General features: G+C 61.2%; 49 protein-coding genes and 1 riboswitch (2 of these 50 running past the window's edge). Of the genes, 27 read left to right on the top strand and 22 right to left on the bottom strand.

Going from position 1 to position 57671, the window contains the following annotated elements; genetic code table 11:
• On the top strand, positions 1-357 hold the end of the coding sequence (gene kefC / locus ACSBQQ_RS15215; RefSeq protein ID WP_033637070.1) for a glutathione-regulated potassium-efflux system protein KefC. The gene continues 1497 nt to the left of window position 1, outside the view; only the last 357 of its 1854 coding nucleotides appear in the window; the start codon falls outside the window, past its left edge; it ends in the stop codon at positions 355-357.
• Between the two features lie 35 nt (positions 358-392).
• Here kefC and ACSBQQ_RS15210 read toward each other — a convergent pair whose 3' ends face one another.
• The gene (locus ACSBQQ_RS15210) at positions 393-1007 is read right to left on the bottom strand and encodes a LysE family translocator (protein WP_015376619.1); all 615 of its coding nucleotides are present in this window, start codon (positions 1005-1007) and stop codon (positions 393-395) included.
• Between the two features lie 127 nt (positions 1008-1134).
• Between ACSBQQ_RS15210 and ACSBQQ_RS15205 the strand changes: the two genes are divergently transcribed.
• The 4 genes from ACSBQQ_RS15205 (at position 1135) to ACSBQQ_RS15190 (ending at position 5092) form a co-directional block, all read left to right on the top strand.
• Positions 1135-1935: a threonine/serine ThrE exporter family protein gene (locus ACSBQQ_RS15205; protein WP_049196024.1), complete on the top strand. Its 801-nt coding sequence runs from the start codon at positions 1135-1137 to the stop codon at positions 1933-1935.
• Positions 1932-2396 carry a threonine/serine exporter gene (locus ACSBQQ_RS15200; protein WP_033637072.1) on the top strand — a complete coding sequence of 155 codons (465 nt, stop codon included), beginning with the start codon at positions 1932-1934 and terminating at the stop codon, positions 2394-2396. Before ACSBQQ_RS15205 ends, ACSBQQ_RS15200 begins: the two co-directional genes overlap by 4 nt.
• Positions 2397-2539: 143 nt before the next feature.
• Entirely contained in the window at positions 2540-3022 is a 483-nt protein-coding gene (gene folA, locus ACSBQQ_RS15195) for a type 3 dihydrofolate reductase (RefSeq protein WP_033637073.1), read from the top strand.
• Positions 3023-3202: 180 nt separating this feature from the next.
• Positions 3203-5092, top strand: coding sequence for a PhoX family protein (locus tag ACSBQQ_RS15190; protein WP_033649169.1), 1890 nt, complete (start codon positions 3203-3205; stop codon positions 5090-5092).
• Positions 5093-5136: 44 nt separating this feature from the next.
• Here the strand turns inward: ACSBQQ_RS15190 and apaH are convergent, their stop codons facing one another.
• The 6 genes from apaH to lptD form a co-directional block, all read right to left on the bottom strand.
• Positions 5137-5988, bottom strand: a complete 852-nt coding sequence (gene apaH / locus ACSBQQ_RS15185; RefSeq protein ID WP_033637075.1) for a bis(5'-nucleosyl)-tetraphosphatase (symmetrical) ApaH — start codon at positions 5986-5988, stop codon at positions 5137-5139.
• Positions 5989-5990: 2 nt separating this feature from the next.
• The gene (apaG, locus tag ACSBQQ_RS15180; RefSeq protein ID WP_016929119.1) at positions 5991-6368 is read right to left on the bottom strand and encodes a Co2+/Mg2+ efflux protein ApaG; all 378 of its coding nucleotides are present in this window, start codon (positions 6366-6368) and stop codon (positions 5991-5993) included.
• Between the two features lie 12 nt (positions 6369-6380).
• Positions 6381-7199: a 16S rRNA (adenine(1518)-N(6)/adenine(1519)-N(6))-dimethyltransferase RsmA gene (gene rsmA / locus ACSBQQ_RS15175; protein ID WP_033637076.1), complete on the bottom strand. Its 819-nt coding sequence runs from the start codon at positions 7197-7199 to the stop codon at positions 6381-6383.
• Positions 7192-8184 carry a 4-hydroxythreonine-4-phosphate dehydrogenase PdxA gene (gene pdxA / locus ACSBQQ_RS15170; RefSeq protein WP_039568960.1) on the bottom strand — a complete coding sequence of 331 codons (993 nt, stop codon included), beginning with the start codon at positions 8182-8184 and terminating at the stop codon, positions 7192-7194. Before pdxA ends, rsmA begins: the two co-directional genes overlap by 8 nt.
• Entirely contained in the window at positions 8171-9472 is a 1302-nt protein-coding gene (gene surA / locus ACSBQQ_RS15165) for a peptidylprolyl isomerase SurA (RefSeq protein WP_033637077.1), read from the bottom strand. The genes pdxA and surA overlap by 14 nt, the downstream gene beginning before the upstream one ends.
• A 65-nt stretch (positions 9473-9537) precedes the next feature.
• Complete coding sequence (gene lptD / locus ACSBQQ_RS15160) at positions 9538-11898, bottom strand: LPS assembly protein LptD (protein WP_033649173.1); 2361 nt, start codon at positions 11896-11898, stop codon at positions 9538-9540.
• A 227-nt stretch (positions 11899-12125) separates the two neighbouring features.
• On the opposite strand from lptD, the gene djlA reads away from it, so the two are divergent.
• Positions 12126-12947 (top strand): co-chaperone DjlA, encoded by an 822-nt coding sequence (djlA, locus tag ACSBQQ_RS15155; protein ID WP_033637079.1) that lies wholly within the window; start codon positions 12126-12128, stop codon positions 12945-12947.
• Positions 12948-13089: 142 nt separating this feature from the next.
• Here djlA and rluA read toward each other — a convergent pair whose 3' ends face one another.
• The 3 genes from rluA to ACSBQQ_RS15140 form a co-directional block, all read right to left on the bottom strand.
• Positions 13090-13740 (bottom strand): bifunctional tRNA pseudouridine(32) synthase/23S rRNA pseudouridine(746) synthase RluA, encoded by a 651-nt coding sequence (gene rluA, locus ACSBQQ_RS15150; protein WP_033637080.1) that lies wholly within the window; start codon positions 13738-13740, stop codon positions 13090-13092.
• A gap of 57 nt (positions 13741-13797) precedes the next feature.
• Positions 13798-16704 carry an RNA polymerase-associated protein RapA gene (gene rapA, locus ACSBQQ_RS15145; RefSeq protein WP_060428665.1) on the bottom strand — a complete coding sequence of 969 codons (2907 nt, stop codon included), beginning with the start codon at positions 16702-16704 and terminating at the stop codon, positions 13798-13800.
• Between the two features lie 246 nt (positions 16705-16950).
• A complete protein-coding gene (locus ACSBQQ_RS15140; RefSeq protein WP_048321277.1) occupies positions 16951-19317 on the bottom strand; it encodes a DNA polymerase II in 2367 nt (788 codons plus the stop codon).
• Positions 19318-19531: 214 nt separating this feature from the next.
• Between ACSBQQ_RS15140 and ACSBQQ_RS15135 the strand changes: the two genes are divergently transcribed.
• Entirely contained in the window at positions 19532-20302 is a 771-nt protein-coding gene (locus ACSBQQ_RS15135; RefSeq protein WP_039568785.1) for a DedA family protein, read from the top strand.
• Positions 20303-20328: 26 nt separating this feature from the next.
• Here ACSBQQ_RS15135 and ilvN (ACSBQQ_RS15130) read toward each other — a convergent pair whose 3' ends face one another.
• The 7 genes from ilvN (ACSBQQ_RS15130) to sgrR form a co-directional block, all read right to left on the bottom strand.
• Positions 20329-20622 carry an acetolactate synthase small subunit gene (gene ilvN / locus ACSBQQ_RS15130; protein WP_016929110.1) on the bottom strand — a complete coding sequence of 98 codons (294 nt, stop codon included), beginning with the start codon at positions 20620-20622 and terminating at the stop codon, positions 20329-20331.
• A 3-nt stretch (positions 20623-20625) separates the two neighbouring features.
• Entirely contained in the window at positions 20626-22320 is a 1695-nt protein-coding gene (gene ilvB, locus ACSBQQ_RS15125) for an acetolactate synthase large subunit (protein ID WP_033649181.1), read from the bottom strand.
• A 111-nt stretch (positions 22321-22431) separates the two neighbouring features.
• Positions 22432-22545, bottom strand: a complete 114-nt coding sequence (ivbL, locus tag ACSBQQ_RS15120) for an ilvB operon leader peptide IvbL (protein WP_154747116.1) — start codon at positions 22543-22545, stop codon at positions 22432-22434.
• An 88-nt stretch (positions 22546-22633) separates the two neighbouring features.
• Positions 22634-23338, bottom strand: coding sequence for a thiamine ABC transporter ATP-binding protein ThiQ (gene thiQ, locus ACSBQQ_RS15115; protein ID WP_025301552.1), 705 nt, complete (start codon positions 23336-23338; stop codon positions 22634-22636).
• Positions 23325-24932 (bottom strand): thiamine/thiamine pyrophosphate ABC transporter permease ThiP, encoded by a 1608-nt coding sequence (thiP, locus tag ACSBQQ_RS15110; RefSeq protein WP_033649183.1) that lies wholly within the window; start codon positions 24930-24932, stop codon positions 23325-23327. The genes thiQ and thiP overlap by 14 nt, the downstream gene beginning before the upstream one ends.
• Positions 24908-25894, bottom strand: a complete 987-nt coding sequence (gene thiB / locus ACSBQQ_RS15105) for a thiamine ABC transporter substrate binding subunit (protein ID WP_033652905.1) — start codon at positions 25892-25894, stop codon at positions 24908-24910. Before thiB ends, thiP begins: the two co-directional genes overlap by 25 nt.
• Positions 25895-25951: 57 nt before the next feature.
• A riboswitch (TPP riboswitch) is annotated at positions 25952-26070 on the bottom strand.
• A gap of 37 nt (positions 26071-26107) precedes the next feature.
• On the bottom strand, positions 26108-27769 hold the full coding sequence (gene sgrR / locus ACSBQQ_RS15100) for an HTH-type transcriptional regulator SgrR (protein WP_033649187.1): 1662 nt from the start codon (positions 27767-27769) through the stop codon (positions 26108-26110).
• A gap of 88 nt (positions 27770-27857) precedes the next feature.
• Here sgrR and sgrT point away from each other — a divergent pair, with 88 nt between their 5' ends.
• From sgrT to ACSBQQ_RS15085, 3 genes are all read left to right on the top strand, one after another.
• Entirely contained in the window at positions 27858-28034 is a 177-nt protein-coding gene (gene sgrT, locus ACSBQQ_RS15095) for a glucose uptake inhibitor SgrT (RefSeq protein WP_170310358.1), read from the top strand.
• Positions 28035-28187: 153 nt separating this feature from the next.
• Positions 28188-29384 carry a sugar efflux transporter gene (locus tag ACSBQQ_RS15090; RefSeq protein WP_033652907.1) on the top strand — a complete coding sequence of 399 codons (1197 nt, stop codon included), beginning with the start codon at positions 28188-28190 and terminating at the stop codon, positions 29382-29384.
• Between the two features lie 144 nt (positions 29385-29528).
• On the top strand, positions 29529-31001 hold the full coding sequence (locus ACSBQQ_RS15085) for a DASS family sodium-coupled anion symporter (RefSeq protein ID WP_033649188.1): 1473 nt from the start codon (positions 29529-29531) through the stop codon (positions 30999-31001).
• Positions 31002-31039: 38 nt separating this feature from the next.
• On the opposite strand, the gene leuD is transcribed toward ACSBQQ_RS15085, so the two are convergent.
• From leuD to leuA, 4 genes are read right to left on the bottom strand one after another with little or no spacing between them, the layout of a single operon-like run.
• Positions 31040-31642 (bottom strand): 3-isopropylmalate dehydratase small subunit, encoded by a 603-nt coding sequence (gene leuD / locus ACSBQQ_RS15080; RefSeq protein WP_025159634.1) that lies wholly within the window; start codon positions 31640-31642, stop codon positions 31040-31042.
• Between the two features lie 9 nt (positions 31643-31651).
• Positions 31652-33052: a 3-isopropylmalate dehydratase large subunit gene (gene leuC, locus ACSBQQ_RS15075; protein WP_033637093.1), complete on the bottom strand. Its 1401-nt coding sequence runs from the start codon at positions 33050-33052 to the stop codon at positions 31652-31654.
• A gap of 1 nt (position 33053) precedes the next feature.
• Positions 33054-34145, bottom strand: a complete 1092-nt coding sequence (gene leuB / locus ACSBQQ_RS15070; RefSeq protein ID WP_060428663.1) for a 3-isopropylmalate dehydrogenase — start codon at positions 34143-34145, stop codon at positions 33054-33056.
• A 2-nt stretch (positions 34146-34147) separates the two neighbouring features.
• Positions 34148-35722, bottom strand: coding sequence for a 2-isopropylmalate synthase (gene leuA, locus ACSBQQ_RS15065; protein WP_060428660.1), 1575 nt, complete (start codon positions 35720-35722; stop codon positions 34148-34150).
• 872 nt (positions 35723-36594) lie between these two features.
• On the opposite strand from leuA, the gene leuO reads away from it, so the two are divergent.
• The 5 genes from leuO (at position 36595) to cra (ending at position 43569) form a co-directional block, all read left to right on the top strand.
• Positions 36595-37542: a transcriptional regulator LeuO gene (gene leuO / locus ACSBQQ_RS15060; RefSeq protein ID WP_033649194.1), complete on the top strand. Its 948-nt coding sequence runs from the start codon at positions 36595-36597 to the stop codon at positions 37540-37542.
• A gap of 466 nt (positions 37543-38008) precedes the next feature.
• On the top strand, positions 38009-39817 hold the full coding sequence (locus ACSBQQ_RS15055) for an AMP-dependent synthetase/ligase (RefSeq protein ID WP_060428658.1): 1809 nt from the start codon (positions 38009-38011) through the stop codon (positions 39815-39817).
• A 316-nt stretch (positions 39818-40133) separates the two neighbouring features.
• Positions 40134-41852: an acetolactate synthase 3 large subunit gene (gene ilvI, locus ACSBQQ_RS15050; protein WP_086556829.1), complete on the top strand. Its 1719-nt coding sequence runs from the start codon at positions 40134-40136 to the stop codon at positions 41850-41852.
• A gap of 2 nt (positions 41853-41854) precedes the next feature.
• Positions 41855-42346: an acetolactate synthase small subunit gene (ilvN, locus tag ACSBQQ_RS15045; RefSeq protein WP_004932806.1), complete on the top strand. Its 492-nt coding sequence runs from the start codon at positions 41855-41857 to the stop codon at positions 42344-42346.
• A gap of 218 nt (positions 42347-42564) precedes the next feature.
• Positions 42565-43569, top strand: coding sequence for a catabolite repressor/activator (gene cra, locus ACSBQQ_RS15040; RefSeq protein WP_004932801.1), 1005 nt, complete (start codon positions 42565-42567; stop codon positions 43567-43569).
• A gap of 37 nt (positions 43570-43606) precedes the next feature.
• Here cra and ACSBQQ_RS15035 read toward each other — a convergent pair whose 3' ends face one another.
• Positions 43607-44047, bottom strand: a complete 441-nt coding sequence (locus ACSBQQ_RS15035) for an L-alanine exporter AlaE (RefSeq protein WP_060422463.1) — start codon at positions 44045-44047, stop codon at positions 43607-43609.
• An 861-nt stretch (positions 44048-44908) separates the two neighbouring features.
• Between ACSBQQ_RS15035 and mraZ the strand changes: the two genes are divergently transcribed.
• The 12 genes from mraZ to ACSBQQ_RS14975 form a co-directional block, all read left to right on the top strand.
• Positions 44909-45367, top strand: coding sequence for a division/cell wall cluster transcriptional repressor MraZ (mraZ, locus tag ACSBQQ_RS15030; protein WP_025159638.1), 459 nt, complete (start codon positions 44909-44911; stop codon positions 45365-45367).
• Positions 45368-45369: 2 nt separating this feature from the next.
• Positions 45370-46311, top strand: coding sequence for a 16S rRNA (cytosine(1402)-N(4))-methyltransferase RsmH (rsmH, locus tag ACSBQQ_RS15025; protein WP_049200285.1), 942 nt, complete (start codon positions 45370-45372; stop codon positions 46309-46311).
• Positions 46308-46628 (top strand): cell division protein FtsL, encoded by a 321-nt coding sequence (gene ftsL / locus ACSBQQ_RS15020; protein ID WP_015376645.1) that lies wholly within the window; start codon positions 46308-46310, stop codon positions 46626-46628. Before rsmH ends, ftsL begins: the two co-directional genes overlap by 4 nt.
• Positions 46629-46670: 42 nt before the next feature.
• A complete protein-coding gene (locus tag ACSBQQ_RS15015) occupies positions 46671-48434 on the top strand; it encodes a peptidoglycan glycosyltransferase FtsI (RefSeq protein WP_004932790.1) in 1764 nt (587 codons plus the stop codon).
• Positions 48421-49908, top strand: coding sequence for a UDP-N-acetylmuramoyl-L-alanyl-D-glutamate--2,6-diaminopimelate ligase (gene murE / locus ACSBQQ_RS15010; protein WP_039568816.1), 1488 nt, complete (start codon positions 48421-48423; stop codon positions 49906-49908). Before ACSBQQ_RS15015 ends, murE begins: the two co-directional genes overlap by 14 nt.
• Positions 49905-51266, top strand: coding sequence for a UDP-N-acetylmuramoyl-tripeptide--D-alanyl-D-alanine ligase (gene murF / locus ACSBQQ_RS15005; protein WP_043148143.1), 1362 nt, complete (start codon positions 49905-49907; stop codon positions 51264-51266). Before murE ends, murF begins: the two co-directional genes overlap by 4 nt.
• Entirely contained in the window at positions 51260-52342 is a 1083-nt protein-coding gene (gene mraY / locus ACSBQQ_RS15000; RefSeq protein ID WP_004932782.1) for a phospho-N-acetylmuramoyl-pentapeptide-transferase, read from the top strand. The genes murF and mraY overlap by 7 nt, the downstream gene beginning before the upstream one ends.
• Before the next feature lie 2 nt (positions 52343-52344).
• Positions 52345-53664 (top strand): UDP-N-acetylmuramoyl-L-alanine--D-glutamate ligase, encoded by a 1320-nt coding sequence (gene murD, locus ACSBQQ_RS14995; RefSeq protein WP_033652914.1) that lies wholly within the window; start codon positions 52345-52347, stop codon positions 53662-53664.
• A complete protein-coding gene (gene ftsW, locus ACSBQQ_RS14990) occupies positions 53661-54863 on the top strand; it encodes a cell division protein FtsW (protein ID WP_004932776.1) in 1203 nt (400 codons plus the stop codon). The genes murD and ftsW overlap by 4 nt, the downstream gene beginning before the upstream one ends.
• 3 nt (positions 54864-54866) lie before the next feature.
• The gene (gene murG, locus ACSBQQ_RS14985) at positions 54867-55931 is read left to right on the top strand and encodes an undecaprenyldiphospho-muramoylpentapeptide beta-N-acetylglucosaminyltransferase (protein WP_004932773.1); all 1065 of its coding nucleotides are present in this window, start codon (positions 54867-54869) and stop codon (positions 55929-55931) included.
• Between the two features lie 84 nt (positions 55932-56015).
• Complete coding sequence (murC, locus tag ACSBQQ_RS14980; RefSeq protein ID WP_025301571.1) at positions 56016-57491, top strand: UDP-N-acetylmuramate--L-alanine ligase; 1476 nt, start codon at positions 56016-56018, stop codon at positions 57489-57491.
• Positions 57484-57671 carry the 5' portion of a D-alanine--D-alanine ligase gene (locus tag ACSBQQ_RS14975; protein WP_033641257.1) on the top strand. Its footprint extends 733 nt past the window's final position, so 188 of the gene's 921 nt are visible here — the first part of the coding sequence; it begins with the start codon at positions 57484-57486; its stop codon lies beyond the right edge, outside the window. The genes murC and ACSBQQ_RS14975 overlap by 8 nt, the downstream gene beginning before the upstream one ends.

Here is a 57671-nt window from a genome sequence, read left to right as displayed (position 1 = left end):
GACGTCGATCACTGGTATCAGCTGCGGCAGCTAGGGGTGGAAAAACCGGAGCGCGAAACCTTCGAAAGCTCGCTGCGCGTCGGCCGTGAAACGCTGGAGCTGCTGGGGCTGGACGCCTATGAGGCGCGCGAGAAGGCGGACACGTTCCGCCGCTATAACCTGAAGATGCTGGAAGACACGCTGGAGAATTATCAGGACACCGAGTTCCGCATCGCCAGCCTGCAGCGGGCCAAGGAGATGCTCAGCGCGGCCATCGAGCAGGATCAGAATCGGCTGGCGCGGGTGCAGCAGACCGGCTGGCGCGGCAGTATCGACGGCAAGGCGCCGGAGGACGAGGTGGTGGAAGCCAAAGGATAAGAGTAGGGGCGCCAGATCGGCGCCCCTTCTTTTGCTTAGCTCAGCGCGACCTTGATGCCCAAGGCGATCAGCATGCCGCCCAGCAGCTTGTCGACGATCTTCTGGGTCTTTTCCAACCCGCGGCGCACCGGCCCGCTCTGGATCAGGAACACCAGCAGCGGCCACCAGATAACCGACAGGCCGAGAATAATCCCCGCGTACCACAGCTTGTCGCCCAGACCGGAATCGATCTGCAGCACCTGGGTGAACACCGCCAGGAAGAACAGGGTGGCCTTCGGGTTCAGCAGGTTGCACAGGTAGCCTTGCGCAAAGGCGCTCTTCAGGCTGACCTGCTGCTGCGGCAGATTGCTGACGTTCATCTTGCCGCCGCCGCGCGAAAGCAGCGCCTGGATGCCGATCCACACCAGATAGACCGCCCCGGCGTATTTCAGCAGGTTAAACAGCCACGGCGTGGTGGTGATCACCACCGCCAGCCCGGCGACGCAGTAGGACATGTGGGTGGCGACGCCGCAGATCACGCCGAAGGCGGTCATCATGGCGGCCAGCCGCGGATAGCGGGCGGCATTTTTGATCACCAGGAAAAAATCCGGGCCGGGGGAGAGCATGCCGAGGGCGGCAATGCCGGCGACGAACAGTGAAGTTTCAAGCATGGGAGCGTCTCGCGCAAAAGACAGAGTTCTGGCGATAATAACGCCGCTTCCTCTGATGCGCATCAACCCAATGAGGTATTGTTAGGCTCTATGATAATAATTCATCTACCGCCAGCAACGGAGCACCATGCAGCAGACTAACGCCACAGACCGGCCGGAGCCGCACCGGCAACAGCGTGAAATTACCCGCCTGTGCATTCAATGCGCGCTGCTGCTGTTGCAGCACGGCGCCGAGAGTACGGTGGTGGAACAGCTGTCGACCCGCCTGGGGCTGGCGCTGGGGATGGACAGCGTGGAAAGCTCGATCTCCGCCAATGCGGTGGTGTTGACCACCCTCAGCCAAGGCGCCTGTCTGACCACCACCCGCAAGAACGTCGATCGCGGCATCAATATGCAGGTGGTGACCGAAGTGCAGCATATCGTGATCCTCGCCGAGCATCGCCTGGCGGATGCGCACGACGTGGCGCGCCGCTTTGACAGGATCCGGCCGCTGCGTTACCCGCGCTGGCTGGTGGTGCTGATGGTGGGGTTGTCCTGCGGGTGTTTCAGCATGCTCAACGGCGGCGGCGGCGATGCTTTCCTGGTGACCTTTATCGCCAGCGGCGCGGCGATGCTGGTGCGCCAAATCCTCACCGCCCGCCATATGAATCCGCTGATCAATTTTTGCCTGACGGCGTTTGTCGCTACGTCGATCTCCGGACTGCTGCTGCGCCTGCCGGCGTTTAAAGACACCTCGAGCGTGGCGATGGCCGCCAGCGTGCTGTTGCTGGTGCCGGGCTTCCCGCTGATCAACGCGGTGGCAGACATGTTCAAGGGGCACGTCAATACCGGGCTGGCGCGTTGGGCGATGGCCAGCCTGCTGACGTTGGCGACCTGCATCGGGGTGGTGATGGCGATGTCGCTGTGGGATCTGCGGGGGTGGTCATGAGTCTGCTGTGGGCCTTGTTGCAGGAGATGCTGTTGGCGGCGGTGCCGGCGCTGGGCTTCGCCATGGTGTTCAACGTGCCGCTGCGCGCGCTGCGCTATTGCGCGTTGCTCGGGGCTATCGGGCGCGGCTCGCGCATGCTGATGATGCACGGCGGCATGAACATCGAGTGGGCCTCGCTGCTGGCGGCGATCCTGATCGGTATCATCGGCATCTACTGGTCGCGCTGGCTGCTGGCGCATCCGAAGGTGTTCACCGTGGCGGCGGTGATCCCGATGTTCCCCGGCATTTCCGCCTATACCGCGATGATAACGGTGGTGGAGATCTCGCATCTGGGCTACAGCGAAGCCCTGATGGAGACCATGATCACCAACTTCCTCAAGGCCAGTTTTATCGTTGGCGCATTGTCGATCGGCCTGTCGTTGCCGGGCCTGTGGCTGTACCGCAAACGCCCCGGCGTGTGAAATGACCTGGCGGGAGATCGTTGGTTATTAGATATACTGATAAGAGCTATCTTATATATTCATCTTGCTTGATTAGCCTATCGACGGCACTCAGGCCTTTACGTATAGTGTCACCAATTTTGCTGCCTACACAGGGTTAAACAATGATTATCAGCCTGATCGCTGCCTTGGCGGCGGATCGCGTTATTGGCATGGAAAACGCCATGCCGTGGCACCTGCCGGCGGACCTTGCGTGGTTTAAACGCAACACGTTGAATAAGCCGGTTATTATGGGCCGCAAGACCTTCGAGTCCATCGGCCGCCCGCTGCCGGGCCGCCACAATATCGTTTTGAGCAGCCGCCCGGGCAATGCCGCCGGGGTGACCTGGGTGACCTCGCTGGATGAAGCGCTGGCCGCCGCGGGCGAGGTGGAAGAAGTGATGGTGATCGGCGGTGGGCGCATCTATACCCAGCTGCTGCCGCGCGCCGATCGCCTGTACCTGACGCACATCGACGCCGAAGTCGGCGGTGATACCCACTTCCCGGATTACGAGCCGGACGAGTGGGAAACCACGTTCAGCGAATTCCACGACGCCGACGATCTGAACTCGCACAGCTACTGCTTCGAAATCCTGCAGCGCCGCTGATTTAAGCGCGTTAGCCAACTCTCCCCGGGGGCGCAAGCAATTGCGCCCCCGGCCTTTTTGCGTCCGTCGTTTGTAACCTTTCCGTCACATTACCTGATTAGTATGAAGCCCAACTCCGAGCGCCATGGCAACTCTGGTGAATCTTGACCGCGGCGCCATAACTAAAAAGGTAACCACGCTATGACCAAGCAAATTGAGCAATTAGACGCCGACCGCCTGATCGATCCCACTCGCCGCAAACTGCTGCTCGGCAGCGCCGGCGCCGTCGGCCTGGCCGGTTTTCTCGGCGGCGGCATCTGGTCGGTCTCCAGTGAGGCGTTGGCCGAGGATCTGCCGCCGAACAAGCTGTTGGGTTTTCAGGGCATCGCCGCGTCTACCGCCGATGAGGTGACCATCGCGCCGGGCTACCGCGCCGAGGTGCTGATCTCCTGGGGCGAGCCGCTGGTAGACGGCGCGCCGGCCTTCGATCCGCAGGGCAACAACAGCGCCGCCGATCAGGAAAAACAGTTCGGCGACAATAACGACGGCATGAGCTTCTTCCCGATCGATGACAATCACGGCGTGATGGCCATCAATAACGAATACGTTAACGAGCAGTACCTGTTCGCCCACGGCGGCGCCAAGGCCACCAGCCTGGAAGAGGTGCGCAAATCGCAGGCGGCGCACGGCGTCTCCATCGTGGCGGTAAAGCGCGTCGGCGACGGCCAGCGCTGGGAGGTGGAGCGCCCGTCGCGCTATAACCGCCGCATCACCGCCAATACCGAAATGCAGTTCAGCGGCCCGGCCGCCGGGCACCCGCTGCTGCAGACCACCCCCGATCCGAGCGGGCGCAAGGTGCTGGGCACTTTCGGCAACTGCGCCAACGGCAAGACGCCGTGGGGCACCTACCTGACCTGCGAAGAAAACTTCGATACCTACTTCGGCACTCATCAGGCTGATTACAAAACCACGCCGGAACAGAAACGCTACACGCTGAAGGCCAGCGAACCGGAGCGCAACTGGCCGGACTATGACGAGCGCTTCGACGTGGCGAAGAACCCCAACGAATTCAACCGCCACGGCTGGATCGTCGAGATCGATCCGCTGAATCCGACCTCGACGCCCATCAAGCACACCGCGCTGGGCCGCTTCAAGCACGAGAACGCGGCGGTGACCGTGGCCAAAGATGGCCGTTTGGTGGTGTACATGGGGGACGACGAGCGCGGTGAACATATCTATAAGTACGTTTCCAAAGGCGTGGTCGACGCCGCCAATCCGGCCAACAATCGCACGCTGCTGGACGAAGGGACGCTGTACGTGGCGCAGTTCGACGGCGATGAGGCCGGCACGCCGCTGAAGGGCAAAGGGCGCTGGATTGCGCTCGAGTTCGGCAAGAACGGCCTGACGCCGGAGAACGGCTTCCGCGATGAGGCCGAAGTGCTGATCTTCGCCCGCAAGGCGGCGCAGCAGGTCGGCGCCACCAAAATGGATCGCCCGGAGTGGATCGCGGTGAACCCGCATGACGGCCGCGCGTACTGCACGTTGACCAACAACAGCAAGCGCGGCGAGGAAGGGATGCCGCTGAACGCCGCCAACCCGCGGCCGAACAATATCTATGGCCAGATCATTCGCTGGGACGAGGGCGGCGACGCCACCGCCGGCACCTTCGCCTGGGACATCTATGCGCTGTGCGGCAATCCGATCGCCCATCCGGAAGGCGTCAACCGCGGCACGCCGAACATCACGGCGGAAAATACCTTCAACAGCCCGGATGGGCTGGGCTTCGATCGCGCCGGCCGTCTGTGGATCCTCACCGACGGCAAGTATAGCAACAAGGGCGATTACGCCGGGCAGGGCAACAACCAGATGCTGGTGGGCGATCCGATCAGCGGCGAAATTCGCCGTTTCATGGTGGGGCCGAAGTCCTGCGAACTGACCGGCATCACCTTCACCCCGGACTACAAGACGATGTTCGTCAACGTGCAGCATCCGGGAGAAGAGGGCGATTCGCACTTCCCAAACAACAGCCTGCGCCCGCGTTCATCGGTGTTGATGATCACGCGTGAAGATGGCGGGGTGATTGGGGCGTAAGGCGGTAAAGAGAGCAAAGGCGGCCTAGGGCCGCCTTGATGTTTTCAGAACGCGGCCAGCCTGCCGGCGTGGTCGGGCGCCTCACCGCGGTTAGCGGGCTGCGTGAAGTAACGGCGGTCTTCCCAGCGTAGCATCGTCAGATCGCCGCCCCAGCAGCAGCCTGTGTCCAGCCCGATCACGCCTTCCGGCGTGCCCTTGCCTTCCAGCGAGGCCCAGTGGCCGAAGACGATGGTGTATTCCGGATCCACCAGGCGCGGCAGCTCGAACCACGGTTTCAGCGGCGCGGGTGCGGTGCCCGGCGCATCTTTGCAGATCATGTCGAGCTGGCCGTTGGGGAAGCAATAACGCATGCGCGTCAGCGCATTGGTGCTGAAACGCAGACGCGCCAGGCCGCTCAGCTCCGGCGTCCAGTTGTTCGGCATATCGCCGTACATGGCGTCGAGGAACAGCGGGTAGCTGTCGCTGCTTAATACCGCTTCCACTTCGCGCGCGCACATTTTCGCGGTGTCGATATCCCACTGCGGGGTGATGCCGGCGTGCGCCATCACCAGCTTTTGCTCATCATCCACCTGCAGCACCGGTTGGCGGCGCAGCCAGTTGATCAGCTCGTCGGCGTCCGGCGCCTCCAACAGCGGGGTGATGCGATCTTTGGGTTTGTTGCGGCTGATGCCGGCGTAAACCGCCAGCAGGTGCAGATCGTGGTTGCCCAGCACCATGCGCACCGCCGGGCCGAGCGAGCGCACGAAGCGCAGCACGTCCAGCGAGGCGGGGCCGCGCGCCACCAGATCGCCGGTCAGCCACAGTTGATCGCGCTCGGGATCGAAAGCAACCTGAGCCAGCAGCGACTTCAGTTCATCGAAACAGCCGTGAACGTCGCCGATAAGGTATGTCGACATAATTAATGGATCAGCGTTGGAATGGCTAAGCGAAACACGGGAATAGCGGTGCGGAACGGCTGACCCTGGTGGTCAACCATTTCGTAATGGCCTTCCATGGTGCCCAGCGGCGTTTCCAGAATGGCGCCGCTGGTGTACTGAAACTCTCCGCCGGGCGGAATGACGGGCTGTTCGCCGATCACGCCTTCGCCCTGAACTTCGGTTTGGCGGCCGTTGCTGTTGGTGATCAGCCAGTAACGGCCCAGCAGCTGCACGTCGGTCCGCCCCAGATTGCGGATGGTGATGGTATAGGCGAAGACGTAACGCTCTTCTTCAGGGATCGACTGTGATTCCACATAGATGCTCTGAACCTGAATACACACGCGGGGCGAATCAATCATGACAACAACTCCTTATTGCTGCGGCGCCGGATTGGCTGACAGCCAGTTCGCCAGCTTGCAGTACTGCGCCACAGAAATATTTTCTGCTCTGAGCGAAGGATCGACGCCCAGCTCCGTCAGCTGCTCCGGCGTGAACAGGTCGCCCAGGCTGTTGCGGATGGTTTTCCGCCGCTGGTTGAACGCCTGCGTGGTGATGCGGCTCAGCATGCGCACGTCGCCCACCGGATTCGGCAGCACGCTGTGCGGCACCAGACGCACCACGGCGGAATCGACCTTCGGCGGCGGCGCGAACGCGGTCGGCGGCACTTCCAGCACCGGAATGACGTTGCAGTAGTACTGCGCCATCACGGTCAAACGCCCGTAGGCCTTGCTGTTCGGACCGGCCACCAGACGGTTGACCACCTCTTTTTGCAACATAAAGTGCATGTCGCGGATTGCCTGAGTATAGCTGAAAAGGTGGAACATCAGCGGCGTCGAAATATTGTACGGCAGGTTACCAAATACGCGCAGCGGTTGGCCAGCTTCCTCGGCCAGTTCGGCGAAATTCACCGTCATGGCGTCCTGCTGGTGGATGGTCAACTTGTCTTTCAGCCGCGGGTGGTTCTCCAGCCGGGTGGCCAGATCGCGGTCCAGTTCGATCACCGTCATGCGGTCCATGCGCGCGCCGACCGGCTCGGTCAAGGCGCCGAGGCCGGGGCCGATCTCGACCACCGCTTCGCCCGGCTGCGGGTGAATGGCGGAGACAATGCTATCGATGACAAACTGATCGGTTAAAAAGTTTTGTCCAAAGCGTTTGCGGGCAAAGTGCCCTTGGTGGACTCTGTTATTCATTACAATTAATTATCATTTTAATGGCGAGATTCAGGGCCGTTTGGAAACTGCCGACATCGGCGGTGCCGGTGCCGGCCAGTTCCAGAGCGGTACCGTGGTCGACCGAGGTGCGTATGAAAGGCAAACCGAGGGTGATATTCACCGCGCGGCCGAACCCTTGGTATTTTAGCACCGGCAGCCCCTGATCGTGATACATCGCCAGCACCGCATCGGCATCTTGCAGATATTTGGGCTGGAACAGGGTGTCCGCCGGCAGCGGGCCGACAAGATGGATGCCCTCAGCGCGCAGCGCGTCGAGCGCAGGGATGATGGTGTCTATCTCTTCGTGCCCCATATGGCCGCCTTCCCCGGCGTGGGGGTTCAGGCCGCAGACGTAAATGTGCGGCCGGGCGATGCCAAATTTGGTTTTCAGATCGTGGTCGAGGATGCGGATGACTTCGAACAGGCTCTGTTGCGTGATGGCGCCCGGCACCGCCAGCAGCGGCAGGTGGGTGGTCGCCAGCGCCACGCGCAGCTCTTCGGTCGCGAGCATCATCACCACGCGATCGCAGCGGCTGCGATCGGCAAAGAATTCGGTATGGCCGATAAACGGCACGCCGGCGTCGTTGATCACGCCCTTGTTCACCGGGCCGGTGATCAGCGCAGCGAATTCGCCGTTGAGGCAGCCGTCGCAGGCGCGCGCCAGGGTTTCCACCACGTAGGCACTGTTGCTGACGTTCAGCTCCCCGGCGGTGACCGGGTGAGCGAGCGGCACCGGCAGCACGGTCAGCGTGCCGGCGCGTTGCGCTTCGGCCGGTTGCTGCGGCTGGTAGTCGCGCAGCGTCAGCGGCAGGCCCAAACGCTTGGCGCGTTCAAGCAGCAGGGCCGGATCGGCGCACACCACCAGCTCAACAGGCCAATCCTGTTGCGCCAGCGCTGCCACCAAATCCGGCCCTACCCCGGCGGGTTCGCCGGGGGTAATGACGACGCGTTTATTGCTGTGCATCGCTGCCATCGAGGATCTTCACGTAAGCCTGGGCGCGCTGTTCCTGCATCCAGGTCTGCGCTTCTTCGGCGAATTTACGGTTGAACAGCATGCGGTAAGCGCGATCTTTCTGCGCGGCGTCGGTCTTATCCACCTGACGAGTGTCCAGCAGCTGAATCAGGTGCCAGCCGAAGGAAGAGTGGACCGGCGCGCTGATTTCACCCTTGCTCAGCTTCAGCAACGCATCGCGGAAGGCCGGATCGTAGATGTCCGGGGAAGCCCAGCCCAGATCGCCGCCCTGCATGGCAGAACCCGGATCCTGCGACAGCTGTTTGGCTTCGTCGGCAAACTTGGCGCGGCCGCTCTTGATCGCTTCCGCCACGGATTGCAGCTTGGCGCGCGCCTGATCGTCGGTCAGCACCACCGAAGGTTTCAGCAGGATGTGACGGGCGTGCACTTCGGTGACCGACACCGACTGGCTGGCGCCGCGGATGTCGTTCACTTTCAGGATGTGGAAGCCGACGCCGGAACGGATTGGGCCGACGACGTCGCCTTTCTTGGCGCTCACCAGACGTTCCGCGAACAGGGTCGGGATCTCTTGCAGCTTGCCCCAGCCCATGTTGCCGCCTTTCAGCGCCTGAGAATCGGCGGAGTAGGTGATCGCCAGCTTGCCGAAGTCGGCGCCGCTGTTGATCTCACCCACCAGGCGTTTGGCCAGCTCTTCGGCTTTGTCGACCTGCTGCTGCGACGGATTCTCCGGCAGCGGGATCAGGATGTGGCTGATGTTCATTTCGGTGTCGCTGCCGTTCTGCGCGCCCACCTGCTTGGCCAGCGCGTCCACTTCCTGCGGCAGGATGGTGACGCGACGGCGCACTTCGTTGTTACGCACTTCGGAGATCAGCATCTCTTTGCGGATCTGCGAACGGTAGGTGTTGTAGTTCAACCCTTCGTACGACAGGCGGCTGCGCAGCTGATCGACGCTCATCTTGTTTTGCGCGGCGATGTTGGCGATCGCCTTGTCCAGATCGGCGTCGGACACGGTGATGCCCATTTTCTTGGCCATCTGCAGCTGGATGTTATCCATGATCAGGCGTTCGATGATCTGATGGCGCAGCGTCTTGTCGTCCGGCAATTGCTGGCCGGCCTGCTGGGCGTTGAGCTTCACGGACTGCAACAGACCGTTGACGTCGCTTTCGAGTACCACGCCGTTATCCACGACGGCGGCGACTTTATCCACTTCTTGGGGTGCTGCGAACGCGGCATTGGCGCAAACTACCAATCCGAGAATAAGCGTTCTCCAGTTCTTCATACATTTCCCATTATGTAATCCGCAAATGCGGGTGAAAGTTCTCGTTTTCAAAGTGTTGCAAAGCGTCAGAATGCGCGCTGATACGGCAGAATGCCGGAGCGCAGCATTTCTGCGGAGCCGAGACTATGATCGCTGCTCAGGCCGCGCAGTTCGACGTTGAACGAAACTCTGTTGTCGTAAACGCTGGTATTGTTGCTGTTGTTCCAATCGGTGATCTTGCGCTCATAGCCCAGGGTCACCGCCCAGCAGCAGGTGTTGTACTTCAGCCCCACCAGCTGATCGGCGGATTGCTTGGCGCGGGTGTCGTAGTAATACGCCCCGACCACCGCCCAACGATCGGCGATCGGCCAGCTGCCGGTGATGCCCACCTGCGAGATGCCGTCCTGGAAGGCCGGAACCGTTTTGGTGTTCAACGCCGTCTGGATGTATTCCGGCGTGGCGTAACGGTAGTTCAACTGCACCACGCGCTCGGCGTCCTGGCGGTATTCCACCACGCCGTTGCCCAGCGAGACGCTGTTCAGGCGGGTGTCGTACTGCAGGCCGCCGCGCAGGCCCCAACGATCGTCGATTTTCCAATAGGTATCGCCGGCCCAGGCCACGCTGCCGGTATCGTCGTTGTTGTCGTACCCTGTTACCTGATCGCCGGTGCGCGAACGGCTGAAGTAGTAGATTTGACCCACGGAAGCGTTAAAACGTTCAACCAGCGCGTCATCATAAATGCGGGTGGTCAAACCGGTGGAGACGCGGTTCTGCGAAGCGATGCGATCCAGGCCGCTGTAGGTGCGGTCGCGGAACAGGCCGGAGTAGTCGGTCTGCAGCAGCGTGGTGTCGTAGGTGTAGATGTTACTCTGGTCGCGGTACGGCACGTACAGGTACTGTACGCGCGGCTCCAGCGTCTGGGTGGCGCCTTCGGCCCAGATCATCGGGCGTTCGAACACCAGCTTGCCGTCGACCTTGAACTGCGGCAATACGCGGTTGACCGAATCATCAAGCTCCGGTGCAACGGCGCCTTTGCGGCTCTGGTAGTTGGCGGCGAAACCGTCAGGAATATCCTGCTGGTAGTGGGTCGCCATCACCTTGGCTTCGGTGTTCAGGCTGGCCCAGCCGTTGGTCAGCGGCAGGCTCAGCGTCGGCTCCATATGCAGACGGGTGGCGTCCGGGCTGTACGGGTTGACGCTGGTGAACTTGGCCGCCTGGCCGTAAATATGGAAGTCGAACGGGCCGAGGTCGTTTTTGTAGTAGTTCAGATCCAGCTGCGGCTGAACTTTATACGATTCCGACTGCGAGCGATCGGTATCGTCGTAAATCTGGAACTGCTTGGAACTCAGCGTGGCGTTCCAGTTCTCGTTGGCGTAGCCGAGGCTGAATTTCTGCGTGGCGTAGCCGTCGGTGGTGGAACCGTACTTGGAGTCCAGATCGGTGAAGTATTTGGAATCGCTGACCTTGGTGTAGTCGACGTTGAAGCGCCACACCTGATCCATGACGCCGTTGTGGTTCCAGTAGAACAGCCAGCGCTTGCTGTCGTCATGATCTTTGCCGTATTCCTTGTCGTCCGGCAACCAGTCGAACTCCATCAGGCCGAGGCCCGGCTGCACCAGATAGCGGAACTCGGTCTGCCACTGCAGGCCGCGCTTGGACATATAATGCGGCGTGATGGTGGCGTCGTAGTTCGGCGCGATGTTCCAGTAGTACGGCAACATGAACTCGAAGCCGTTGTTGCTGCCGTACTTGGCGTTCGGGATCAGGAAGCCGGAACGGCGCTTGTCGCCGACCGGCAATTGCAGGTACGGGCTGTAGAACACCGGCACGCCGCCGATGCGGAAGCGGGCGTTCCACACTTCCGCCACCTGCTCTTCGCGATCGTGGATCACTTCGGAGCCAACCACGCTCCAGCTGTCGTCGCCCGGCAGACAGGAGGTAAAGGTGCCGTTTTCCAGAATGGTGTAACGGTTGGCGCCGCGCATTTTCATCTTGTCGGCGTCGCCACGCCCCTGACGGCCTACCATTTGGTAGTCGCCTTCATAGACGTCGGTATCTTTGGTGTTCAGGTTCGACCAGGCCTTCGGGCCTTTCAGTTTGATCTGATTGTCGCTGTAGTGCACGTCGCCGGTGGCGGTAACGGTGCGCACCGGTTCCGCCTGGCCAGGGTTTTGCGTCTGGTTCAGCTCGACTTCTTTGGCGGTCAGGGTGCTGTTGCCCTGCTCGATATGCACGTTGCCGCTGAACAGGGCGCTTTTCGGATAGTCGGCGCGCGAGTCATCGGCATTGATGGTGACCGGCAGGCTGTTCGGATCGCCGCTGACCAAAGGTTTGTCGTAAACGGGAACGCCAAGCATGCATTGCTCGGCCAGATCAGCCAGCGCGTGCTGACTGTAGAGTGCCGTCCAAATCATCGTGGCCAGCAGTGTTGGGAAACTTTTTTTCATACGCGGTTTTGGTGTTCCGTCATCAGAGGCGTCATGTCCGGCAAACGGTCAGAGACTATATTACTCATCTGCGTTGCGCTAGTGCTAAATCCAGCCGTTTACTTGCGTCGTCGTTAGGCGCAAAGATAAATGACAGGTATGATAATCCAAATTCTGGGAAAAATCGCCTGCGCCCTTTCCTGAAGCGAAGGGGGCGGGCGGCTTTCGGCATGATAATTGAGGAGTATATGCAGTATTGGGGAAAACTGCTCGGCGTCATCGTCGCCATTTGGTCTGGCGCGGGATTCTGGGGTGTAGTTCTGGGGCTGATTATCGGTCATATGATCGATACGGCGCGCAGCAATAAGCGCAGCCGGGGTTTCTTCACCGACCAGCAAACGCGGCAAACGCTGTTTTTCCGCACCACTTTTCAGGTGATGGGCCACCTGACCAAATCCAAAGGACGCGTTACCGAGGCAGATATCCAGATCGCCAGCCTGTTCATGGATCGCCTGCAGCTGCACGGCGAAGCGCGCACCGCGGCGCAGCAGGCGTTCCGCGAGGGGAAACAGAGCCAGTTCCCGCTGCGTGAGACGCTGCAGCAGTTCCGCAGCATCTGTTTTGGCCGCTTCGATTTGATTCGGATGTTTCTGGAAATTCAGATTCAGGCGGCGTTCGCCGACGGCTCGCTGCACCCGAATGAACGCCAGGTGCTGTATGTCATCGCCGAAGAGCTGGGCATTTCGCATGCGCAGTTCGATCAATTTCTCAGCATGATGGAGGGCGGGCGTCAGTTCGGCGGCGGTCAGCAGGGCGGGTATTCGCAGGGCGGCTATCAGCAGGCTCAGCGCGGCCCGACGCTCGACGATGCGTGCAAGGTGCTCGGCGTGCGCAGCAGCGACGATGCCGCCACCATCAAACGCGCCTACCGCAAATTGATGAGCGAACACCATCCGGATAAGCTGGTGGCGAAGGGCTTGCCGCCGCAGATGATGGAAATGGCCAAGCAGAAAGCGCAGGAAATTCAGGCGGCGTACGATCTGATCAAACGCGAGAAAGGCTTCAAATAACGATACCCGTCATACTTCGAGCTGCAGGTGTGTTGGCTGCCTGCGCTTACCCCGGTCACGTACTTTTTGTACGCTCCCGGGGCTGCGCTTAGTTGCCGCCTTCCTGCAACTCGAATTATTTAGGGTATCCCTGAGATTAGCCTCAGAAATCCGGTTCGGCGCGAAAGTGCATCGGCGTCTGGAAGGCGGGGTGGGTGATACGCAGCTCTTGCGCATGCAGCTGCAGCCGCGGCGCCATCGCCTTGGCCTCCGGCGGGGCGTAGAAACCGTCGCCGAGGATCGGATGCCCCAGCGCCAGCATGTGCACCCGCAGCTGGTGCGAGCGGCCGGTGATCGGCGTCAGCTTCACGCGCGTGCTGCCGTCGGCGTCGCGCGACAGCACCTGATACTCCGTCTGCGCCGCTTTGCCGGTGTCAAAACACACCTTTTGCAGCGGCCGGTTCGGCCAGTCGCAGATCAGCGGCAAGTCCACCAACCCTTCGTCATGCGCCATATGCCCCCAAACGCGGGCGATATAGGATTTCTTCGGTTCGCGTTCGCGGAACTGACGCTTCAGCTCGCGCTCGGCGGCCTTGTTGAGCGCCACCACGATCACCCCGCTGGTGGCCATATCCAGCCGGTGCACCGATTCGGCGGCCGGATGATCGGCCTGAATGCGGGTCATCAGGCTGTCTTTGTTTTCCGGCGCGCGGCCGGGCACCGACAGCAAGCCGCTGGGCTTGTTGACCACCATGATGTGTTCATCCTGATACAGGATGTGCAGCGGGTCCTGCGGGGGATTGTAGGGTTCCATCTTGGCTCCGCGAAAAGGGCCGAACGGGGAGGCGGTTGCCGCCCCGCGTCGCGCCGGTTACTGGTGGGTGACCACCACCAGACGAATGGCGTCGAGACGCCAGCCGGCTTCATTGAGGTTGGCCAGCACCTGACGGCGGTTGAACTCCAGCGCTTCGACTTCGTCGTCGCGGATGTTCGGGTTGACCGCCTTCAGCGCTTCCAGACGCGCCAGCTCGGCGCTCAGCTTGTCGTCCGCCTCTTGCTTCGCCTGTTCGATAAGCGTGCGCGCCTGCACTTCCACCAGGCTTTCCGCCTGCTGCAGCATGGCGTGCACGTCTTGCTGCACGGCGTTGACCAGCTTGCTGGAGGTGTGGCGGTTGACCGCGTTCAACTGGCGGTTGAAGCTTTCGAACTCGACCTGCGCCGCCAGGTTGGTGCCCTTGCGATCCATCAGCATGCGGATCGGCGTCGGCGGCAGGAAGCGGGTCAGCTGCAGGTGCTTCGGCGCCTGAGCCTCCACCACGTACACCAGCTCAACCAACAGGGTGCCGACCGGCAACGCTTTGTTTTTCAACAGGGACACCGCGCAGCTGCCGGTATCGCCGGACAGGATCAGATCCAGGCCGTTGCGGATGATCGGGTGCTCCCAGCTGACGAACTGCGCGTCTTCGCGCGACAGCGCCCGATCGCGATCGAAGGTGACGGTGCAGCCGTCCTGCGGCAGGCCCGGGAAGTCCGGCACCAGCATATGGTCGGACGGCGTCAGCACGATCAGGTTGTCGCTGCGGTCTTCCTGGTTGATGCCGACGATGTCGAACAGGTTGAGCGCGAAGCCCACCAGATTGACGTCGTTATCCTGCTCGGCGATGGCGGCGGCCAGCGCCTGGGCTTTGTCGCCGCCGTTGGAGTGCATCTCCAGCAGGCGGTCGCGGCCCTGTTCCAGCTGCGCTTTCAACTGATCGTGCTGCTGGCGGCAGGCGTGGATGAATTCGTCAAAGCCTTCCTGTTCGGTCGGCGCGGCCAGATAACCGATCAACTGCTCGTAGCAGCTGTCGTAGATGGTGCGGCCGGTCGGGCAGGTGTGTTCGAAGGCGTCCAGCCCCTCGTGGAACCAGCGACCCAGCACCGCCTGCGCGGTGTGCTCCAGGTAAGGCACCATGATTTGGATATCGTGCATCTGGCCGATACGGTCCAGACGGCCGATACGCTGCTCCAGCAGGTCCGGGTTGAACGGCAGATCGAACATCACCAGCTGGCTGGCGAACTGGAAGTTGCGGCCTTCGGAGCCGATCTCGGAACACAGCAGCACCTGCGCGCCTTCCTCTTCGGAGGCGAAGTAGGCGGCGGCGCGGTCGCGCTCGATAATCGACAGCCCTTCGTGGAACACCGCGGCGCGGATCGCTTCACGCTCGCGCAGCACCTGCTCCAGCTGCAGCGCGGTGTCGGCCTTGGCGCAGATCACCAGCACTTTTTCGTTGCGGTTGGCCAGCAGGTAGTCCAGCAGCCACTCGACGCGCGGGTCGAAGTTCCACCAGGTGGCGTTTTCGCCCTCGAATTCCTGGTAGATCTGCTCCGGGTACAGCATGTCGCGCGCGCGCGCTTCGACGGACTTCTTGGCGCCCATGATGCCGGACACTTTGATCGCAGTCTGATACTGGGTCGGCAACGGCAACTTGATCTGGTGCAGGTTGCGGTGCGGGAAGCCCTTCACGCCGTTACGGGTGTTGCGGAACAGCACGCGGCTGGTGCCGTGGCGATCCATCAGCATGGAAACCAGCTCCTGGCGCGCCTGCTCGGCGTTGTCGCCTTCGCTGTTGGCGGCTTTGAGCAGCGGTTCGATGTCCTGCTCGTCGATCAGCTCGCCCAACAGGTTCAATTTGTCGTCGGCCAGGCGTTTACCGCTCAGCAGCAGGGTGACGGCGTCGGCCACCGGGCGGTATTTCTGCTGCTCGGCGACGAACTCGCCGTAGTCGTGGAAACGGTTTGGATCGAGCAGGCGCAGGCGCGCGAAGTGGCTCTGTTGGCCCAGCTGTTCCGGGGTGGCGGTCAGCAGCAGCACACCGGGGATATGCTCGGCCAACTGTTCGATCACCTGATATTCGCGGCTCGGCGCTTCTTCGCTCCAGGCCAGGTGGTGCGCTTCGTCGACCACCAGCAGATCCCACTGGGCGTCCGCCAGCTCTTCCAAGCGCTGCTTGTTACGGCGCACGAAGTCCAGCGAGCAGATCACCAGCTGTTCGGTTTCGAACGGGTTGCTGCTGTCGAGCTTGGCTTCGGCGTAGCGGCTGTCGTCGAACAGCGAGAAGTAGAGGTTGAAGCGGCGCATCATCTCCACCAGCCACTGGTGCTGCAACGTTTCCGGCACCACGATCAGCACGCGCTCGGCGCGGCCCGCCAGCAGCTGCTGGTGGATGATCATGCCGGCTTCGATGGTTTTGCCGAGGCCGACTTCGTCCGCCAGCAGGACGCGCGGCGCATGGCGCTGGCCGACTTCATGGGCGATGTGCAACTGGTGCGGGATCAGGCTGGCGCGCATGCCGCGCAGGCCGGCGAACGGCAGGCGATACTGCTCGCTCTGGTACTTGCGCGCGCGAAAACGCAGCGCGAAACGGTCCATGCGGTCAATTTGGCCGGCGAACAGGCGATCCTGCGGCTTGCTGAAGGTCAGCTTGCTGTCCAGCAGGACTTCGCGCATCGCCACGCCGCTCTCCTGGGTGTCCTGGCGGGTGCCGATATAGGTCAACAGACCGTTTTCCTCTTTCACCTCTTCCACCTGCAGCTGCCATCCTTCGTGGCTGCTGACGGTATCGCCCGGGTTGAACATCACGCGGGTGATCGGCGAATCGTTTCTGGCATAGAGGCGGTTTTCACCGGTGGCGGGGAAAAGCAGGGTAATCATGCGCGCGTCCAGCGCCACGACGGTGCCCAGTCCTAATTCGCTTTCCGTGTCGCTGATCCAGCGTTGACCAAGAGTAAAAGGCATATATTGTCGGCTCGATTCTTTGTAAGTAAGTCTTGTTACCGGGCGGGAAGGGCCGCGGCACCTGTACTGAACGTCTGCTATCCCGGTTTGTTTTAAATTTGACGGGCAATAGCCGTTCACGCCATGCAGACGTCGTGAGACGGCAGGGCTAAGCGTGGTTCAGTTTTGGGAAGGGCGCTATGGTAATGGAAGGCGGCGCGTTCGTCACCTGCAAAACCGGATGATTTTTCTTAACCTGGCGCAATCTCAAAACAGCCCCATCTGCCCGGTGACCAGCGTGGTGAAATCGTCGTGCAAGAAAGGGAGTATAGCGTCTGCCACCGGTTGCAGCTGGCGTTCGAGGTAATGCTGATAGTCGATGGGCGAATGGCGCGTTTCCAGCGGTTCCGGCCCGGCGACGGTCATCACGTAGCTGATCCAGCCGCCGTTCTGATACTGCAGCGGCCGCCCCTGGCTGCGGTTGTAGTCGTCGGCGATGCGCGCGGCGCGTGCGTGCGGCGGCACGTTGCGCTGATAGTCGTCGAGTTTCCTGCGCAGGCGCTTGCGGTACACCAGCTGATCGTCGAAGTCGCCGTTCAGGGTTTTGCCGACGTAGTCGCGCACATAGTCCTGGTAGGGCTGCCGTTTGAAGATGCGCTGATAGAGCTGCTGCTGGAACTGCTGCGCCAGCGGCGTCCAGTCGGTGCGCACCGTTTCCAGGCCTTTGTACACCATCTCTTCCTCGCCGCCGCCGCGTGCGATCAGGCCGGCGTAGCGCTTCTTGCTGCCCTGTTCGGCGCCGCGAATGGTCGGCATCAGGAAGCGGGAATAGTGGGTTTCGAACTCCAGCTCCAGCGCGTTCTCCAGCCCGAACTGCTGCTGCAGATGCTGCTGCCACCAGGCGTTGACCCGCTGCACCAGCGTCCGGCCGATCTGCGCCGCCTGCTGCTCGTCATGCGGCTGTTTCAGCCACACGAAGGTGGAGTCGGTATCGCCGTAAATCACCTGATAACCTTCGGCTTCGATCAGCTCGCGGGTTTGACGCATGATCTCGTGGCCGCGCAGGGTGATCGACGACGCCAGCCGCGGATCGAAGAAGCGGCAGCCGCTCGATCCCAGCACGCCGTACAGCGCGTTCATGATGATCTTCAGCGCCTGCGACAGGGGCTTGTTGTGTTGGCGCTTGGCGGCCTCGCGTCCCTGCCAGATCTGCTCGACGATCGCCGGCAGGCAGTGTTTGCTGCGCGAGAAGCGGGCGTTGCGAAAGCCGGGCACCGAATCGGCGTCGTTTGGGTGGCGCATGCCTTCCACCAACCCGACCGGATCGATCAGGAAGGTGCGGATGATCGACGGGTACAGGCTTTTATAGTCCAGCACCAGCACCGAATCGTACAGGCCGGGCCGGGAGTCCATCACGAAGCCGCCGGGGCTGTGTTCCTCCGGCTGTTCGCCGAGGTTGGGGGCGACAAAGCCCAGGCGGTGCATGCGTGGCATATAAAGGTGGCTGAAGGCCGCCACCGATCCGCCGCTGCGATCGGCCGCCAGCCCGGTGACGGTGGCGCGTTCCAGCAGGAAGTTGAGCAGGTCGGCCTTGGCGAAGATGCGCGTCACCAGCTCGCAGTCCTTCAGGTTGTAGCGGGCCAGCGCCGGCTTGTCTTCGGCGAAGCGCCGGTCGATCTCCGCCATGCGTTGATAAGGGTTGTCGATCGCCTTGCCTTCACCCAGCAGTTCCTGCGAAACGTATTCCAGGCTGAAGGAGGGAAAGTTCCAGGTGGCGGACTTCAGCGCTTCGATGCCATCGATGATCAGGCGGCCGGCGGCGGCGGCGAAAAAGTGATTCTGCTTGAAGCCGTGCTCGCGCCACTCCAGCAGGTTGCCGCCGCGCCCCAGCCGCAGCGGGATCTGGTAGCGTTCGGCGTGCTTTTGCAGCACCCGCAGATCGAACTGCACCAGGTTCCAGCCGATGATGGCGTCGGGATCGTGGCGCTCCAGCCACGCGTTGAGTCGTTCCAGCAGTTGGGGGCGGCTGGCGCAGTATTCCAGATCGAAATCCAGCGGCGCATCGCCGCCGTTGGCCGGCCCCAGCATGTAGACCTGCCGCTGGCCGCAGCCTTCCAGTGCGATGGAGTAAAGCTCGCCGTGGGCGGTGGTTTCGATATCCAGCGACACCAGCCTGAGCGTCGGGCGGTAGTCCGGCGCCGGCTTCATCTGGCCATTGAGCAACGGCCCGCCGCCGTTGGCCTGGCCGTTGAACCACACCGGCGCGGTGATGAAGCGCTCCATCAGATAGCGTTCGGGCGGGCGAATGTCGGCCTCGTAGACCGTAACGCCGCCTTCCCGCAGCAGTTTTTCCAGCTTGATGAGCTGACGGTGCTGGCGGCAGTACAGCCCCAGCATCGGGCGGTGATGAAAATCCGTCAGTGCCAGCGGTTTCAGTTCCACCTGCCGTTCTTCGCGCAGCAGCAGTTCCGCGCGCGGCTTTTGTTCGGCGGGGATAAACGCCACCGAGGTTTGCGGCGGCAAGCGCAGCTGACGCGGGCCCGCGTCGGTCGCCAGCCAAAATTCGACCTCGGTGCCGGCGGGCGTGTCGCGCCAGTGGCGAGTGAGCAGGAAACCCTGTTGCAGTGCTGTCATAACCCCTTCGTCTTCCGCCGGGCGGCGTGCGCGACATTCAGCGAGATGTCGGTTTTGGCGCTAATATAGATAAATTATAGTATGTGTTTTTATACAGTCATTGTCCATCGGCGTTCGGCGCTGCCAAATACGCATACAATTCATCGATTGACTCGCCAGCGGCGGCGCTGGAAAATCCTTCGCCCCGTTTGGCCGAATAATCCGCAGAGGTGTAATGGAAGCCTATTTACAAGATTTGATCACCCAGTCGCTGGCTTTCACCCTGATGGTCGTCCTGCTGGTCGCTTTTCTCGAGTCGCTGGCGCTGGTGGGGCTGCTGCTGCCCGGCACGGTGATGATGGCCAGCATCGGCGCGCTGATCGGCAGCGGCAAGGTGGACTTCTACTACGCCTGGGCGGCGGGGATCGTCGGCTGCCTGCTCGGCGACTGGATCTCTTATTTCGTCGGCCGCGCCTTCAAAGGGCCCTTGCACCGCTGGTCGTTCCTGAAGAAGAACAAAGCGCTGCTCGACAAAACCGAGCACGCCTTGCACCAGCACAGCATGGCGACCATTCTGATCGGCCGCTTCGTTGGCCCGACGCGCCCGCTGGTGCCGATGGTGGCCGGCATGCTCGATCTGCCGCCGTACAAGTTTGCCTTGCCGAACATCATCGGTTGCCTGACCTGGCCGCCGGTCTATTTCTTCCCCGGTATCCTGGCGGGCGTGGCGATCGACATTCCCGCCGGCGCCAACAGCGCGATGTTCAAGTGGCTGCTGCTCGCCGCGGCGCTCACCCTCTGGCTGGCGGTGTGGCTGAGTTGGCGCTGGTGGCGTGAGGATAAGCGCAGTGCCGATCGGCTGAGCCGTTGGCTGACGCCGCTGCGGCTGCGCGTGGTTTGCGGATTGAGCTGGCTGGCGGCGCTGGCGGTCGGTTATCTGCTGAGCCAGCAGCCCTTGATGCCGGTGTATCGGCACCTGCTGTGGCAGGTACTGTCCGGGCAATGATTGCGGGGGCGTAAGCCCCCTTCGTATTACTGAAAGAACGCTTCCAGCTGTTCAAATACCCGCACGTCTTCGCTGTGGCGCTTCACCTGCAGCACGTCTTCCAGCTTTTCCACCTGGCTGATCATTTGCTCCAGCCGCTGATCGTCGGCGACCAATAGCCAAATGCGGCTCTGCTGGCCGTCCTTCAGCGGCAGACACAGAATGCCTTCGACGTTGAACGCGCGGCGAGCGAACAGCCCACAAACGTGCGACATGACGCCGGGATGGTTGCGCACGGCCAGCTCCAGGATCACCTGGGGTTTATCTTGTGGTTGCAGCATGGCTTATTCTCCAATCATGTCGATGTTGGCGGCGCCCGGCGGCACCATCGGGAACACTTTTTCGTTGATATCGATCAGCGCGTGGATCAGGCAGGGCCCCGGGCGTTGGATCGCTTCGGCCAGCGCCGCCTGCGGATCTTCCGCGGCGTTCAAATCGCAGGTATCCAGCCCGAATCCGGCGGCGATCTTCAGGAAGTCGGTGCGCTTCGGATAGGCGGCGGCGAAGATGCGCTGCTGGTAGAACAGGGTTTGCTGCTGGTGCACCAGCCCCAGCGCCTGGTTGTTCATCAAAATGATTTTCACGTCCAGATCGTGTTCGACGGCGGTGGCCATTTCCTGAATGTTCATCATCAGGCTGCCGTCGCCGGAGAAGCACAGCACTTTACGCTCGGGCTCCGCCAGCGCCGCGCCGATCGCCGCCGGCAGACCGAAGCCCATGGTGCCCAGGCCGCCCGACGTCAGCCACTGGCGCGGCCGGCTCAGCGGATAGGCCTGCGCCACCCACATCTGATGCTGGCCCACGTCGGTGGTGATAATGGCGCTGTCGTCCACGCAGCGCGCGGCGGCCAGCACCAGGCCGTAATGGCTCAGCGGATCGTCGGCGTTCGGCATGTTGAACGGGAACTCGCGCTTCAGGTCGTTGACGGTGCTCAGCCACGCGCTGCGCGGCTGCGTGTCGATCTGCGGCAGCAGCTGTTGCAGTACCTGGCCGACGTCGGCATGGATCGCCACGTTGGCCTGTTTGACCTTGCCCAGCTCGGCGCGATCGATATCCACGTGAATGATGGCGGCGTTAGGGCAGAACTGCTCGGTTTTGCCGATTGCCCGATCGTCGAAGCGCGCGCCCAGCACGATCAGCAGATCGGCCTCCTGCAGAATGAAGTTGGTGCTGCGCGCCGCGTGCATGCCCAACATGCCCAGCGACAGCGGGTGTTCCACCGGCATCGCCCCCAGCGCCATCAGCGTCATGGTGGTGGGCAGACCGGCGCGCTCGGCCAGTTCCAGCGCCTGCCGGTGAGCCTCGGCGCAGATGATGCCGCCGCCCAGGTAGAGGATCGGGCGTTTCGCCTGGTTGATCATCGCGGCGGCCTGCGCAACCAGCGCCGGATCGAAGCTCGGGGCGGCGTCCGGCACGGCGATCGGCGGCAGCTCTTCCAGGGTGATGGTGGCGGTTTGTACGTCTTTCGGCACATCGATCCAGACCGGGCCTGGGCGGCCGGATTCGGCGATGCGGAACGCGTCGCCGATCACCTGCGGCAGCTCGCGGATATCGCGCACCAGATGGTTGTGCTTGGTGATCGGGATGGAAATGCCGTAGGTGTCCACCTCCTGGAAGGCGTCGGTGCCGATCATCGAGGAGGGCACCTGACCGGTGATGCACACCAGCGGAATGGAGTCGAGCTTGGCATCGGCGATGGCGGTGACCAGGTTGGTGGCGCCCGGCCCGCTGGAGGCGATGCACACCGCCGCTTTGCCGTTGGCGCGCGCCATGCCCTGCGCCATAAAGCCCGCGCCCTGTTCGTGGCGCGCCAGCACGTGGTGAATACGGGTGCTTTGGCTCAGCGCGTCATACAGCGGCAGCGCGGCGCCGCCGGGGATGCCGGCGACGGTGGTGATACCCTGCCGCTCCAGCAGATGAACGATCAATTGTGCGCCGGTGAAGCTGGTGCCCGGTTGAGGCGTGCCCGAAGTTGCCATGTTCCTGTCCTTTCTCAAGGCCGGTGAGCTTTGCTGGGCAGGGTGCTAAAACAAGAAACCCCGCCCGGTTTGCGCCGGCGGGGTTTGGGAATCGATGCGTTGATTCGGACCCTACGGCGCATTGCCGACGACCACCACCACACGCACGACGACCACCGCGGCTGGTAGCGCGGTAACTAGTAGGGTCGAAGTCAGCGAGGATGCGATCACAGGGAACCTTATCATCAGTAAAAAGAGTCAGGTTTTTATAAAAACACAGGCGCAAAATTCGCACAACAGGTTTATTGGCGCAGCATAAAAAACGCGCGTCAGATCACGCTTTACCCGAAATGCCCAGCACGCGCGCTTCGGGCGCGCTGCCGTCCAGCAGCGCCTGCGTCGGGCCGTCGTAATAGATGCGGCCATCGACCACCAGCAGCGTGCGCGGGGCGATGCGCGCGGCGTCGTCGAGGTTGTGCGACACCATCAGCAGCGTCAGGTTGCGCTGTTCGCACACCGTCTGCAGCAGCTGCAGCATCTCGTTGCGCAGCGCCGGATCGAGCGCCGAGAAGGGCTCGTCGAGCAACAGGATCGGCCGTTGGCGAATCAAACAGCGCGCCAGCGCGGCGCGCTGACGCTGGCCGCCGGAAAGCTGCGACGGCAGGCGCTCCAGGTGCTCTTCCAGGCCGACCTGACGAGCGATATGCGCCCGCTGTTGGCGCTGCTGTTCAGTCAAGCGCAGACCGGGATCCAACCCCAGCCCGATGTTCTGCGCTACCGTCAGGTGCGCGAACAGGTTGTTCTCCTGAAACAGCATCGACACCGGCCGTTTGGCCGGCGGTGTGGCCGTGTGGTCTTCGCCGTTCAGCAGCAGCCGGCCGCTGGCCGCCGGCAGAAAACCGGCGATCAGGCTCAGCAGGGTGCTTTTACCGGCGCCGCTGGGGCCGAGCACCGCGACGCGCTCGCCCGGCTGGATGCGCAGATCAAAGCGCATCGGCAGGTGTTCATACAGATAGGTCAGTTTTTCAAGCGTCAGCATGGCGCCCCGGTAAGCGTTCGATCAGGGTAAACAGCAGGAAACACAACAGCAGCAACAGCAGCGCGGTCACCGCCCCGTCGTTGCTGCGGTAGGCGCCAATCTGCTGATACAGGTAAAAAGGCAGGGTACGGAAATGCTCGTTGCCAAACAAGGCGACCACGCCGAAATCGCCGATCGACAGCACGCAGGCGAAGGCCAGCGCCTGCGCCAGCGGGCGACGCAACGCGCGCAGTTCGATCAGCCGCAGCCGTTGCCAGCCGTGGATATCCAGCGACAGGCACAGTGGGTTGTAACGTTCGGCGAGGTCGCGCATCGGGTTCTCCAACACCTTCAGCGCATAGGGCACCGCCATCAGCGCATTGGTGAGGATCACCAGCGCATAGGGTGACTGCGGCAGCCCGATCGTATCGCTCAGCAGCAGGAAGAAGCCGGTGGCCAGCACGATACCCGGCATCGCCAGGATCACCATGCCGCTCAGCTCCAGCGCCTGGCCGCCGTGCAGATGCTGCCGCAGCTTCAGCTCGCGGCTGCTCCACAGCAGCATCATCGTGAGCGTCACGCACAGCAGCCCGGCGCCGAGGGCGATGCGCAGCGACGTGAACAGCGCCTGCCACAGCACCGGCTGGCGCAGCACGCTGACGATAGCCTGATTGGCGCCGTCGGCGATTACCGCCAGCAGAGGCGGCAATAACAGCAACAGCGCGGCGGCGATCAGCAGAAAATCGCCGACGCGCCGCCACAGGCTGTCTTCCGGGTTGCGCCAGCGCTGGGCGTGGGTATGGCCCACCGGCAGCGCCTGGCTCAGGCGCTGGCTGAGCAACACCAGCCCCAGACAACAGCTTAACTGGATCAGCGCCAGCATGGCGGCGCGACCCAGATCGTAGTCGTAACTCAGCGCCTGGTAGATCGCCAGTTCGATGGTGGTGGCCTGCGGCCCGCCGCCCAGCGACAGCACGGTGGCGAAGCTGGCGAAGCACAGCATGAAGATCAACGCGCCGCTCGGCAGGATCTGGCGGCGCAGCGCCGGCCATTCGACGAAGCGGAACTGCTGCCAGCCGTTCATGCCCAGCTGGGCGGCCAGCTGGCGCTGCTCCACCGGAATGTTCTCCAGCGCCTGCAGCAACAGGCGGGTGGCCAGCGGCAGGTTAAAGAACAGGTGCGCCAGCAGAATGCCCTGCAGGCCGTAGGGCGAAAAGCCATACTCGACGCCCAGCCAGCCGCACAGCGTCGCAAGCCAGCCCTGGCGCCCATAGACGCTGAGCAGGCCGAACACCGCCACCAGCACCGGCAGCACCAGCGTCATGGCGCACAGCCGCAGCAGCAGCTGACGGCCGGGGAAACGGCGGCGATAGAGCGCGCGTGCCAGCAGAACGGCGGGCAGCACCGAAATCAGCGCCGACAGCAGCGCCTGCCAGAAGGTGAATCGCACCACGTGCCACAGGTAGCTGTCCTGCCACAGGCCGCGCCAGTCGCTGCCCGGCGCGTGACGCCACAGCGAGCCCATTGCCAGCGCGGCGACCAGCAGGATCACGCCGGCGGCCAGCAGCCCCGGCCAGAGCCAGCGGGGGATCAGCGGCTGACGGCGGTTTGCCATGCCCGGATCCAGCCGCCGCGTTGTTTGGCCACCTCTTCGGCGCTGTATTGCAGCGCGGTCTGCGGCACGTTCATCTGCTCAAAGCCGACGGGCAGTGGGGTGTTGATCACCGGGTACATCCAGTTGCCGGTCGGGATGGTGTTCTGGAACGCCGGCGTCACCATGAACTGCATGAAGCGCTCCGCCAGCTCAGGCTGTTTGGCGGCCTTCAGCTTGCCCGCCACTTCCACCTGCAGGTAGTGGCCTTCGCTGAACGTGGCGGCGGCGTAGAGATCTTTTTTCTCTTCGATCAGGTGATAGGCGGGAGAGGTGGTGTAGCTGAGCACCAGATCGCCTTCGCCTTTCAGGAACAGGCCGTAGGCTTCGCTCCAGCCTTTGGTGACGGTGACGGTCTTCTTCGCCAACTGCTGCCAGGCGGCCGGCGCCTTGTCGCCATACACTTTTTGCATCCACAGCAGCAGGCCGAGGCCCGGCGTGCTGGTACGCGGATCTTCGTAGATCACTTTCCAGTTGCGATCGCTGCTGACCAGCTCCTGCAGGCTTTTCGGCGGGTTCTTCAGTTTTTCTTTGTTGTAGACGAAGGCGAAGTAACCGTAGTCGTAAGGCACGAAGGTCGCGTCCTGCCAGCCGCCCGGCACCGTCAGTTTGGCGGTGTCGACGCCGCTCGGCGCGAACAGGCCGGTTTGCTGCGCCGCCTGCAACAGGTTGTTGTCCAGCCCCAGCACCACGTCGGCGGCGCTGTTCTTGCCTTCCATGCGCAGGCGGTTCAGCAGCGAGACGCCGTCTTCCAGCGCGACGAACTTCAATTCACAGTCGCACTCGGCTTCGAAGGCTTTTTTCACCGCCGGGCCGGGGCCCCAGTCGGCGGCGAAGGAATCGTATGTGTAAACCGTCAGCGTCGGCTTGGCGAACACCGGCGCGGCGCACAGTAGCAATAAGCAGGGCAGATATTTTTTGACCACGTTGCACTCCTGAAAAATAAGGGGGCAAGGGTATCTGAGGGGGCGAGGCGGCGTCGCCGGTTCGCTGGGCTCAAATCCCTCCGCCGGTATTGACCGGATCAGGTTCGACGGGTGTGCTCTCAGCGGAAAATCGGGCTTATCACGCGGCCCGACTTACCGCACCCCGTTGAGACGGCGCTATTGTAAAGATTAACCGACCCGGGCGAAAGGCGCTTATGCCTCCGGCGGGGCAAACCAGGCGGACTTGAAGTCGAACCAGCCGAGGGTGTTCATCCGCACGCCGCGCATGCTGCGCTGGCCGTGCAGCTGTAGCCAGTGGTGGAACAGCGGATGCAGCTGGTGGTTGCTGACCAGACGCTGGCAGAACTCGGCCAGCGGCAAGCGGTTGGCGCGCCACAGCGCCGCGTCCTGCGCCAGATCTTCGTTCATGCAGTGCTGCATCAGCGGCAGTTCGTACAACGTGGCGAACAGCGAAAACTCCAGCGGCAGATAGAAGTTGGCGCTGCCGAGCCACAGATCGCTGCGCGCGTCGCCCTGGTGCCAGGTGGCGTAATCCACGCTTTGCACAATCAGGCGGATGCCGTGCTGCGCCAGCAGCGGTTCGATCGCCTGGCGAATGGCGTGAAACTCCGAATGCTCATTGAAGTGGGTCATCGTCAGTTCGGTCAGGCCCGCGGGCTTGGGCTGCTGCGCCAGCGTGCGGTTGTGGTGCCAGCGCGGCAGCAGGCCGTACGCCGGCGACCAATAGCGCTGGTAGAGCGGCCCGGCGTGGCTCAGCAGCGAAATGGGGTTGATCAATTCGCACAGCCAACTGCGAATGGCGGGATCGGTGGCCAGCGGGGAGCGCTGATCGAACAGCAGGAAATAGCAGCCCTCTTCCAGCCGGCTTTCCAGCTCGCTGTTGCCGGTTTCATCGCCCTGCAGCTGCACGCCGGAGTGCACCAGCTCTTCGGAAAACTCCGGCAGCACCCAGATGTTCACCTCGTCGATCAGCGCCCGGTAGCCGAAATAGTCGTCGAAGGCGTGGATCTTCATCTGGCTGGGATGGTTGCGCACCATGCGGTAGGGGCCGGTGCCGACCGGATGGCGGGCGAAATCAGGCAGTTCGCGCCATTCGCGCGGCAGGATCATGGCCTGCACGCTGCCCAGCAGCCAGGGCAGCCAGTGGTCGGGGCTGCGCAGCTGCACGTCGATCACGAACGGCGTCGGCGAGGTGACGCTCTCGATATGCGAGAACAGCGGTTGCGAGGTCAGACGTGAGAGGGAAGTGATGACGTCCGCCATCTCCAGCTCGCGGCCGTGATGAAAATGGATCGCCGGGCGCAGGTAAAACCGCCAGTGCAGCGGCGTCAGCGCCTGCCAATGGTGGGACAGATCGGACTCGAGTTCCCCGTTTTCCTCATTTATGCGCGTCAGGCCGTTGAAGATCTGGCGCGCCAAATGGGTTTCCGATCGCCGCAGCGCCGAGCCGGGCAGCAGGTTGTACAGCTGCCGGTAGTAGAGCACCCGCAGGATATGTTTCCCCTGGCGGAAGCTGCGCCCCAACTGCGACAGCAGCATCTGGCGCACCACGTTTTTGTCGCCCACCAGCTGCACCAACTGATCGATGCGGTCCTGTTCCAACAGCTCCTCGGCCCGCTGTTGCTGCAGCGCCAGGCCGGTGTAGTGGAAGGTTAGCCGCGAACGTTTGCCGCGCCCCGACTCCGCCTGCCAGGTGAGCCAGCCCTCTCGCTGCATGGCGCTCAGCAGGGAGCGCACGTGGCGCCGCGAGCAGCTCAGCACCTCCGCCAGATCCTGCAGCGTGGTGTCGGTGGTTTCACCGTGGCAGCGCTGCCACAGACGGATGAACTGCTGCTGCAATCGGGACGTGGACATAAAAGAGGAACGCTCCTGCCTCAACTCGTCAATTTTTCTTTCCCTATATTACGCCGATAATTTTCATCAATGAAAGGGGGAGGGCGTAATGATGAAAGCTTTCTTATCCAGACAGTTCTACCAGCGCTATTTCAGCGCGGTGCGCCGCCAGCGCGCAGACTGGCTGAGCGTGGTGCCCGAGCAGGCGCGGCTGGCGATGCTGGCGCACCTGACGCAATGGGACATCAAAGAGATGACCGATAAGCAGTATCGCGAGCACCTGTAGGGGCTCCGGCAACCAATTTCTGAGTAATGGTGCTGTTTCACCAGCCAGTGGGGCGACCCACTGGTTTTTTTATGCGTGGTCATGGCAATGCGCTTGCATTTTTCTCGCCGTGGCCTAAGGTTCTTTTTTCTGCTTTGAGGTCAGGAAGACGATATGCAACGCCTGAGCCGGTTGTCACAGCGCATCAATCCCATCTTTGCCGCATTCCTGCTGATTGCTTTTCTTTCTGGCATCGCCGGCGCGTTGCTGACGCCGACGCTCAGCCTGTTTCTGACCACCGAGGTCAAGGTGCGGCCGCTGTGGGTCGGGCTGTTTTACACCGCCAACGCGGTGGCCGGCATCGTCGTCAGTTTTCTGCTGGCCAAACGCTCCGATACCCGCGGCGATCGGCGCAGGCTGATCCTGCTGTGCTGCCTGATGGCGGTCGGCAACTGTCTGCTGTTTGCCTTTAACCGCGACTACCTGACGCTGATCACCGCCGGGGTGCTGATGTCCGCCGTTGCCAACACCGCCATGCCGCAGATTTTCGCGCTGGCGCGGGAATACGCCGACAGCGAGGCGCGTGAAGTGGTGATGTTCAGCTCGGTGATGCGCGCCCAGCTATCGCTGGCGTGGGTGATTGGCCCGCCGCTGTCGTTTGCGCTGGCGCTCAGCTACGGGTTCACCGTGATGTTCCTGATCGCCGCCGCCACCTTCGCGGTCTGCGTGCTGCTGGTAGGATTCATGCTGCCTTCGGTGCCGCGCGCGGCGGATGGCGAAGGGTTGCGGGAAGGCGCTTCCGCGCCGATTGCGCCCGCCAGCGCCTGGCGCAATCGCGATGTGCGGCTGCTGTTCATCGCCTCGATGCTGATGTGGACCTGCAATACCTTGTACATCATCGATATGCCGCTGTATATCACCGCCGATCTCGGCCTGCCGGAGGGGCTGGCCGGGGTGCTGATGGGCACCGCCGCCGGGTTGGAGATCCCGGCGATGCTGTTGGCCGGTTATTACGTCCAACGCTTCGGCAAACGCAACATGATGCTGCTGGCGGTGGCGGCGGGCGTGCTGTTTTATCTCGGGCTGACGGTGCTGGAGAGCAAGCCGGCCCTGATCGCGCTGCAGTTGCTCAACGCGGTGTTTATCGGCATCGTCGCCGGTATCGGCATGCTCTATTTTCAGGATTTGATGCCGGGCCGGCCGGGCGCCGCCACCACGCTGTTCACCAACAGCATCTCTACCGGGGTGATCCTGGCCGGGGTGCTGCAGGGCGCGTTGGTGGAGAATTTCGGTCATGGCTCGGTGTATTGGATGGCGGCGCTGTTGGCGCTGGCGGCGCTCGGGATGAGCGCCAAAGTGCGTGAAGTGTGAGGTCAAACGACGGCATTCTTGATGCAAGTCATTGAGAAGGCTGAACCGGACGCCCAAGCTGAAGACATATGGCGCGCGATCGTTGCGCCCACGCCCATCTCGCTATTGAGATGCCGCCTTGTCGTTTAGAACAGTGGGAACGTTATGGATAAACTCACACCGCTCAAACCGCTTCCTTCCCTGTGCGCCCTTGCCGCCACGCTGATTATCTGGTTCCTCATTCCCGTGCCGGAGGGCGTCGCGCCTAATGCCTGGCAGCTGCTGGCGCTGTTTATCGGCACCATCATCGCCATCATCGGCAAGGCGATGCCGATCGGCGCAGTCTCGGTGATCGCCATCGCCCTGGTGGCGGTGACCGGCGTCACCAATCCCGGCAAGCCGGGCGCCGCGCTGGACGACGCGCTCAGCGGCTTTTCCAACCAGCTGATCTGGCTGATCGGCTTTTCGATCATGATCTCCCTCAGCCTGAATAAAACCGGGCTGGGCGCGCGCATCGGCTATTACTTTATTTCGCTGTTCGGCAAAAAAACGCTGGGCATCGCCTATGCGCTGACGCTGGCGGAAACCACGCTGGCGCCGGTGACGCCGAGCAACACCGCGCGCGGCGGCGGCATCATTCACCCGATCATGAAGTCGATCGCCGACAGCTTCGGCTCCAAACCCGAGCTCAATACCTCCGGCAAAATCGGCCGCTACCTGTCGCTGGTGAACTACAACATCAACCCGGTCACCTCGGCGATGTTTATCACCGCTACCGCGCCTAACCCGCTGATTGTCAGCCTGATCGCCAAAGGCACACACGGCAGCTTCGAGCTGTCCTGGTCGATGTGGGCAGTCGCCGCTCTGGTGCCGGGACTGTGCTCGCTGATCGTGATGCCGCTGGTCATCTATCTGCTGTATCCGCCGGAGGTGAAAAGTACCCCGGACGCGCCGCGCTTCGCGCGCGAAAAACTGCAGGCGCTGGGGCCGGTAACGCTGCCGGAGAAAATCACCCTCGGGGTGTTCGCGCTGTTGCTGGTGCTGTGGGCCGGCATTCCGGCGATGATCTTCGGCCCGGCGCTGGCGGTCAATCCCACCACCGCGGCGCTGATCGGCCTGGCGGTGCTGCTGGCCACCGGGGTGCTGAGCTGGGAGGATGTGCTCAAGCATAAAGGTGCCTGGGACACCGTGGTGTGGTTCTCGGCGCTGGTGATGATGGCCAGCTTCCTCGGCAAGCTGGGGCTGATCGGCTGGCTGTCGCAAACCGTGGGCAACGGCATCGACCATATGGGCATGAGCTGGGTGGGCGGCACGATCTTGCTGACCCTCATCTATTTGTATTCGCACTATTTCTTCGCCAGCACCACCGCGCACGTGACGGCGATGTTCGCCGCCTTCTTCGCCGCCGGCATCGCGCTCGGCGCGCCACCGGCGCTGCTGGGCCTGATCCTGGCGTTCTCTTCCTCGCTGATGATGTCGCTGACGCATTACGGCACCGGCACCGCGCCGATCGTCTTCGGCTCCGGCTACGTGACGCTGGGGGAATGGTGGAAAGCGGGATGGGTGATGAGCGTGGTTAACTTGCTGATCTGGATAGTGATCGGCGGAGCATGGTGGAAGCTGCTGGGCTACTGGTGAGGAAAAAAACTCACCCGCCGGGCGGCGGGTGAAGGGGATTAATTCAAAAACGCCGGCTGCTGCGCTTCGTAGCGGGAGATGTCCGCTTCGTGCTGCAGCGTCAGGCCGATGCTGTCCAGCCCGTTGATCATGCAGTGGCGGCGGAAGCTGTCGATTTCGAACGGATAGCTTTTGCCGCCGGCGTTGACCGTCTGGTTCTCCAGATCCACCACGAACTCCGTTCCCTCGTTGGCGTCCACCAGCTTGAACAGCTCATCCACCTGCTGTTCGCTCAGCGTCACCGGCAACAGCTGGTTGTTGAACGAGTTGCCGTAAAAGATATCGGCGAAGCTCGGCGCGATCACTACTTTGAATCCGTAATCGGTCAGCGCCCAGGGCGCGTGTTCGCGCGAGGAGCCGCAGCCGAAGTTCTCGCGCGCCAACAGGATGCTGGCGCCTTTATAGCGCGGTTTGTTCAGCACGAATTCCGGGTTCGGCTGCTGGCCGGCGTCGTCGAGGAAACGCCAGTCGTTGAACAGGTGCTGGCCGAAGCCGGTGCGGGTGACCTTCTGTAAAAACTGCTTGGGAATAATGGCGTCGGTGTCGACGTTGGCCGCATCCAAAGGCACCACTAAGCCGGTATGTTGAGTAAATTTAGCCACGTTAGCCCCTTAGTGAATATCACGGATGTCGGCGAAGTGACCGGCAACGGCGGCCGCGGCGGCCATCGCCGGGCTGACCAAGTGGGTGCGCCCACCGCGGCCCTGACGCCCTTCGAAGTTACGGTTGCTGGTGGACGCGCAGCGCTCGCCCGGATTCAGGCGATCGTTGTTCATCGCCAGACACATCGAGCAGCCCGGCAAACGCCATTCGAAACCGGCTTCGATAAAGATTTTGTCCAACCCTTCGGCTTCCGCCTGGGCCTTCACCGGGCCGGAGCCCGGCACCACGATGGCCTGCACGCCGCTGGCGACCTTGCGCCCCTTGGCGATCGCCGCCGCCGCGCGCAGATCTTCGATGCGCGAGTTGGTGCAGGAGCCGATGAACACTTTGTCGATCGGCACGTCGGTCAATTTGATGCCCGGTTTCAAGTCCATGTAGGCCAAGGCTTTTTCCGCGGAGGCGCGCTCGACCGGATCGCTGAACGATTCCGGCGCCGGGATCGCCTGATTGACGGCGATCACCTGGCCGGGGTTGGTGCCCCAGGTGACCTGCGGCGCGATCTCTTCGGCGCGCAGCGTCACCACGGTATCGAATTGGGCGTCGGCATCGGACTTCAGCGTGCGCCAATAGGCGACCGCCTGCTCCCAGTTTTCGCCGGTTGGCGCGAACTGACGCCCCTTCAGGTAGGCGAAGGTGGTGTCGTCCGGCGCGACCAACCCGGCCTTGGCGCCCATTTCGATCGCCATGTTGCACAGGGTCATGCGGCCTTCCATGCTCAACGCTTCGATCGCCTTGCCGCAGAACTCCACCACGTGGCCGGTGCCGCCGGCGCTGCCGGTTTTGCCGATCACCGCCAGCACGATGTCTTTGGCGGTAATACCCTCGGCGGCGTCGCCGGTGACTTCAATCTTCATGGTCTTGGCGCGGCCCTGCTTCAGGGTCTGGGTCGCCAGCACGTGTTCCACTTCGGAGGTGCCGATGCCGAACGCCAGCGAGCCGAAAGCGCCGTGGGTGGCGGTGTGCGAGTCGCCGCAAACGATGGTCATGCCCGGCAGCGTCATGCCTTGCTCAGGCCCGATCACGTGCACGATGCCCTGAAACGGGTGGTTCAGGTCATACAGCGAAACGCCGAATTCCGCGCAGTTCTTGATCAGCTCCTGCATCTGGATGCGCGCCATCTCGCCGCTGGCGTTGATGTCTTTGGTCTGGGTCGACACGTTGTGATCCATGGTGGCGAAGGTTTTTCCGGGCTGGCGCACCTTGCGGCCCATGGCACGCAGGCCGTCGAACGCCTGCGGCGAAGTGACTTCGTGCACCAGGTGACGGTCGATATACAGCAACGGCGTTTCGTTCGGCGCTTCATGCACCACGTGGGCGTCGTACAGCTTCTGGTATAAGGTCTTGGCCATGTTATGCCCCCTGAGCTACAAAGCGAGCGATGATGTCGCCCATTTCATCGGTGCTGACGGCTTTGCCGTCACCGGCCAGATCGGCGGTGCGGTAGCCCTGTTCCAACGCCTGGTTGATGGCGCGCTCCACGGCGTCGGCCGCTTCATCGGCGCCCAGGCTGTAACGCAGCAGCAGGGTGGCGGACAGGATCTGCGCAATCGGGTTGGCAATGCCTTTGCCGGCAATATCCGGCGCGGAACCGCCCGCCGGTTCGTACAGGCCGAAGCCTTGCTCGTTCAGGCTGGCGGACGGCAACATGCCCATCGAGCCGGTGATCATCGCGCACTCGTCGGACAGGATGTCGCCGAACAGGTTGGAGCACAGCAGCACGTCGAACTGGGACGGATCCTTGATCAGCTGCATGGTAGCGTTGTCGATATACATGTGCGACAGCGACACGTCCGGGTAATCCTTGGCGACCTGATTGACCACTTCACGCCACAGGATGGAGCTTTGCAGCACGTTGGCCTTGTCGATCGACGTCACCTTGTGGCGGCGCTTGCGGGCTGATTCGAAGGCGATGCGCGCGATGCGTTCAATCTCGAAACGGTGATACACCTCGGTATCGAAAGCGCGCTCCTGCATGCCCTGGCCTTCGCGGCCCTTCGGATGGCCGAAGTAGATGCCGCCGGTCAGTTCGCGCACGCACAGAATGTCGAAGCCGCGGGCGGCGATGTCGGCGCGCAGCGGGCAGAATGCCTCCAGCCCTTGATACAGGCGCGCCGGGCGCAGGTTGCTGAACAGTTTGAAGTGCTTGCGCAGCGGCAACAGCGCGCCGCGTTCCGGCTGCTCGGCCGGCGGCAGGTGTTCCCATTTCGGGCCGCCTACCGATCCGAACAGGATGGCGTCGGCCTGCTCGCAGCCGGCGACGGTCGCCGGCGGCAGCGGGCTGCCGTGGCGATCGATGGCGATGCCGCCGACGTCGTATTCGGCAGTGGTGATGCGAATGTCAAAGCGTTGACGCACCGCGTCCAACACTTTGCGCGCCTGAGCCATTACTTCCGGGCCGATGCCGTCTCCGGGCAAGACGGCAATGTGATAAGTCTTCGTCATGTTCACACCGTTTCCTGATTATTTTGATGTTTGTTTTGCTGCAGGCGCTGCTTTTCTTTTTCTACCTGCTGTGAGCGCCAAATATTGTTCAACACGTGCACCATCGCCTTGGCGGAGGATTCGACGATGTCGGTCGCCAGACCCACGCCGTGGAAGCGGCGGCCGTTGTAAGAGACCACGATATCCACCTGGCCCAGCGCGTCGCGGCCATGGCCCTTGGCGGTCAACTGGTACTTCACCAGCTCGATCGGGTAGTCGGTGATGCGATTGATTGCCTGATAAACCGCATCGACCGGGCCGTTGCCGGTGGCGGCTTCGGCTTTCTCTTCGCCGCCGCAGCTCAGTTTCACCGAGGCGGTGGCCATGATGCTGCTGCCGGACTGCACGCTGAAGTAGCCCAGGCTGAAGTGCTCCGGCTCTTCCTGCTGTTTGTTGATGAAGGCCAGCGCCTCCAGGTCATAGTCGAACACCTGGCCCTTTTTGTCGGCCAGCTTCAGGAAGGCGGCGTACAGGGTATCCAGGTTATAGTCCTGCTCCTGGTAGCCCATCTCTTCCATGCGGTGTTTCACCGCCGCCCGGCCGGAGCGGGAGGTCAGGTTCAACTGCACGTCCTTCAGGCCGATCGACTGCGGGGTCATGATTTCGTAGTTTTCGCGGTTTTTCAGCACGCCGTCCTGGTGAATGCCGGAGGAGTGGGCGAAGGCGTTGGAGCCGACGATCGCCTTGTTGGCCGGGATCGGCATGTTGCACAGCTGGCTGACGATCTGGCTGGTACGGAAGATTTCCTGATGATTGATGTTGGTGTGCACGTTCATGATGTCCTGGCGCACTTTAATCGCCATGATCACCTCTTCCAGCGAACAGTTGCCGGCGCGCTCACCGATGCCGTTCAGGGTGCCTTCCACCTGACGGGCGCCGGCCTGAACCGCGGCGATGGAGTTGCCGACCGCCATGCCCAAATCGTCGTGGCAGTGCACGGAAATGATGGCTTTGTCGATGTTCGGCACGCGGTCATACAAGGTGGTGATGATGCCGCCGAACTGGTTCGGCGTGGTGTAACCGACGGTGTCCGGAATATTGATGGTGGTGGCGCCGGCGTTGATGGCGGCTTCGACCACGCGGCACAGATTGTCGATCGGCGTGCGGCCGGCGTCTTCACAGGAGAACTCTACGTCGTCGGTGTAGTTGCGGGCGCGTTTGACCGAGCGCACCGCCATCTCCAACACTTCGTCGAACGAGCGCTTCAGTTTCGATTCGATGTGCAGGGTTGAGGTGGCCAGGAATACGTGGATGCGGAATGCTTCGGCGACGCGCAACGCTTCGGCGGCCACGTCGATGTCTTTGTCCACACAGCGAGCCAGGCCGCAGACGCGGCTGTTCTTGATCTGGCGCGCGATGGTTTGCACCGACTCGAAGTCGCCCGGCGAAGAGACCGGGAAGCCGACCTCCATCACGTCGACGCCCATTCTTTCCAGCGCCAGCGCAATCTGAATCTTCTCTTTTACGCTCAGGCTGGCCTGCAACGCCTGTTCGCCATCACGCAGCGTGGTATCGAAAATAATGACTTGTTGGCTCATCGGTGCATTCCTTATCGTGTTGATTTCACGCTAAGCGGGCAAAAAAAAACCCGCGCAGTAGCGCGGGTTTCTTATGGGTGATCGGCTGAGTCAGCTCCGAACTTCGTCCACAGGCATACCGCGCAAACAAGATGCGTTGAGTAGTAGGCCTAGTAGACGATGAGTACGGATCATAAGGGTTCAGCTTCTCTTAAATTGGGTGTCTGCCTAATTTGATACGTGATTGGCCTGGCGATGTCAACACCTGATTGAATGCGGGGACAATGCACCAGCCCATTGGCCAAACAGAGGATCATTCGGCAAAAAAGCGACGCCTTAGAGAAAAAATGGGGCCAGTTTGCGCGCTGCTTAGCATAAACGAATCGAATATATACTGCGCTAATTGCTTCTGGATTTCGTTGCGTTAAGATTTGCGATGAAAAAATAAGAGGGATTAATCACGGGAGGCAACAAAATAACATTTTTTATACAAATGATTTAAATTGAATTCATATGATTAATTGATTATTTTAGTCATAATATAACAAAATAATGTAATTTTACACAAAGTGAGCGGTGTTTTTAGATGGTTTGATTGCTTATGATGTGTTTTTATAGTTTGTCTCATACAGTGCAGCTATGTTGTTTAGTTGTATTAATCATTGTTGATACCTAATTATTAGTACTACCCAGGTGGCATTCTTCCCGCTGACGGGAGAAACTACTGACATGTATTCCATATACGACTTATATCGTGTCGATAACACGAGGTTTTTTATCGGTTGATGACGGTAATGGCAGGATTTGTCGTGCAAAGATATGACAATGCGGCGTTTCATTGTTTGTCGAGCATAAGGATTAGATTATCTACACAGGATTTAGTGGAGTGAAATATGGCTGAATATGATTCAGAAATCACTATGGTCAAAGAGCCGGCGGACATTCATTTGCGCAGCGTCGATCTTAATTTGCTGACGGTGTTTGACGCCGTGATGCAAATGCAAAATATTACGCGAGCCGCTAATTCGCTAGGGATGTCGCAGCCGGCGGTGAGCAACGCGGTAGCGCGCCTGAAGGTGATGTTCAACGACGAACTGTTCGTGCGCTGCGGGCGCGGGATCCAGCCCACCATGCGGGCCAGGCAGCTGTTTGGCCCGGTGCGGCAAGCGTTGCAGCTGGTGCAGAATGAATTGCCGGGCGCCGAGTTCGAGCCGCTGACCAGCACGCGAGCGTTTTCCTTGTCGCTGTGCAGTCCGCTCGATTTGCGCCTGGGCGCCGGGATAATCAATCACGTCAAACAGATCGCGCCGCAGCTTAACCTGCAAATAAAGTCATACATCAACAATAATATCGAACATCAATTGCGTTATCAGGACGTCGAGTTTGTCATCGGCTACAGCCGTTTCGAATCGGCAGAGTTTCGCAGTTTGGCGATGTTCGACGACGAATTAGTGCTGGCGGCCGCGCAGGCGCACCCGAGAATGGGCGAGGAGGCGACGCCGGAGCAAATGCTGGCCGAACAGCACGCGGCGGTATCCCTGGAAAGTTTTGGATCGTTCAGTAAGCCTTTTTATTTAGAGGAACCGATGCTGCGCGCCGTGACGCAGCAGTGCACGGATCTCTACAGCGTGTTGAATATGGTGTCGCAAACGGAGATGGTGGCGATTGCACCCGCCTGGCTGGTGAGACAACAGACGGAGGCGTTGAAAATAAAGGCGGTTCCTTTGTGCGCCAATCACAATAAAGCAACCTGCTATCTTTCTTGGCATGAATCCTCCGAGCGGGATAAAGGGCACCAGTGGATGAAATCCGTCCTGATTGAGGCGGGTAACCCAAAGTAAATCGATAAAAAATGGGAGCCATATAAAGATAATATTCAACTGAGCGTTTTTTTCTCATGATAAAAACTAAGAACTATCTGTGTTTTTATTAAGATGTTTCTTGGTTTTACGGCGATAAAATAACTTATTTTCATAGTGGGTTTGTTCGTTCAGCAAAAATAATTAATATAAATTAATATTCTGATTTTTACTTTCCGGCTAGTATTTTAAACTAACTCGATGCGGCGGCCCGGATGGGCCGCGTTTTATTGCCGCCGGCAAACCTTTTCCTTCCCGTTCTGTCCAACTGATGAAAGTGCGAAAGCCGGCCTGAGTTTTGGCTCACACTTCTACGCTGAAATCGCTTTTCCCCCTGCCTGAGAGTAGGTAGACTGCGCGGAAAAAAGTAAACACGTGTAAGCTGAGATGAGGGCCGCAAGGCGTCGTTCAGGCTTAACTGTATGATTCATTTCAGGCTTAGAGCACTATGATCACTAATCTGCTGCAATACCATCTGATCCATCGTATACAGCATCAAATCACCCACCGAGCCGATCGCACAGCTTTTCGCCAATGGTCGCCCAACGGCGAGTTGCAACTGACCTGGGGAGCGGCCGCCGCCCGCATCGATCGCATCGCCGCCGGGCTGCTGGGGCTGGGCGTCGAAGTGCAAGAACGCATCGGTATTTTCGCCAATAACACGATGGCCTGGTCGTTGACCGATCTCGCGATCCTGCACCTGCGTGGCGTCAGCGTGCCGCTCTATTCCACCAATACGCCGGCGCAGGCGGCGTTTGTCACCAACGACGCCGACATCCGCATACTGTTCGTCGGTGAGCAGGCGCAGCTTGACGCCGCCATCGCGCTGCGCGGCGTCTGCCCACAGCTGCGGCACATTATCGTCTTCGACGAGGGGGTCGATCTGCGCGGCTGCGAGATCGCACAGCATCTGAGCGCCTTCGAGCGCGCTGCCGATCCGGCGGCTTTTGCCGCTCAACGTCGGCAGCGTATTGAAGAGTGCGACCTGCAGGATCTCTTCACCCTGATTTATACCTCGGGTACTACCGGCGAGCCGAAAGGGGTGATGCTGGACTACCGCAACCTGGCGGCGCAGCTCTACCTGCATGATGAAAGGCTGACGGTCGGCGAAGAGGATGTGTCGCTCAGCTTCCTGCCGCTGTCGCACGTGTTCGAGCGGGCCTGGAGCTTCTTTGTGATGCATTCCGGCGCGCAGAACGTCTTCCTGCCGAATACCGACTGGGTGCGGGAAGCGATGGGGCAGGTCCGCCCGACGCTGATGTGTGCGGTGCCGCGTTTCTACGAGAAGATTTTCAGTGCGGTGCATGAAAAAGTGGCACGCGCCCCTTGGCTGCGCCGTGCGTTGTTCCACTGGGCGATCGTCTGCGGCGAGCGCAAATTCCTGCAGGAGCGCGCCGGCAAACCGTTGGGTAAAGTGTTCGACTTCACCCACCGCTGGGCCGACAAGCTGGTGTTGAGCAAGCTGCGCGGTATCCTCGGCGGCCGGGTGCGCTTTTTGCCGGCGGCGGGCGCCAAGCTGGACGACAATGTGATCCTGTTTTTCCAGGCGATGGGCGTCAACATCAAGTACGGTTACGGCATGACCGAAACCTGCGCCACCGTCTCCTGCTGGGAAGAGGGGCATTTCCGCTTCGGCTCTATCGGCAAACCGCTGCCTGAGGTCGAGGTGCGCATTGGCGAGGAAAATGAAATCCAGGTGCGCGGGCCGATCGTGATGCGCGGCTATTTCAACAAACCGTTGGAAACCGCCGCGACCTTTACCGAGGACGGCTGGCTGAAAACCGGCGACGCCGGGGCGATCGATGAAGAGGGCAACCTGTTCATCACCGAACGGCTGAAGGATTTGATGAAAACCTCCGGCGGCAAATACATCGCGCCGCAGATGCTGGAAGGCACGCTGGCGCAGGATCGCTTTATCGAGCAGGTGGCGATCATCGCCGATGCGCGCAAGTTCGTTTCCGCGCTGATCGTGCCGTGCTTTGAGTCGCTGGAAGAGTATGCGAAGTCAGTCAATCTGAAGTATCAGGATCGCCTGGAGCTGCTGCGCAACGGTGAAATCCTCGAGATGTTCGAAAAGCGTCTGCGCGAGATGCAAAAGGAGCTGGCGCGCTTCGAACAGGTGAAGAAGTTCACGCTGCTGCCGGCGGCCTTTTCCATGGAGCTGGGAGAGCTCACGCCAACGCTGAAGCTGCGCCGCAAAGTGATCCTGCAGCGCTATCAGCGCGAAATCGATTCAATGTACCAGGAACAGGCATGACGCCGCCGCCGGGCCATATGCCCGGCGAAAAAATCGGCATATCCTTCACCTGATTTAGTTCTGTAATTTTCCCTCTGTTCGAAACAATGCCTAGCCTGACAACCCTGCGGCTAGCGCATTGTTTTTATAATGCCGTGATATCCAGCCGCTTGGCAATAACCATGCCTCCGCTAAGCCATTTTGTCGTTTGCCTGCCCCAAATTCTGACGTTATGTTAATTCGATAGCGACAACCCATAAAAACTTTGGGGCATTGCCCCGCAGCAGGCGCTACGTTCCGGCGCCAGAGAAGAATAAGCAAGCCTGGAGGCAAACCCATGGAGATGTTGTCAGGAGCCGAGATGGTCGTCCGATCGTTGATCGATCAGGGCGTTAAGCATGTATTCGGCTACCCCGGCGGGGCGGTGCTCGATATCTACGACGCCCTGCATACGGTTGGAGGGATCGATCATATTCTGGTGCGCCACGAGCAGGGGGCGGTGCACATGGCCGACGGCTACGCACGCGCCACCGGTGAAGTGGGCGTGGTGCTGGTGACCTCTGGCCCCGGCGCCACCAACGCCATTACCGGTATCGCCACCGCCTATATGGACTCGATCCCGATGGTGGTGCTGTCGGGGCAGGTGCCCAGCTCGCTGATCGGCTACGACGCCTTCCAGGAGTGCGATATGGTGGGGATTTCGCGCCCGGTGGTGAAGCACAGCTTCCTGGTAAAACGCACCGAAGACATCCCGGCGGTGTTGAAGAAGGCGTTCTACCTGGCTTCCAGCGGCCGCCCCGGCCCGGTGGTGATCGATCTGCCGAAAGACATCGTTGGCCCGGCGGTGCGGATGCCTTATGCCTATCCGCAGGACGTGAGCATGCGTTCTTACAACCCGACGGTGCAGGGCCACCGCGGGCAGATAAAACGCGCGCTGCAAACCATTCTGGCGGCTAAAAAGCCGGTGATGTACGTCGGCGGCGGCGCGATCAACGCCGGTTGCGAAGCCGAACTGTTGGCCTTGGCGGAACAGCTGAACCTGCCGGTGACCAGCAGCCTGATGGGGTTGGGCGCTTTCCCTGGCACCCACCGCCAGAGCGTCGGCATGCTCGGCATGCACGGCACCTATGAAGCCAACAAAACCATGCATCACGCTGACGTGATCTTCGCCGTCGGCGTGCGTTTCGACGATCGCACCACCAACAATCTGGCCAAATACTGCCCGGACGCCTCCGTGCTGCATATCGATATCGATCCGACCTCGATCTCCAAAACGGTGGACGCCGATATTCCGATCGTCGGCGATGCCAAACAGGTGCTGGTGCAGATGCTGGAGCTGTTGGCACAGGACGAGAAAGCGCAGGATCACGACGCGCTGCGCGACTGGTGGCAGTCTATCGAGCAGTGGCGTGCCCGCGACTGCCTGGGTTACGACAAGCACAGCGGCACCATCAAACCGCAGGCGGTGATCGAAACCTTGCACCGCCTGACCAAAGGCGATGCCTATGTCACCTCGGACGTCGGCCAGCACCAAATGTTCGCCGCGCTCTATTATCCGTTCGATAAACCGCGCCGCTGGATCAACTCCGGCGGCCTCGGCACCATGGGCTTCGGCCTGCCGGCGGCACTGGGCGTCAAGCTGGCGCTGCCGGAGGAAACCGTGGTGTGCGTGACCGGCGACGGCAGCATTCAAATGAACATTCAGGAGCTGTCCACCGCGCTGCAATATAACCTGCCGGTGGTGGTGGTGAACCTCAACAACCGCTATCTGGGCATGGTAAAGCAGTGGCAGGACATGATTTATTCCGGCCGTCACTCGCAGTCCTACATGGATTCGCTGCCGGACTTCGTCAAGCTGGCCGAGGCTTACGGCCATGTCGGCATCGCCATCCGCACGCCGGATGAGCTGGAAAGCAAGCTGGCGCAGGCGCTGGCGGAAAAAGAGCGGCTGGTGTTCGTCGACGTGACCGTCGATGAAACCGAACATGTTTACCCGATGCAGATCCGCGGCGGAAGCATGGACGAAATGTGGCTTAGCAAAACGGAGAGGACCTGATCATGCGCCGTATTTTATCTGTCTTGCTGGAAAACGAATCCGGCGCTTTGTCGCGCGTGGTCGGGCTGTTCTCCCAGCGCGGTTATAACATCGAGAGCCTGACGGTGGCGCCGACCGACGATCCGACGCTGTCGCGCATGACTATCCAGACCGTCGGCGACGAGAAAGTGCTGGAGCAGATTGAGAAGCAGCTGCACAAGCTGGTGGACGTGCTGCGCGTCAGCGAGCTGGTGCAGGGCGCCCACGTTGAGCGCGAGATCATGCTGGTGAAGCTGCAGGCCAGCGGCTACGGCCGTGAAGAGGTGAAGCGCTGCGCCGACATTTTCCGTGGCCAGATCGTGGATGTGACGGCGACGCTGTACACGGTACAGCTGGCTGGCACCAGCGACAAGCTCGACGCCTTCCTGAGCGCGGTGCGTGAAGTGGCGGAGATCGTGGAAGTGGCCCGTTCCGGGGTGGTCGGCGTGTCGCGTGGCGACAAAATCATGCGCTGAGTGCGGTCTGGCGGTGAATAATCAGGGGCGCGGCGTGGCTGCGCCCTTTGTTTTTCGGTATTTTTTGCCCGATTGCTGGCACCTTTCGGCAAAAGCGGTTGCTAGGCAGTGTTTTCTGCTGTTAGATCGCAGAGGCTGGATTGAATAACCGCACGGGATGTCATGGTTAATCCGAGCACAGCCTTCACTTCTATTTTCAGCGTCATTAAGGGGTTAATGTGAAACTGGATGAAATCGCGCGTCTCGCGGGCGTTTCGCGCACGACGGCCAGTTACGTCATCAACGGCAAGGCGAAGCAGTATCGTGTCAGCGATAAAACCGTCGAGAAAGTGATGGCCGTGGTCAGGGAGCATAACTATCACCCGAATGCCGTAGCGGCGGGGCTGCGCGCCGGGCGTACCCGTTCTATCGGTCTGGTGATCCCGGATCTGGAAAATACCAGCTATACCCGCATCGCCAACTACCTGGAACGCCAGGCGCGCCAGCGTGGTTACCAATTGCTGATCGCCTGTTCCGAAGATCAGCCGGACAACGAAATGCGCTGTATCGAGCACCTGCTGCAGCGCCAGGTGGACGCCATCATCGTCTCCACCGCCTTGCCGCCGGAGCATCCTTTCTATCAACGCTGGGCCAACGATCCGCTGCCGATCATCGCGCTGGACCGCGCGCTGGATCGCGAGCATTTCATCAGCGTCGTCGGGGCCGATCAGGAAGACGCCTTTGCGCTGGCGCAGGAGCTGCGCACCTTCCCGGCGGAATCGGTGCTGTATCTGGGCGCCTTGCCGGAGCTTTCGGTGAGCTTCCTGCGTGAGCAGGGCTTCCGTCAGGCCTGGCAAGAGGATCCCCGCCATGTCGATTATCTGTATGCCAACAGCTATGAACGCGAAGCCGCCGGCGCGCTGTTTGCCGAATGGCTGAAAACGCACCCGATGCCGCAGGCGCTGTTCACCACCTCGTTCTCGTTGTTGCAGGGCGTGATGGACGTGACGCTGAAGCAACGTGGCCGTTTGCCGACCGATCTGGCGATTGCCACCTTCGGCGACCATGAACTGTTGGATTTCCTCGAGTGCCCGGTGCTCGCGGTGGCTCAGCGCCATCGTGACGTAGCCGAACGCGTGCTGGAGCTGGTGTTGGCCAGCCTGGACGAACCGCGTAAACCCAAACCGGGCTTGACGCGTATCCGCCGCAATCTGTTCCGCCGCGGCAGCCTGAGCCGCAAATAGTCCGCTCTACAGGAGCCCGCTTTGCCGGGCTCCTGGTTTAGACGTAGCCCGCCACCCGGAACAGCCGCCGGCAATATTCCAGGAAATAGCCATACACCACGCCCATCGCCATGGAGACCAGCGCATTGCTGGTGACCGCCGCCAGCATTTGTTGGCCGTCGGCGCCTACGCTCCACAAAATGGCGGCATAAACCGGCGACTGGAAGCTGACGTAGGCCAGCAGGTCGGCGAGGTTGCGCAGCACGAACTGGCCGCGCGGACAGCGGCGCGCCGTGCGGATAAACAGATCGCGATAGCGGCCGTAAGGCCAGGCGATCAGGATGTTGACCGGGATCGACAGCAGGCGCGAAGAGAGGGATTGCTGGAAGCTCATGCCGGAGATCAACACTTCTATCGCCATGCCGGCGATAAAGCAGTACACCACCAGTGCGAACGTATCGGCAGCGGCGCTACGCCAGTGAGCTACGGGCGAAAGCATGTGTTATCCCCTTTGGTTAACCTGCTGTTAAATTATTAATGTTTGGATGTTAAGTCTGGGTTTTTGCGTTTTTTATAGTGTACTAATCTGCATTATGTTTTTTAACTAGGTTTATATTTTTATTTTTAACATTTGTTCGGTTTTTGTCCCGCGGAACCGGGGAAGAGGTGAGGGCGGAGGGATTAAAATCGGCATTTTAAAATAAACTCATTAAAAACATGTGGTTGCGATTTTTTGCTTCAAGTGAGGATTTTTCCGGCAGAAATTGTGGAAATAAAGGTGTAAGAAAATGAAACCATAATTGTAAACAGGTATTTTGGGAATAATCTTACCAAATTGATTTAAATCGAAATTACTTCTGCTCGTAATATCCGAGCCATTTATTTTTTTCGCGGCCTCATCACGGCAGTGCAAATTGAAGTAAAATAGCGACCGGTTTTACGGTGAATAACGATTGAGCGTTATTAACTCAAGGAGTTATGGCGTTATTCCGCGATCGATTCGCCAGGCGCCGAGCCTTGGCGGGCGCGGCTCGCCAGCGGTTACCGCACTGAGATTGCCGAGCTGAAAAATGAGACATGGCTTGCAGAAGGAAGTAATGAGTTAATTAATCGCCAGTTCGTCAGGTTTTTAATCAGATTCTTTCCGCTTAGAAAATTCTCTCCGTTTATCATGGTGTTAATTTTTAATCGTCGAATAATCAGAGTTTCTTTCGCGAGTCAGCTCCCAAAATGACCAGAGAAATATTGCCAAAGCGCTGGCGCTCTGGCTTGACAAGGTTTTCATACCCTCCGTAAACTCCATTGTGTGGGAATTTGTGGGGTAAAGTGGTGAAAACGGTCACTAAGGGGTAGCTCAGGAATGTTCCGTGGAGCGACGATGGTCAACCTCGACAGCAAAGGGCGGCTCGCCGTACCTACCCGATATCGGGAATTGCTCAACGAGGAATCGCAAGGCCAAATGGTCTGTACCATTGACCTCCATCAGCCCTGCCTGCTGCTTTATCCTTTGCCCGAATGGGAAATTATTGAACAAAAATTATCACGTCTGTCGAGCATGAATCCCGCCGAGCGCCGCGTTCAGCGCCTGTTGCTGGGGCATGCCAGTGAGTGTCAGATGGATAGTGCCGGTCGTTTGCTGCTCGCCAATACGCTGCGGCAACACGCCGGACTCACGAAAGAAGTGATGCTGGTCGGTCAGTTCAACAAGTTTGAACTGTGGGATGAACAGACCTGGTATCAACAAGTCAAGGATGATATTGACGCTGAACAGTCGACTCAGGAACCGTTGTCTGAGCGGCTACAGGACTTGTCGCTATAAGCATGTTGGAAAACTATAAACACACCACCGTCCTGCTGGACGAAGCCGTCAACGGCCTCAACATCCGCAGCAACGGCATATATATCGACGGTACTTTTGGTCGCGGTGGCCATTCTCGTCTGATTCTGTCCCAGCTGGGGCCGGAAGGGCGCTTGCTGGCGATTGACCGTGACCCTCAGGCGATTGCAGCCGCCAAATCTATTGAAGATCCTCGTTTTACCATCGTACACGGCCCATTCTCCGAGTTGTCGCACTACGTGCGGGAACGTGAATTGGTGGGCAAGATCGACGGCGTTCTGCTCGATCTGGGCGTTTCTTCGCCGCAGCTTGACGACGCAGAGCGCGGGTTCTCCTTTATGCGCGACGGTCCGCTGGACATGCGCATGGATCCTTCCACCGGCCTGTCCGCCGCAGAGTGGCTGATGAAGGCCGAAGCGGACGACATCGCCTGGGTGCTGAAAACCTTTGGCGAAGAGCGTTTCGCCAAGCGCATCGCACGCGCCATCGTGGAAAGAAACCGCGTGGAGCCGATGACGCGCACCAAAGAGTTGGCGGATCTGATTGCCGATGCCAGCCCGTTCCGTGAAAAGCACAAGCATCCGGCGACGCGCAGCTTCCAGGCGATTCGTATCTATATCAACAGCGAGCTGGAAGAGATCGAGCGTGCGCTCGACGGCGCGCTGGAAGTGCTGGCCCCACAGGGCCGTTTGTCGATCATCAGCTTCCACTCGCTGGAAGACCGCATCGTCAAACGCTTTATGCGTCACCATAGCCGCGGCGCCCAGGTGCCGGCGGGCATTCCGTTGACCGAAGAGCAACTGCGCAGCATGGGCGGGCGAACGCTGAAAGCGCTGGGCAAAATGATGCCTTCGGAAGCGGAAGTGGCGGACAACCCGCGTGCGCGCAGCTCGGTGCTGCGTATTGCTGAGAGGATGCCCGCGTGATCGGCAACGAACGCCACGGTTTGGTCGGGGTTATTGGCGGCGATCTGCTGCGCAATGCCAAGATCCCCCTGATTTTACTGATTGCGTCACTGGTCTCCGCGATTTTCGTGGTGACCACCGCGCACCGCACCCGCCTGCTGACCGCCGAGCGCGAACAGCTGGTTCTGGAGCGCGATGCGCTGGATATCGAGTGGCGCAACCTGATTTTAGAAGAGAACGCCCTCGGCGATCACAGCCGGGTTGAACGTATCGCGACAGAAAAACTGCAGATGCAACACGTTGATCCATCGCAGGAAAATATCATCGTTAAACAATGAATGGTTTAACCGGAATAATGACACGGAGTAGAAAGGAAACGCATGAAAGCAGCGCGCCCCGGTAAGTTGAGACGCCAGGAAGATCAGGCCAGCTTTGTCAGCTGGCGTTTTGCGTTGCTGTGCGGCTGCATTTTGCTGGCGATGGTTGGCCTGATGCTGCGCGTCGCGTACCTGCAGGTCATCAACCCCGATCGTCTGGTGAAAGAAGGCGACATGCGTTCGCTGCGCGTGCAGGAAGTGCCGACCGCGCGCGGCATGATCAGCGATCGCGCCGGCCGTCCGTTGGCGGTCAGCGTGCCGGTCAATGCGGTGTGGGCGGATCCGAAAGAGCTGAACGAGCGCGGCGGTATCACGCTGGACAGCCGTTGGAAAGCGCTTTCTGATGCGCTGAACATCCCGCTGGACCAACTCTCCAACCGCATCAACGCCAACCCGAAAGGGCGCTTCGTTTATCTGGCGCGCCAGGTGAACCCGGCGATCGGCGACTACATCCACAAGCTCAAGCTGCCGGGGATCTACCTGCGGCAGGAGTCGCGCCGGTACTACCCGGCGGGGCAGGTGACGTCGCACATCATCGGCGTGACCAACATCGACGGACAAGGCATTGAAGGCGTCGAGAAGAGCTTCGACCGCTGGCTGACCGGGCAACCGGGCGAGAGAACGGTGCGTAAGGACCGCTTCGGCCGGGTGATCGAAGATATTTCCTCCGTAGACAGCCAGGCGGCGCACAACCTGGTGCTGAGCGTCGATGAACGCCTGCAGGCGCTGGTGTATCGCGAGCTGAACAACGCGGTGGCGTTCAACAAGGCCGAGTCGGGCACTGCGGTGCTGATCGACGTGAACACCGGCGAAGTGCTGGCGATGGCCAACAGCCCGTCTTACAACCCGAATAACATGGCCGGTACGCCGAAAGAGACCATGCGTAACCGTGCTATCACCGATATTTTTGAACCCGGTTCAACCGTGAAGCCGATGGTGGTGATGACCGCGCTGCAAAACGGCGTGGTGAGAGAAAACAGCGTGTTGAACACCATCCCTTACCGCATTCAGGGCCACGAGATCAAAGACGTGGCGCGGTACTCGGAGCTGTCATTGACCGGGATCTTGCAGAAGTCGAGTAACGTCGGTGTTTCAAAGCTGGCGTTAGCGATGCCGTCCTCAGCGTTAGTAGATACTTACTCTCGTTTTGGGCTGGGAAAAGCGACCAATTTGGGGCTGGTCGGAGAAAGCAGTGGCATATACCCAAAAAAACAACGGTGGTCTGACATAGAGAGGGCCACCTTCTCTTTCGGCTACGGGCTGATGGTAACTCCGTTACAGTTGGCGCGAGTCTATGCAACGATCGGCAGCCTGGGCGTGTATCGCCCATTGTCGATCACCAAGGTTGACCCTCCGGTCGCCGGCGAGCGCGTTTTCCCTGAACCTCTGGTGCGCACCGTGGTGCACATGATGGAAAGCGTGGCCCTGCCGGGCGGCGGCGGCGTGAAAGCCGCCATCAAGGGATACCGTATCGCCATCAAAACCGGTACCGCGAAAAAAGTGGGCCCGGACGGCAAATACGTCAACCGATACATCGCTTATACCGCCGGCGTCGCGCCGGCAAGTAACCCCCGTTTTGCCCTGGTGGTCGTCATCAATGACCCGCAGGGTGGGAAATACTATGGTGGCGCAATCTCCGCGCCGGTGTTCGGCGCCATCATGGGCGGCGTATTGCGCACCATGAACGTCGAGCCTGACGCGTTGCCTACCGGTGACAAAAGCGAATTAGTGATTAACAAGAAAGAGGGTTCAGGTGGCAGATCGTAATTTGCGCGACTTACTCGCCCCGTGGGTGCCGACGGCACCCGGGCGCGCGCTGCGGGAAATGACATTAGACAGCCGTGTGGCGGCTGCCGGGGATCTGTTTGTCGCCGTTGTCGGCCATCAAACGGATGGACGCCGCTATATTCCGCAGGCCATCGCGCAGGGCGTCGTCGCCGTGATCGCCGAAGCTGACGGTCAGGCTGAAGACGGCGCCATCGTTGAAATGCACGGCGTGCCGGTGATCTACCTGAGCCAACTGAACCAGCGCCTTTCCGCGCTGGCCGGGCGTTTTTACCACCAGCCGGGCGAGCGTCTGCGTCTGGTCGGCGTGACCGGCACCAACGGCAAAACCACCACTACGCAGCTGCTGGCGCAGTGGAGCCAACTGCTGGGCGAAACCAGCGCGGTGATGGGCACCGTCGGCAACGGCCTGCTGGGCCAGGTGTGCCCGACCGAGAATACCACCGGTTCTGCGGTGGATGTTCAACACGTATTAAACGAGCTGGCGGAACAGGGCGCGACCTTCGCCGCCATGGAAGTTTCTTCCCACGGTCTGGTGCAACACCGGGTGGCGGCGCTGCCGTTCGCCGCGGCGGTCTTCACCAACCTGAGCCGCGATCACCTGGATTACCACGGTGATATGGCCAATTACGAGGCGGCCAAATGGTCGCTGTTCGCCGCCCACAGCGTGGGGCAGGCGATCATCAACGCCGACGATGAAGTCGGTCAGCGCTGGCTGAGCAAGCTGCCGGATGCGGTGGCGGTGACGATGCAGGGCAACCTGCAGCCGGGCGGCCACGGCCGCTGGCTGAAAACCACGGCGGTCGACTATCACGACAACGGTGCCACTGTTCGCTTCAGCTCCAGCTGGGGCGACGGCGAGATCGAAAGCCGCCTGATGGGCGCGTTCAACGTCAGCAACCTGCTGTTGGCCTTGGCGACGCTGCTGTCGCTGGGCTATCCGCTGGAGGCGCTGGTGGAAACCGGCAGCCGTCTGCAGCCGGTCTGCGGCCGCATGGAAGTGTTTAACGCGCCGGGCAAACCGACGGTAGTGGTGGATTACGCCCACACGCCGGATGCGCTGGAGAAAGCGCTGGAAGCCGCGCGCCTGCACTGCCAGGGGCAGCTATGGTGCGTGTTCGGCTGCGGCGGCGATCGCGACAAGGGCAAGCGTCCGCTGATGGGCGGCATCGCCGAACAGTTCGCCGATCGCGTGGTGATCACCGATGACAACCCGCGTACCGAAGAGCCGCGCGCGATTATCAACGATATCCTGACCGGATTGCTGGACGCCGGGCAGGCGCTGGTGATCCACGGCCGCGCCGAAGCGGTAACCAGCGCCATCATGCAGGCGCAGGAGCAGGATGTGGTGTTGGTGGCGGGCAAAGGCCACGAAGATTACCAATTGGTAGGCAACCGCCGCCTGGATTACTCCGACCGCACGACGGTCGCCCGACTGCTGGGGGTGCTGGCATGATCCCTGTCTCTCTTCAGACACTGGCTGAGGTATTGAGCGCTGAGCTGATTGGCGCCGATTGCCAAATTGTCGAGGTGACGACAGACACCCGCAAGGTGACCGCCGGTTGCCTGTTTGTGGCGCTGAAAGGCGAGCGTTTCGACGCCCACGACTTCGCGGCGGACGCCGTAGCCGCAGGCGCCGGGGCGCTGCTGGTCAGTAAGCGCTTATTGGTGGACGTGCCGCAGCTGGTAGTGCAAGACACCCGTCTGGCGCTGGGGCAGCTTGGCGCCTGGGTGCGTCAGCAGGTGCCGGCGCGCGTGGTGGCGCTGACCGGTTCCTCGGGCAAGACCTCGGTGAAAGAAATGACCGCCGCCATTCTGCGCGAATGCGGCGAAGTGCTGTATACCACCGGCAACTTCAATAACGACATCGGCGTGCCGCTGACGTTGCTGCGTCTGGAGCCACAGCATGATTTTGCCGTGATTGAGCTGGGCGCTAACCATATTGGCGAAATCGCTTACACCACCGCATTGACGCGGCCGCAGACCGCTTTGGTGAACAACCTGGCGGCGGCTCACCTGGAAGGCTTTGGCTCGCTGGCCGGCGTCGCCCAGGCGAAAGGTGAAATCTTTACCGGCCTGCCGGCCGACGGCGTGGCGATCATCAACGCCGATAACAACGACTGGCCGCACTGGCAGAACATGCTGGGCGGCAAAACCGTCTGGCGCTTCTCGCCGCAGGCTGCCGAAGGCGTGGACTTCTTCGCGGATAACGTGCGGGTAAACGGCGCGGGCACGCAGTTCACGCTGCACAGCCCGTTCGGCACCGCCGAGATCGCGCTGCCGCTGCCGGGGCGCCACAACGTGGCCAATGCGCTGGCGGCGACGGCGCTGGCGATGTCGGTGGGCGCCACCCTCGAAGCGGTGCGTCAGGGGCTGAAACAGCTGCAGGCGGTGCCGGGGCGTCTGTTCCCGGTGGCGCTGGCCGAAGGCAAGCTGCTACTGGACGACAGCTATAACGCCAACGTCGGGTCGATGACCGCGGCGGCGCAGGTGCTGGCGGAAATGCCGGGCTACCGCGTAATGGTGGTCGGCGATATGGCCGAGCTGGGTGCGGAAGCGGAAGAGTGTCACCGTCAGGTGGGCGAAGCCGCCCGTCTGGCCGGCGTCGACAAAGTGATCAGCGTCGGCGGTTTGAGCCGCGTGCTGAGCGAAGCCTCCGGCAACGGCGAACATTATCAGGACAAGACTGCAGTGATCGCGCGCGTGGCGGAATTACTGTCGGAACATGCGGTCATTACCGTGTTAATCAAAGGTTCACGTAGTGCCGCAATGGAGCAGGTAGTACGCGCGTTACAGGAGAAAGCACCATGTTAGTTTGGCTGGCCGAGCATTTGGTCAAGTATTACTCAGGCTTCAACGTCTTTTCTTATCTGACGTTCCGAGCCATTGTCAGCCTGCTGACCGCGCTGTTCCTGTCGCTGTGGATGGGCCCGCGGGTGATCAAGCGCCTGCAAGAAATGTCCTTCGGCCAGGTGGTGCGTAACGACGGCCCCGAGTCGCACTTCAGCAAGCGCGGCACGCCGACCATGGGCGGCATCATGATCCTGACCTCCATCACCATTTCGGTGCTGATGTGGGCCTACCCGTCCAACCCGTATGTCTGGTGCGTGCTGTTCGTGCTGGTGGGGTACGGCATCGTCGGCTTCGTCGACGACTACCGCAAGGTGGTGCGTAAGGACACCAAAGGGCTGATCGCCCGCTGGAAGTATTTCTGGCAGTCGGTGATTGCGCTGATTGTCGCATTCGCCATGTACGCCGTAGGAAAAGACACGCCAGCCACCGAGCTGGTTGTGCCGTTCTTTAAGGACGTGATGCCGCAGCTGGGCCTGCTGTATATCCTGCTGGCCTATTTCGTCATCGTCGGCACCAGCAACGCGGTCAACCTGACCGATGGCCTGGACGGCCTGGCGATCATGCCTACGGTATTCGTGGCGGCTGGCTTCGCGCTGGTGGCCTGGGCGACCGGTAACATGAACTTCGCCAACTACCTGCATATTCCGTATCTGCGTCATGCCGGTGAGCTGGTGATCGTGTGTACCGCCATCGTCGGCGCCGGCCTCGGGTTCCTGTGGTTCAACACTTACCCGGCCCAGGTGTTTATGGGCGACGTCGGTTCGTTGGCGCTGGGCGGCGCGCTGGGCACCATCGCGGTGCTGCTGCGTCAGGAGTTCTTGTTGGTGATCATGGGCGGCGTATTCGTGGTAGAGACGCTGTCGGTGATCCTGCAGGTGGGATCGTTCAAGCTGCGCGGGCAACGCATTTTCCGCATGGCGCCGATTCACCACCACTATGAATTGAAAGGCTGGCCGGAACCGCGCGTTATCGTGCGCTTCTGGATCATTTCGCTGATGCTGGTGCTGATTGGCCTGGCAACGCTGAAGGTGCGTTAATCATGGCAGACTATCAGGGTAGAAAAGTCGTCATCATCGGATTGGGCCTCACCGGCCTGTCCTGTGTCGATTTCTTCATGGCGCGCGGCGTAACGCCGCGCGTGATGGATACCCGTATCGCGCCGCCAGGGTTGGACAAACTGCCTGAAAGCGTGGAGCGCCATCTGGGTGATCTGAATCAGGATTGGCTGTTGGCGGCGGATCTGATCGTCGCCAGCCCGGGCGTCGCGCTGGCGACCCCGGCATTGAGCGCCGCGGCGGACGCCGGCGTGGAAATCGTCGGCGACGTCGAACTGTTCTGCCGTGAAGCGCAGGCGCCGATCGTGGCGATCACCGGCTCCAACGGCAAAAGCACCGTCACCACCCTGGTGGGCGAGATGGCGAAAGCCGCCGGTTGGGCGGTGGGCGTGGGCGGCAATATCGGCCTGCCGGCGCTGAGCCTGCTGCGCCAGGAGTGCCAGCTTTACGTGCTGGAGTTGTCCAGCTTCCAGCTGGAAACGACGTATAGCCTGCGGGCGGCGGCGGCGACCATCCTGAACGTGACCGAAGATCATATGGATCGCTATCCGTTCGGCCTGCAGCAGTATCGCGGCGCCAAGCTGCGCGTGTATGAAAACGCCGCGGTGTGCGTGGTGAACGCCGACGACGCGCTGACCATGCCGGTGCGCGGCGCCGACGCGCGCTGCGTCAGCTTCGGCGCCGACGTGGGCGACTATCACCTGAACCGTCAGCAGGGGGAAACCTGGCTGCGGGTGCGCGGTGAGAAGGTGCTGAATACGCGCGAGATGAAGCTGACCGGCCGCCACAATTACACCAACGCCCTGGCGGCGCTGGCGTTAGCGGATGCGGTCAATATTCCGCGCGCGTCCAGCCTGAAGGCGCTGACCACCTTCACCGGCCTGGCGCACCGCTTCCAGCTGGCCTGGGAGAACAACGGCGTGCGTTGGATCAACGATTCCAAAGCCACCAACGTCGGCAGCACCGAAGCGGCGCTGAACGGCCTGCAGGTAGACGGCACGCTGCATCTGCTGCTGGGCGGCGACGGCAAGTCCGCCGATTTCTCGCCGCTGGCGCGCTATCTGCAGGGCGACAACGTGCGTCTGTACTGCTTTGGCCGCGATGGCGCCCAGCTGGCACAGCTGCGGCCGGAGGTGGCGACGCTGACCGAGACCATGGAGCAGGCGATGCGCACCATCGCCGGCCGCGTACAGCCCGGCGACATGGTATTGCTGTCGCCGGCCTGCGCCAGTCTCGATCAGTTCCGTAATTTTGAAGTGCGCGGCGATGAGTTCGCCCGCCTGGCGCAGGAGCTTGGCGGATGAAACTACGCTTGCCGAACTTCGGGCTGACAGAACGGATGAAAGACTGGGTGACCGGCGCGCGCGACAACGATGCGGTCAACATGGTGCTGTACGATCGCACCCTGCTGTGGCTGACCTTCGGGTTGGCGATCATCGGCTTCGTGATGGTGACCTCGGCGTCGATGCCGATCGGCCAACGCCTGGCGGACGATCCGTTCCTGTTCGCCAAACGTGACGCGCTGTACCTCGGCCTGGCGTTCGGTCTGTCGCTGGTGACGCTGCGTATCCCGATGGAAGTTTGGCAGCGTTACAGCAACGTGATGCTGCTGATGTCGATCGTGATGCTGCTGATCGTGCTGGTGGTGGGGAGCTCGGTAAACGGGGCCTCGCGCTGGATCGCGCTCGGCCCGCTGCGTATTCAGCCGGCGGAGCTGTCCAAGCTGTCGCTGTTCTGCTACCTGGCGAGCTATCTGGTGCGCAAGGTGGAAGAGGTGCGCAGCAACTTCTGGGGCTTCTGCAAGCCGATGGGCGTGATGGTGGTGCTGGCGGTGCTGCTGCTGGCGCAGCCGGACCTCGGTACCGTGGTGGTGCTGTTCATCACCACGCTGGCGATGCTGTTCCTGGCCGGCGCGAAAATGTGGCAGTTCCTGGCGATCATCGGCTCCGGCGTGTTCGCCGTGGTGCTGCTGATCATCGCGGAACCGTACCGTATGCGCCGCGTGACCTCGTTCTGGAACCCGTGGGCCGACCCGTTCGGCAGCGGCTACCAGCTGACCCAGTCGCTGATGGCGTTTGGCCGCGGCGAGTTCTGGGGGCAGGGGCTCGGCAACTCGGTGCAGAAACTCGAGTATTTGCCGGAAGCGCACACCGACTTCATCTTCTCCATTTTGGGTGAAGAACTGGGCTATATCGGTGTGGTTTTAGCCCTGTTAATGGTATTCTTCGTCGCTTTTCGCGCGATGTCCATCGGGCGCCGCGCGCTGGAGATCGACCAACGCTTCTCCGGCTTCCTGGCCTGCGCGATCGGCGTATGGTTCAGCTTCCAGGCGCTGGTTAACGTCGGTGCCGCGGCGGGCATGCTGCCGACCAAAGGTCTGACGCTGCCGCTGATCAGTTACGGCGGTTCAAGTTTGCTGATTATGTCGACGGCCATCGTGCTGTTGCTGCGAATTGATTATGAAACGCGCCTGACCAAGGCTCAGGCGTTTGTGAAGAGGTAAGGGATGAGCGGGAAACCTAAGCGTTTAATGGTGATGGCAGGCGGTACCGGCGGGCACGTGTTCCCGGGGCTGGCGGTCGCGCATCATCTGATGGCGCAGGGCTGGCAGGTGCGCTGGCTCGGAACCGCAGACCGAATGGAAGCCGATCTGGTGCCGAAGCACGGGATCGAGATTGATTTTATCCGCATCTCCGGCCTGCGCGGCAAAGGCCTGAAGGCCCAGCTGACTGCGCCGCTGCGGATCTGGCAGGCGGTGCGCCAGGCGAAAGCCATCATGCGCAGCTATCAGCCGGACGTGGTGCTGGGGATGGGTGGTTACGTTTCCGGCCCCGGCGGCCTGGCGGCCTGGCAGTGCGGCATCCCGGTGGTGCTGCACGAGCAGAACGGCATCGCCGGCTTGACCAACCGCTGGCTGGCGCGCATCGCCGCCAAAGTGATGCAGGCCTTCCCCGGCGCGTTCCCGAACGCCGAGGTGGTGGGCAACCCGGTACGTACCGACGTGTTGGCGCTGCCGTTGCCGGCGGAGCGGTTGCAAGGACGCGAAGGCCCGATCCGCGTGCTGGTGATTGGCGGAAGTCAGGGCGCGCGCGTGCTGAATCAGACAGTTCCTGAAGTCGCGGCGCGTTTGGGCGATAGAATTACGCTCTGGCATCAGGTTGGCAAGGGCGCGCTGGAAACGGTGCTGCGCGACTACGAAAGGGTAGGGCAGACGCAGCACAAGGTGACCGAGTTCATCGACGACATGGCCGCCGCCTACGCCTGGGCCGACGTGGTGGTCTGCCGCTCCGGCGCGTTGACCGTCAGCGAAATCGCGGCGGCGGGGCTGCCGGCGATCTTCGTGCCGTTCATGCATAAGGATCGTCAGCAGTACTGGAACGCGCGCCCGCTGGAAGAAGCCGGCGCGGCGAAGATTATCGAACAGCCGCAGTTCAACGCCGATGTGGTGGCCGAACTGCTGGCGAGCTGGGATCGCAAGACGCTGCTGGCCATGGCCGAGAAAGCGCGCGCGGTCGCCATTCCGGACGCCACCGAGCGCGTGGCGGCGGAGCTGGTGCGGCTCGCCAAGTAACGAGTGCAGGGGTTCGGTGCGCCGAACCTGAATAAAAGCAATGTGATGTAGGGCCGGGGTACCGGATCCGGATTAGAGAGAGTGATGAATACACAACAACTGGCGAAACTACGTACTATCGTGCCCGAGATGCGTCGCGTCCGGCACATTCACTTTGTCGGCATCGGTGGTGCCGGCATGGGTGGTATCGCCGAAGTGTTGGCAAACGAAGGGTATCAGATCAGCGGCTCCGACCTGGCGCCGAATCCGGTCACCCAACAGTTGAGCGCGCTCGGGGCGACGATTTACTTCAATCACCGTCCGGAAAACGTGCTGGATGCGAGCGTGGTAGTGGTGTCTACCGCCATCTCCGCCGACAACCCGGAGATCGTCGCCGCCCGTGAAGCGCGCATCCCGGTGATCCGCCGCGCAGAGATGCTGGCGGAGCTGATGCGTTTTCGCCACGGCATCGCTATCGCCGGCACGCACGGCAAAACCACCACCACGGCGATGGTCTCGAGCATTTACGCCGAAGCCCGCCTGGACCCGACCTTTGTCAACGGCGGGCTGGTGAAGGCGGCGGGCACCCATGCGCGACTGGGGTCCAGCCGTTATCTGATCGCGGAAGCGGATGAGAGCGATGCGTCGTTCCTGCATCTGCAGCCGATGGTGGCCGTGGTCACCAATATCGAAGCCGACCACATGGACACCTACCAGGGCGACTTTGAGAACCTGAAGCAGACGTTTATCAATTTCTTGCACAACCTGCCGTTCTACGGCCGCGCGGTGATGTGCATCGACGATCCGGTAGTGCGCGAGCTGTTGCCGCGCGTGGGTCGCCACATCACCACCTATGGCTTCAGTGAAGATGCCGATGTGCGCATCGAAGACTACCGGCAGATTGGGCCGCAGGGGCACTTTACCCTGAGCCGTCAGGACAAGCCGTTGCTGACGGTGACGCTGAACGCGCCGGGCCGCCACAATGCGTTGAACGCCGCAGCGGCGGTAGCGGTAGCGACCGAAGAAGGCATCGACGACGAAGATATCCTGCGCGCGCTGGCGGGCTTCCAGGGCACCGGGCGCCGCTTCGATTTCCTCGGCGAGTTCCCGCTGGAGCCGGTCAACGGCAAAGCGGGCAGCGCGATGCTGGTGGACGACTACGGCCACCATCCGACCGAAGTGGACGCCACGCTGAAAGCGGCGCGCGCCGGCTGGCCGGACAAGCGTCTGGTGATGATCTTCCAGCCGCACCGTTATACGCGCACCCGCGATCTGTACGACGATTTCGCCAACGTGCTGTCGCAGGTGGATGTGCTGCTGATGCTCGACGTGTACGCCGCCGGCGAAGCGCCGATCCCGGGCGCGGACAGCCGTTCGCTGTGCCGCACCATCCGCAGCCGCGGCAAGCTGGATCCGATCCTGGTTTCCGATGCCGATACCGTGCCGGAAACCCTGGCGCAGCTGCTGCAGGATGAAGACCTGGTGCTGGTGCAAGGCGCCGGCAACGTGGGCAAAATCGCCCGTAAACTGGCCGAGCTGAAGCTGCAGCCGCCGAAGAAAGAGGAGGAGCACCATGGCTGATAAAGTTGCAGTTCTGCTGGGCGGCACCTCCGCTGAACGTGACGTTTCCCTGCAATCCGGCGCCGCGGTGCTGGCCGGGTTGCGCGAAGCCGGTATCGATGCGCACGGCGTCGATACCCGCGATTTCCCGGTGACCCAGCTGAAAGAGCAGGGGTTCACCAAGGTGTTTATCGCGCTGCA

It is taken from the genome of Serratia sp. G204Y, from assembly GCF_051172435.1.
Taxonomy (GTDB): domain Bacteria; phylum Pseudomonadota; class Gammaproteobacteria; order Enterobacterales; family Enterobacteriaceae; genus Serratia; species Serratia sarumanii.
Note: the sequence above shows the minus strand (reverse complement) of the source record. Positions and strands in the feature narration are given on the sequence as shown.

Coding starts and splice junctions, on each gene's coding strand:
- ACSBQQ_RS15015 (WP_004932790.1), top strand. CDS start 46,671: ATGAAAGCAGCGCGCCCCGGTAAGTTGAGACGCCAGGAAGATCAGGCC.
- ACSBQQ_RS15205 (WP_049196024.1), top strand. CDS start 1,135: ATGCAGCAGACTAACGCCACAGACCGGCCGGAGCCGCACCGGCAACAG.
- surA (WP_033637077.1), bottom strand. CDS start 9,472: ATGAAGAACTGGAGAACGCTTATTCTCGGATTGGTAGTTTGCGCCAAT.
- folA (WP_033637073.1), top strand. CDS start 2,540: ATGATTATCAGCCTGATCGCTGCCTTGGCGGCGGATCGCGTTATTGGC.
- ACSBQQ_RS15035 (WP_060422463.1), bottom strand. CDS start 44,047: ATGCTTTCGCCCGTAGCTCACTGGCGTAGCGCCGCTGCCGATACGTTC.
- leuB (WP_060428663.1), bottom strand. CDS start 34,145: ATGACGAAGACTTATCACATTGCCGTCTTGCCCGGAGACGGCATCGGC.
- sgrR (WP_033649187.1), bottom strand. CDS start 27,769: ATGTCCACGTCCCGATTGCAGCAGCAGTTCATCCGTCTGTGGCAGCGC.
- ACSBQQ_RS15190 (WP_033649169.1), top strand. CDS start 3,203: ATGACCAAGCAAATTGAGCAATTAGACGCCGACCGCCTGATCGATCCC.
- thiQ (WP_025301552.1), bottom strand. CDS start 23,338: ATGCTGACGCTTGAAAAACTGACCTATCTGTATGAACACCTGCCGATG.
- apaG (WP_016929119.1), bottom strand. CDS start 6,368: ATGATTGATTCGCCCCGCGTGTGTATTCAGGTTCAGAGCATCTATGTG.
- ACSBQQ_RS15140 (WP_048321277.1), bottom strand. CDS start 19,317: ATGACAGCACTGCAACAGGGTTTCCTGCTCACTCGCCACTGGCGCGAC.
- ivbL (WP_154747116.1), bottom strand. CDS start 22,545: ATGATAAGGTTCCCTGTGATCGCATCCTCGCTGACTTCGACCCTACTA.
- mraZ (WP_025159638.1), top strand. CDS start 44,909: ATGTTCCGTGGAGCGACGATGGTCAACCTCGACAGCAAAGGGCGGCTC.
- apaH (WP_033637075.1), bottom strand. CDS start 5,988: ATGTCGACATACCTTATCGGCGACGTTCACGGCTGTTTCGATGAACTG.
- leuA (WP_060428660.1), bottom strand. CDS start 35,722: ATGAGCCAACAAGTCATTATTTTCGATACCACGCTGCGTGATGGCGAA.
- djlA (WP_033637079.1), top strand. CDS start 12,126: ATGCAGTATTGGGGAAAACTGCTCGGCGTCATCGTCGCCATTTGGTCT.
- leuC (WP_033637093.1), bottom strand. CDS start 33,052: ATGGCCAAGACCTTATACCAGAAGCTGTACGACGCCCACGTGGTGCAT.
- ilvB (WP_033649181.1), bottom strand. CDS start 22,320: ATGGCAACTTCGGGCACGCCTCAACCGGGCACCAGCTTCACCGGCGCA.
- lptD (WP_033649173.1), bottom strand. CDS start 11,898: ATGAAAAAAAGTTTCCCAACACTGCTGGCCACGATGATTTGGACGGCA.
- ftsW (WP_004932776.1), top strand. CDS start 53,661: ATGAAACTACGCTTGCCGAACTTCGGGCTGACAGAACGGATGAAAGAC.
- murG (WP_004932773.1), top strand. CDS start 54,867: ATGAGCGGGAAACCTAAGCGTTTAATGGTGATGGCAGGCGGTACCGGC.
- rluA (WP_033637080.1), bottom strand. CDS start 13,740: ATGGAACCCTACAATCCCCCGCAGGACCCGCTGCACATCCTGTATCAG.
- murC (WP_025301571.1), top strand. CDS start 56,016: ATGAATACACAACAACTGGCGAAACTACGTACTATCGTGCCCGAGATG.
- rsmH (WP_049200285.1), top strand. CDS start 45,370: ATGTTGGAAAACTATAAACACACCACCGTCCTGCTGGACGAAGCCGTC.
- ACSBQQ_RS15085 (WP_033649188.1), top strand. CDS start 29,529: ATGGATAAACTCACACCGCTCAAACCGCTTCCTTCCCTGTGCGCCCTT.
- ACSBQQ_RS15210 (WP_015376619.1), bottom strand. CDS start 1,007: ATGCTTGAAACTTCACTGTTCGTCGCCGGCATTGCCGCCCTCGGCATG.
- rapA (WP_060428665.1), bottom strand. CDS start 16,704: ATGCCTTTTACTCTTGGTCAACGCTGGATCAGCGACACGGAAAGCGAA.
- leuO (WP_033649194.1), top strand. CDS start 36,595: ATGGCTGAATATGATTCAGAAATCACTATGGTCAAAGAGCCGGCGGAC.
- pdxA (WP_039568960.1), bottom strand. CDS start 8,184: ATGCACAGCAATAAACGCGTCGTCATTACCCCCGGCGAACCCGCCGGG.
- ACSBQQ_RS15135 (WP_039568785.1), top strand. CDS start 19,532: ATGGAAGCCTATTTACAAGATTTGATCACCCAGTCGCTGGCTTTCACC.
- ilvI (WP_086556829.1), top strand. CDS start 40,134: ATGGAGATGTTGTCAGGAGCCGAGATGGTCGTCCGATCGTTGATCGAT.
- ACSBQQ_RS15200 (WP_033637072.1), top strand. CDS start 1,932: ATGAGTCTGCTGTGGGCCTTGTTGCAGGAGATGCTGTTGGCGGCGGTG.
- ilvN (WP_016929110.1), bottom strand. CDS start 20,622: ATGCTGCAACCACAAGATAAACCCCAGGTGATCCTGGAGCTGGCCGTG.
- rsmA (WP_033637076.1), bottom strand. CDS start 7,199: ATGAATAACAGAGTCCACCAAGGGCACTTTGCCCGCAAACGCTTTGGA.
- mraY (WP_004932782.1), top strand. CDS start 51,260: ATGTTAGTTTGGCTGGCCGAGCATTTGGTCAAGTATTACTCAGGCTTC.
- ACSBQQ_RS15090 (WP_033652907.1), top strand. CDS start 28,188: ATGCAACGCCTGAGCCGGTTGTCACAGCGCATCAATCCCATCTTTGCC.
- thiP (WP_033649183.1), bottom strand. CDS start 24,932: ATGGCAAACCGCCGTCAGCCGCTGATCCCCCGCTGGCTCTGGCCGGGG.
- murD (WP_033652914.1), top strand. CDS start 52,345: ATGGCAGACTATCAGGGTAGAAAAGTCGTCATCATCGGATTGGGCCTC.
- ACSBQQ_RS15055 (WP_060428658.1), top strand. CDS start 38,009: ATGATCACTAATCTGCTGCAATACCATCTGATCCATCGTATACAGCAT.
- sgrT (WP_170310358.1), top strand. CDS start 27,858: ATGATGAAAGCTTTCTTATCCAGACAGTTCTACCAGCGCTATTTCAGC.
- murF (WP_043148143.1), top strand. CDS start 49,905: ATGATCCCTGTCTCTCTTCAGACACTGGCTGAGGTATTGAGCGCTGAG.
- ilvN (WP_004932806.1), top strand. CDS start 41,855: ATGCGCCGTATTTTATCTGTCTTGCTGGAAAACGAATCCGGCGCTTTG.